The organism is Bifidobacterium saguinibicoloris (assembly GCF_019331725.1).
Classification (GTDB): domain Bacteria; phylum Actinomycetota; class Actinomycetes; order Actinomycetales; family Bifidobacteriaceae; genus Bifidobacterium; species Bifidobacterium saguinibicoloris.
Window position 1 is genome coordinate 1 of sequence record NZ_JAHBBF010000005.1, and the last position, 57,671, is coordinate 57,671.

47 protein-coding genes and 3 pseudogenes are annotated in these 57,671 nt (G+C 65.1%); 7 read left to right on the forward strand and 43 right to left on the reverse strand.

Features of this window, described 5'->3' with window-relative positions; translation table 11 throughout:
- Nucleotides 1–358: pseudogene (locus tag KIH78_RS04640) on the reverse strand (carbohydrate ABC transporter permease); the annotation flags it as partial.
- Between the two features lie 321 nt (nt 359–679).
- Here KIH78_RS04640 and KIH78_RS04645 point away from each other — a divergent pair.
- Nucleotides 680–1,669, forward strand: coding sequence for a LacI family DNA-binding transcriptional regulator (locus KIH78_RS04645; protein ID WP_214315624.1), 990 nt, complete (start codon nt 680–682; stop codon nt 1,667–1,669).
- Here the strand turns inward: KIH78_RS04645 and KIH78_RS04650 are convergent.
- The 13 genes from KIH78_RS04650 to KIH78_RS10750 all read right to left on the reverse strand — a co-directional run bounded on the left by KIH78_RS04650 (nt 1,659) and on the right by KIH78_RS10750 (nt 16,213).
- On the reverse strand, nt 1,659–2,450 hold the full coding sequence (locus KIH78_RS04650) for a pseudouridine synthase (protein ID WP_338024118.1): 792 nt from the start codon (nt 2,448–2,450) through the stop codon (nt 1,659–1,661). The two genes, KIH78_RS04645 and KIH78_RS04650, sit on opposite strands and share 11 nt — an antisense overlap.
- A 30-nt stretch (nt 2,451–2,480) precedes the next feature.
- Nucleotides 2,481–4,373: a glutamine--fructose-6-phosphate transaminase (isomerizing) gene (gene glmS / locus KIH78_RS04655; protein ID WP_219131472.1), complete on the reverse strand. Its 1,893-nt coding sequence runs from the start codon at nt 4,371–4,373 to the stop codon at nt 2,481–2,483.
- Between the two features lie 209 nt (nt 4,374–4,582).
- Nucleotides 4,583–5,410: an amino acid ABC transporter ATP-binding protein gene (locus KIH78_RS04660; protein WP_219131473.1), complete on the reverse strand. Its 828-nt coding sequence runs from the start codon at nt 5,408–5,410 to the stop codon at nt 4,583–4,585.
- A 19-nt stretch (nt 5,411–5,429) separates the two neighbouring features.
- Nucleotides 5,430–6,413 carry an amino acid ABC transporter permease gene (locus KIH78_RS04665; protein ID WP_214315567.1) on the reverse strand — a complete coding sequence of 328 codons (984 nt, stop codon included), beginning with the start codon at nt 6,411–6,413 and terminating at the stop codon, nt 5,430–5,432.
- Nucleotides 6,414–6,557: 144 nt separating this feature from the next.
- Nucleotides 6,558–7,496 carry an ABC transporter substrate-binding protein gene (locus tag KIH78_RS04670; RefSeq protein WP_214315569.1) on the reverse strand — a complete coding sequence of 313 codons (939 nt, stop codon included), beginning with the start codon at nt 7,494–7,496 and terminating at the stop codon, nt 6,558–6,560.
- A 170-nt stretch (nt 7,497–7,666) separates the two neighbouring features.
- Nucleotides 7,667–8,608, reverse strand: a complete 942-nt coding sequence (locus KIH78_RS04675) for an ABC transporter substrate-binding protein (RefSeq protein WP_219131474.1) — start codon at nt 8,606–8,608, stop codon at nt 7,667–7,669.
- A 218-nt stretch (nt 8,609–8,826) separates the two neighbouring features.
- A complete protein-coding gene (locus KIH78_RS04680) occupies nt 8,827–9,777 on the reverse strand; it encodes an ABC transporter substrate-binding protein (protein ID WP_219131475.1) in 951 nt (316 codons plus the stop codon).
- Nucleotides 9,778–9,958: 181 nt separating this feature from the next.
- Entirely contained in the window at nt 9,959–10,444 is a 486-nt protein-coding gene (gene smpB / locus KIH78_RS04685) for an SsrA-binding protein SmpB (RefSeq protein ID WP_214315574.1), read from the reverse strand.
- Between the two features lie 238 nt (nt 10,445–10,682).
- Nucleotides 10,683–12,149, reverse strand: a complete 1,467-nt coding sequence (locus KIH78_RS04690) for a CHAP domain-containing protein (RefSeq protein ID WP_219131476.1) — start codon at nt 12,147–12,149, stop codon at nt 10,683–10,685.
- A 95-nt stretch (nt 12,150–12,244) separates the two neighbouring features.
- The gene (ftsX, locus tag KIH78_RS04695; protein WP_219131477.1) at nt 12,245–13,168 is read right to left on the reverse strand and encodes a permease-like cell division protein FtsX; all 924 of its coding nucleotides are present in this window, start codon (nt 13,166–13,168) and stop codon (nt 12,245–12,247) included.
- Complete coding sequence (ftsE, locus tag KIH78_RS04700; RefSeq protein WP_219131478.1) at nt 13,165–14,610, reverse strand: cell division ATP-binding protein FtsE; 1,446 nt, start codon at nt 14,608–14,610, stop codon at nt 13,165–13,167. Before ftsE ends, ftsX begins: the two co-directional genes overlap by 4 nt.
- A 141-nt stretch (nt 14,611–14,751) precedes the next feature.
- Nucleotides 14,752–15,897: a peptide chain release factor 2 gene (gene prfB, locus KIH78_RS04705; protein ID WP_214315582.1), complete on the reverse strand. Its 1,146-nt coding sequence runs from the start codon at nt 15,895–15,897 to the stop codon at nt 14,752–14,754.
- A 181-nt stretch (nt 15,898–16,078) separates the two neighbouring features.
- Nucleotides 16,079–16,213, reverse strand: a complete 135-nt coding sequence (locus tag KIH78_RS10750; protein WP_338024114.1) for a hypothetical protein — start codon at nt 16,211–16,213, stop codon at nt 16,079–16,081.
- 164 nt (nt 16,214–16,377) lie between these two features.
- Between KIH78_RS10750 and dapD the strand changes: the two genes are divergently transcribed.
- Nucleotides 16,378–17,397, forward strand: a complete 1,020-nt coding sequence (gene dapD / locus KIH78_RS04710) for a 2,3,4,5-tetrahydropyridine-2,6-dicarboxylate N-succinyltransferase (protein ID WP_214315584.1) — start codon at nt 16,378–16,380, stop codon at nt 17,395–17,397.
- A gap of 340 nt (nt 17,398–17,737) precedes the next feature.
- On the opposite strand, the gene KIH78_RS04715 is transcribed toward dapD, so the two are convergent.
- The 5 genes from KIH78_RS04715 to glyA form a co-directional block, all read right to left on the reverse strand.
- Nucleotides 17,738–21,037: a UPF0182 family membrane protein gene (locus tag KIH78_RS04715; RefSeq protein WP_219131479.1), complete on the reverse strand. Its 3,300-nt coding sequence runs from the start codon at nt 21,035–21,037 to the stop codon at nt 17,738–17,740.
- Nucleotides 21,038–21,110: 73 nt separating this feature from the next.
- A complete protein-coding gene (gene nadD, locus KIH78_RS04720; RefSeq protein WP_219131480.1) occupies nt 21,111–21,839 on the reverse strand; it encodes a nicotinate-nucleotide adenylyltransferase in 729 nt (242 codons plus the stop codon).
- 17 nt (nt 21,840–21,856) lie between these two features.
- Complete coding sequence (locus tag KIH78_RS04725; protein WP_236034426.1) at nt 21,857–22,462, reverse strand: phosphoribosylglycinamide synthetase; 606 nt, start codon at nt 22,460–22,462, stop codon at nt 21,857–21,859.
- A gap of 113 nt (nt 22,463–22,575) precedes the next feature.
- A complete protein-coding gene (locus KIH78_RS04730) occupies nt 22,576–23,895 on the reverse strand; it encodes a glutamate-5-semialdehyde dehydrogenase (protein WP_236034420.1) in 1,320 nt (439 codons plus the stop codon).
- Between the two features lie 153 nt (nt 23,896–24,048).
- Nucleotides 24,049–25,356 carry a serine hydroxymethyltransferase gene (glyA, locus tag KIH78_RS04735; protein ID WP_219131482.1) on the reverse strand — a complete coding sequence of 436 codons (1,308 nt, stop codon included), beginning with the start codon at nt 25,354–25,356 and terminating at the stop codon, nt 24,049–24,051.
- A gap of 187 nt (nt 25,357–25,543) precedes the next feature.
- Between glyA and thrC the strand changes: the two genes are divergently transcribed.
- Nucleotides 25,544–27,034 (forward strand): threonine synthase, encoded by a 1,491-nt coding sequence (gene thrC / locus KIH78_RS04740; RefSeq protein WP_219131483.1) that lies wholly within the window; start codon nt 25,544–25,546, stop codon nt 27,032–27,034.
- 182 nt (nt 27,035–27,216) lie between these two features.
- Entirely contained in the window at nt 27,217–27,837 is a 621-nt protein-coding gene (locus KIH78_RS04745) for a GNAT family N-acetyltransferase (RefSeq protein WP_219131484.1), read from the forward strand.
- A 78-nt stretch (nt 27,838–27,915) separates the two neighbouring features.
- Here KIH78_RS04745 and KIH78_RS04750 read toward each other — a convergent pair whose 3' ends face one another.
- Genes KIH78_RS04750 through KIH78_RS04760 form a run of 3 tightly spaced genes read right to left on the reverse strand, consistent with a single transcriptional unit; the run spans nt 27,916 to nt 31,462 of the window.
- Entirely contained in the window at nt 27,916–28,602 is a 687-nt protein-coding gene (locus KIH78_RS04750; RefSeq protein ID WP_219131485.1) for an HAD family hydrolase, read from the reverse strand.
- Nucleotides 28,599–30,449: a DNA repair protein RecN gene (locus KIH78_RS04755; protein ID WP_219131486.1), complete on the reverse strand. Its 1,851-nt coding sequence runs from the start codon at nt 30,447–30,449 to the stop codon at nt 28,599–28,601. Before KIH78_RS04755 ends, KIH78_RS04750 begins: the two co-directional genes overlap by 4 nt.
- A complete protein-coding gene (locus KIH78_RS04760) occupies nt 30,449–31,462 on the reverse strand; it encodes an NAD kinase (protein WP_236034421.1) in 1,014 nt (337 codons plus the stop codon). Before KIH78_RS04760 ends, KIH78_RS04755 begins: the two co-directional genes overlap by 1 nt.
- Before the next feature lie 198 nt (nt 31,463–31,660).
- Between KIH78_RS04760 and KIH78_RS04765 the strand changes: the two genes are divergently transcribed.
- Both KIH78_RS04765 and KIH78_RS04770 read left to right on the forward strand, forming a co-directional pair.
- On the forward strand, nt 31,661–33,124 hold the full coding sequence (locus KIH78_RS04765; RefSeq protein ID WP_219131488.1) for a TrkH family potassium uptake protein: 1,464 nt from the start codon (nt 31,661–31,663) through the stop codon (nt 33,122–33,124).
- An 84-nt stretch (nt 33,125–33,208) separates the two neighbouring features.
- Complete coding sequence (locus KIH78_RS04770; RefSeq protein ID WP_219131489.1) at nt 33,209–33,877, forward strand: potassium channel family protein; 669 nt, start codon at nt 33,209–33,211, stop codon at nt 33,875–33,877.
- A 63-nt stretch (nt 33,878–33,940) separates the two neighbouring features.
- Here the strand turns inward: KIH78_RS04770 and KIH78_RS04775 are convergent, their stop codons facing one another.
- The 18 genes from KIH78_RS04775 to KIH78_RS04865 form a co-directional block, all read right to left on the reverse strand.
- Entirely contained in the window at nt 33,941–34,684 is a 744-nt protein-coding gene (locus KIH78_RS04775; RefSeq protein ID WP_219131550.1) for a TlyA family RNA methyltransferase, read from the reverse strand.
- Nucleotides 34,685–34,760: 76 nt separating this feature from the next.
- The gene (locus KIH78_RS04780; protein WP_219131555.1) at nt 34,761–34,934 is read right to left on the reverse strand and encodes a hypothetical protein; all 174 of its coding nucleotides are present in this window, start codon (nt 34,932–34,934) and stop codon (nt 34,761–34,763) included.
- A complete protein-coding gene (locus KIH78_RS04785) occupies nt 34,931–35,971 on the reverse strand; it encodes an HAD-IIA family hydrolase (RefSeq protein ID WP_219131490.1) in 1,041 nt (346 codons plus the stop codon). The genes KIH78_RS04780 and KIH78_RS04785 overlap by 4 nt, the downstream gene beginning before the upstream one ends.
- Nucleotides 35,972–35,979: 8 nt before the next feature.
- Nucleotides 35,980–38,013 (reverse strand): helicase, encoded by a 2,034-nt coding sequence (locus KIH78_RS04790; protein WP_219131491.1) that lies wholly within the window; start codon nt 38,011–38,013, stop codon nt 35,980–35,982.
- 55 nt (nt 38,014–38,068) lie between these two features.
- Nucleotides 38,069–39,391, reverse strand: coding sequence for a tyrosine--tRNA ligase (tyrS, locus tag KIH78_RS04795; protein WP_214315609.1), 1,323 nt, complete (start codon nt 39,389–39,391; stop codon nt 38,069–38,071).
- A gap of 224 nt (nt 39,392–39,615) precedes the next feature.
- Nucleotides 39,616–40,584: a putative ABC transporter permease gene (locus KIH78_RS10585; protein WP_236034422.1), complete on the reverse strand. Its 969-nt coding sequence runs from the start codon at nt 40,582–40,584 to the stop codon at nt 39,616–39,618.
- Nucleotides 40,581–41,093 (reverse strand): HD domain-containing protein, encoded by a 513-nt coding sequence (locus KIH78_RS04810; RefSeq protein ID WP_219131492.1) that lies wholly within the window; start codon nt 41,091–41,093, stop codon nt 40,581–40,583. Before KIH78_RS04810 ends, KIH78_RS10585 begins: the two co-directional genes overlap by 4 nt.
- Before the next feature lie 177 nt (nt 41,094–41,270).
- Entirely contained in the window at nt 41,271–41,672 is a 402-nt protein-coding gene (locus KIH78_RS04815) for a rhodanese-like domain-containing protein (RefSeq protein ID WP_214315613.1), read from the reverse strand.
- A gap of 68 nt (nt 41,673–41,740) precedes the next feature.
- Nucleotides 41,741–42,571, reverse strand: coding sequence for a thiazole biosynthesis adenylyltransferase ThiF (gene thiF, locus KIH78_RS04820; protein WP_219131493.1), 831 nt, complete (start codon nt 42,569–42,571; stop codon nt 41,741–41,743).
- On the reverse strand, nt 42,571–43,440 hold the full coding sequence (locus KIH78_RS04825; RefSeq protein WP_214315617.1) for a thiazole synthase: 870 nt from the start codon (nt 43,438–43,440) through the stop codon (nt 42,571–42,573). The genes thiF and KIH78_RS04825 overlap by 1 nt, the downstream gene beginning before the upstream one ends.
- A gap of 78 nt (nt 43,441–43,518) precedes the next feature.
- Nucleotides 43,519–43,713: a sulfur carrier protein ThiS gene (gene thiS, locus KIH78_RS04830; protein WP_219131494.1), complete on the reverse strand. Its 195-nt coding sequence runs from the start codon at nt 43,711–43,713 to the stop codon at nt 43,519–43,521.
- Nucleotides 43,714–44,250: 537 nt separating this feature from the next.
- Nucleotides 44,251–45,723: an argininosuccinate lyase gene (gene argH, locus KIH78_RS04835; RefSeq protein WP_219131495.1), complete on the reverse strand. Its 1,473-nt coding sequence runs from the start codon at nt 45,721–45,723 to the stop codon at nt 44,251–44,253.
- An 88-nt stretch (nt 45,724–45,811) separates the two neighbouring features.
- Nucleotides 45,812–49,141: a type I restriction endonuclease subunit R, EcoR124 family gene (locus KIH78_RS04840; RefSeq protein WP_219131496.1), complete on the reverse strand. Its 3,330-nt coding sequence runs from the start codon at nt 49,139–49,141 to the stop codon at nt 45,812–45,814.
- A gap of 11 nt (nt 49,142–49,152) precedes the next feature.
- A complete protein-coding gene (locus KIH78_RS04845; RefSeq protein WP_219131497.1) occupies nt 49,153–49,368 on the reverse strand; it encodes a DUF3791 domain-containing protein in 216 nt (71 codons plus the stop codon).
- Entirely contained in the window at nt 49,352–49,609 is a 258-nt protein-coding gene (locus tag KIH78_RS04850) for a hypothetical protein (protein ID WP_219131498.1), read from the reverse strand. The genes KIH78_RS04845 and KIH78_RS04850 overlap by 17 nt, the downstream gene beginning before the upstream one ends.
- Nucleotides 49,606–50,085: a DUF3990 domain-containing protein gene (locus KIH78_RS04855; RefSeq protein ID WP_219131499.1), complete on the reverse strand. Its 480-nt coding sequence runs from the start codon at nt 50,083–50,085 to the stop codon at nt 49,606–49,608. Before KIH78_RS04855 ends, KIH78_RS04850 begins: the two co-directional genes overlap by 4 nt.
- Before the next feature lie 16 nt (nt 50,086–50,101).
- The gene (locus KIH78_RS04860; RefSeq protein ID WP_219131500.1) at nt 50,102–51,376 is read right to left on the reverse strand and encodes a restriction endonuclease subunit S; all 1,275 of its coding nucleotides are present in this window, start codon (nt 51,374–51,376) and stop codon (nt 50,102–50,104) included.
- Complete coding sequence (locus KIH78_RS04865) at nt 51,373–53,937, reverse strand: type I restriction-modification system subunit M (RefSeq protein ID WP_219131501.1); 2,565 nt, start codon at nt 53,935–53,937, stop codon at nt 51,373–51,375. Before KIH78_RS04865 ends, KIH78_RS04860 begins: the two co-directional genes overlap by 4 nt.
- An 89-nt stretch (nt 53,938–54,026) precedes the next feature.
- Here KIH78_RS04865 and KIH78_RS04870 point away from each other — a divergent pair.
- A pseudogene (locus tag KIH78_RS04870) lies at nt 54,027–54,488 on the forward strand (restriction endonuclease subunit S); the annotation flags it as partial.
- Here KIH78_RS04870 and KIH78_RS04875 read toward each other — a convergent pair.
- From KIH78_RS04875 to KIH78_RS04885, 3 genes and pseudogenes are all read right to left on the reverse strand, one after another.
- Complete coding sequence (locus KIH78_RS04875) at nt 54,481–55,410, reverse strand: site-specific integrase (RefSeq protein ID WP_219131502.1); 930 nt, start codon at nt 55,408–55,410, stop codon at nt 54,481–54,483. The pseudogene KIH78_RS04870 and the gene KIH78_RS04875 overlap by 8 nt on opposite strands.
- Before the next feature lie 62 nt (nt 55,411–55,472).
- Nucleotides 55,473–56,021, reverse strand: a pseudogene (locus KIH78_RS04880) (restriction endonuclease subunit S); the annotation flags it as partial.
- A 166-nt stretch (nt 56,022–56,187) separates the two neighbouring features.
- Nucleotides 56,188–56,916 (reverse strand): HdeD family acid-resistance protein, encoded by a 729-nt coding sequence (locus KIH78_RS04885; protein WP_219131504.1) that lies wholly within the window; start codon nt 56,914–56,916, stop codon nt 56,188–56,190.
- Nucleotides 56,917–57,671: the final 755 nt, after the last annotated feature.

Here is a 57,671-nt window from a genome sequence, read left to right on the forward strand (position 1 = left end):
ACTTCGTGCCATGCAGCTTCATCGAATCCAACGCCAACGCCATCGCCGCCGCCAGGAACAACATGATCGGCACCTGCACCACCGTGAACAACGCCACACGACCCACCGACGACCAGAACTGCTGATCGCCAAGCAGACGCGCGTAGTTCTCCACGCCAACGAACCGCGTGCCACCGATCATCTGCTTCTTGAAGAAACTGATATAGATGGCGTACACGATCGGGATGATGAACACGAACACGAACACCACCGCGAACGGCCACATGAACTTCCAACCACGCCAATCCGCCTTATGCCTATTCTCACGGGCAACGGACGGACTGACGGCCGCTGCCGGTGAGGCCTGCGCTGAAACCATTGCAGCCCCTCTCCTTCGAAGGCTTGGGATGAAGAAACCCTTTCGGCTTTCTCCATCTCCCCTAAAATGTTTGCGTTATCATCATAACATCATTCCGGCACCTGTCCACTCCGGCGATTTCCCATGTTTTCCAACGATGGCATATAATGGTCACGAAAACATCGTTGTTTGGTTCCACGTAATGTCGAACAATGACGCGAACATTACCGTCATTGCCCGGTCACATGCGGCGCAGCCGAACCACCACAACCGTCGACGGCCCCACGCGGATGCCGCCACCTGAGGAGAACGAGAATCATGACACGGACCATCCAGGTTTCCATGCAGGACGTCGCCAAGGAAGCCGGCGTATCGCCGCAGACCGTGTCTCGCGTGGCCAACGGCAGCAGCGCGGTGCGCCCGGACACGCGCCAACGCGTCGAGGCGGCCATGGAACGGCTCGGATACCGGCCGAACTACGCGGCCCGCGCGCTCAAACACGGCAGCTTCCGCAACATCGGCGTCGTCCTGTTCAACATGGTCTCCTACGGCAACACGCGCATCCTCGACGGCGTCCTCAACGCCGCCATCGCCGACGACTACTCCATCACCATGCAGATCATGCCCAAGCACGGCGACCGCACCATCGCCGCCGCGGTCGAACGCATGAAGCAACAGCCGGTCGACGGCGTCATCGTCATCCTCGAGGAGCGCATCTCCGACTTCGCCGGCTACAAGCCGCCCAAGGACCTGCCCGTCGTGCTCGTCACCGAAGGCGCCGCCGACCACTGCCCCACCATCGACGCGGACCAGTACGGCTGCTCCACCGCCATCGTCGACTACCTCATGAGCAAGGGGCACCGCACGGTCTATCACATCGCCGGACCAGCCAGCTCACGCGCGGCCGAAAGCCGCTCGCGCGGATGGAGGGACGCGCTCGAACAGATTGGCGCAACCGTCCCCAGCATCTACGTGGGCGACTGGGGCGCCGACTCCGGCTATCAGGCCGGCATGGCCCTGGCGCATGATCCGAACTGCACCGCCGTCTACGCGGCCAACGACCAGATGGCGTACGGCGCGATCCTCGGCCTCCAGGCAGCCGGCAAACGCGTGCCCGAAGACGTCAGCGTGGTGGGCGTGGACGATTCCCTCGTGGACATGGTGCCGCGGCTCAACCTGACCACCATGCGCATGCGGTTCGACGAGATCGGCTCCACCGCGTTCTCCATGGTGCGTCGCCAATGCGAAGGCGAGACCGTACCCGTCGGCGTGAAGACCGTCATCCCCACCGAATTCGTCGAACGCGGCTCCGTACGCGACCTCAACGACTGAGCGTCACCGTCGTCGCCCTCTCCGTCGTTCCACCCAACGGCACACGGGAGACGAACTCACGCGGCTCGTGACTGACCGGGTCGACGAACGAGAGACGTCTCGCCACCAGTTCCAACGGACGCGAGAAATCGTCGTACGCACGCGGCACGACGCGCGGATAGAAGTCGTCGCCGACGATCGGCAATCCCAACGCGTTCATATGGACGCGCAGCTGATGCGTCTTGCCGGTCCTCGGATGCAGCGTGTAGACTCGCGCGGCCGGCGCGCCGGAAAGCAAGACGGACGGCGACGTCCGACGCATGGCGTCGGAACCCCGCCACTTCCCCAATTCGACGACCGTCTCCGCGTTGACGACGCCCGGCGTCTCATACGCCTGCAATCGCCCACGTTCCTTGACGATGCGTGACCGCCGACGCAACGGGAACACACGCGGCGGCTCCAACGCGTCGACCGTGCCGTATCGCGGCCGCACGACCGGCGCGCACGGCGCAAGGCATTCGTAGGTCTTCTCCGTACGCCGCTCCTGGAACAGCATCTGATACGCCCCGCGCAACGCGGGGTCGCGCACGAACACGACGATGCCGGCGGTGGGCCGGTCCAACCGGTGCGCCGGTGTGATCGCGTCGTCATGGTACAGCTCGCGCAACCGCATGAGCGCGGTCTCGCGATACCACATGCCGCGGGGCGTGGTGGCCAGGAAATGCGGCTTGTCCACCACGATGATGCCCGAATCCTCATAGACCACGTCCAATTCGAACGGGATATGAGGCTCGGACGTCACGAACCGATGGCCTCCCATCAGCCCCTCACATCACTCCACGGTGACGGACTTGGCGAGGTTGCGCGGCTTGTCCACGTCATAGCCCTTGAGCTTGGCCATGTCCATGGCGAACAGCTGCAGCGGGACCACGTCGACGAGCGGACTCATCAGCGTGGGGCAGGCGGGGCGCCAGAAGACGACGTCCGCGTAGCGTTCCACGTCCTTGTCGCCCTCCTCGGCGACCGCGATGATGAACGCGCCACGCGCCTTGACCTCCTCGATGCCGGACAGCACCTTGGCGTGCAGCACGTTGCGGCCACGTTCCGGCGGCACGATGAACACGACCGGCTCACCCTCGTCGACCAGCGCGATCGGGCCATGCTTGAGCTCGCCGGCGGCGAAGCCCTCGGTGAACGTGTAGGCGATCTCCTTGAGCTTCAGCGCTCCCTCGAGCGCCACCGGATAGCCCACGTGGCGGCCGAGGAACAGGAACGACTGCGCGTTGATCATGCGCTCGGCGGCGTCATGGATCGTCTTGGTCTGCGTGTCGAGCACCCACTGGATCTTGCGCGGCATGTTCTTGAGCGAATCGAGGATGTGGCGGATCTCGTCGCGGAACATCGCGCCCTTGACCTGAGCCAGATACAGGCCGAGCAGGTAGGCGGCGGTGATCTGCGCGACGAACGCCTTGGTCGAGGCGACCGCGACCTCCGGACCGGCGTGCGTGTAGAGCACGGCGTCGGATTCACGCGGGATCGAGGCGCCCTGCGTGTTGCAGATCGCGAGCACCTTCGAACCCTGCTCACGCGCGTGGCGCAGCGCCATCAGCGTGTCCATCGTCTCGCCGGACTGCGAGATCGCGACGACGAGCGTGCGCGGCGTGAGGATCGGGTCACGGTAGCGGAACTCGTGCGCCAGCTCGATCTCGACCGGGATGCGCACCCAATGCTCAATCGCGTACTTGGCGACCATGCCCGCGTACGCGGCGGTGCCGCAGGCGATGACGATGATCTTGTCGATGGCCTTGAAATCGTGTTCGTCGATGCGCACCTCGTCGAGGGCGACGTCGCCGTTCTTGTCGAAGCGGCCGAGCAGCGTGCGCTGCACGGCGGCGGGATCCTCGTGGATCTCCTTGTCCATGAACGAATCCCAGCCGCCCTTCTCCGCGGCGGAGGCGTCCCAGTCCACGGTGTAGGTCTTCGGGTTCGCGATGACGTTGCCGTTGAAGTCGGTGACGATGACCTTGTCCGCGGAGACGCAGACGGCCTGGTCCTGGTCGACCTCCATCGCGCGCTTCGTGTACGCGACGAACGCGGCGACGTCGGAACCGAGGAAGTTCTCACCATCGCCGAGCCCGACGACGAGCGGGGAGTCATGACGGGCGCCGACGACGATGTCCGGCTGGCGGCAGTCGGTCGCGAGGATGGTGAACGCGCCCTGCAGCATGCGGGCCATGCGGCGCACGGCCTTGAACAGGTCGGGGGCGCCGTCCTCCCTGATGATGGTGTCGACGATCTTGCCGAGCAGCTTGGCGGCGACCTCCGTGTCCGTCGCGGACGCGAAATGGTAGCCTTCGGCCTGCAGGTCGAGACGCAGCTGGGAGGCGTTCTCGATGATGCCGTTGTGGATGATCGCGACCTTGCCGTCCTCGCTGGTGTGCGGGTGGGCGTTCACGTCGCTCGGCACGCCGTTGGTGGCCCAGCGCGTGTGTCCGATGCCGACGGTCGCCAGCGGCATCGGCTTCTTCTCGATGTCCTCGACGAGGTTCGCGAGGCGGCCGGCCTTCTTGCGTACCGCCACATGGTCCATGCCGGGCGCGGTCAGCGCCACGCCGGCCGAATCGTAGCCGCGGTATTCGAGGCGCTTCAGACCCTGGAGACACACCTCCAGCGGCTTGCCGCACGCGGTTTCAACTTGTCCTGCATATCCAACGATTCCACACATGGCTCTCTACCCTACCAACAAAACGTAACGCCCCGCAGCGCTATGCTGCGGGGCGCACGAAACATACCGAATGATTACAAATCCCATTCCGCCCTACAGCACGTGCTGCAGACGGAGCCGTCGAACGGGCAGTCCGGTGGACTGCCCGTAGGCGACGCCGAGACACGACAGTGCCGAGGAGACATGGCAGCCTTCCTGCGGCGCGTGCCTTACAGCACGTGCTGCAGGAAGTCCTTGAACCTCGGTTCGGTGGGGTGGTCGATGATCTCCGGCCCGCCGGACTCCACGACCACGCCGCCGTCCATGAACACCACCTGGTCGGCCACCTCGCGGGCGAAGCCGATCTCATGGGTGACGACGATCATGGTCATGCCGGCCTTGGCCAGCGACAGCATGACGTTGAGCACCTCGCCGACGAGCTCGGGGTCGAGGGCGGAGGTGGGTTCGTCGAACAGCATGATCTCCGGCTGCATGGCGAGGGCGCGGGCGATGGCGACGCGCTGCTGCTGGCCGCCGGACAGCTCGGCCGGGTAGTAGTCGAGGCGTTCGCCGAGACCCACGCGTTCGAGCTCCTGCCTGGCGAGTTCGCGCGCCTGCGCCTTGTTCATGTGCTTGACGTGGACGGGCGCCTCCATGACGTTCTCAATCGCCGTCATGTGCGGGAACAGGTTGAACCGCTGGAAGACCATGCCGAGCTTGGAACGCTGGGCGGCGATCTCCTTGTCGTTGAGGGTCTGGAGCATGTCCTGCCCGTTTTTCGTCACATGCTTGTAGCCGATGAGCTCGCCGTCCACCTCGATCGAGCCGCCGGTCAGGGTCTCGAGCTGGTTGATGAGGCGCAGGAACGTGGATTTGCCGGAGCCGGAGGGGCCGAGGATCACGGTCACGGTGCCGGGTTCGACGGTCAGGTCGACGCCCTTGAGCACATGCAGGGAACCGAACGCCTTGTGGACCTGCGTGGCCTTGACGGCCGGGACGCCGGACGCCGGACGCGATGCCGGGGCGGGCGCGTTCGCGGGGATGCTGGTCTGTGTCATCGTGTGTCGTCCTTCCTGCTCACGCCGTCAATCCGTTGAATGTGGCGTCGTTGAGCTTGCTCACATCGTCCTTGGGTTCGCCCTCCGTCTTGCCGGGCAGCGGCGGCTGCTTGCCGCGCGAGCCGACCGGACGCGCGTCGAATCCCTTGCCGAAGTGCTTCTCGAGACGGGATTGGATGACCATGAGGATGGAGGTGATGAGCAGGTACCAGATGCAGGCCACGATGAGCAGCGGAATCGGCTTGTAGATGCGGTTCGCGATGGCGTTCGTGGCGAACTGGAGCTCCAGGGTGAACGGCACGGCGAGCACGAGGGACGTGGTCTTGAGCATGCCGATGGTCTCGTTGCCGGTGGGCGGGATGATGATGCGCATGGCCTGCGGCAGGACGATGCGGCGCATGATGAGCGTGCGGCTCATGCCGAGCGCCTTGGCGGCCTCGGTCTGGCCGGGGTCGACGGCTTCGAGACCGGCGCGCACGATCTCGGAGAGGTATGCGGCCTCGTTGAGCGCCAGACCGATCCATGCGGCGTTGAACGCGGTGATGACCGTCTCGGAGTCGATGCTCCAGAATTCGATGGACGTGAACGGCACGCCGATGCCGATTTTCGGGATGAGCACGGCGAACAGGCCCCAGAACACGAGCTGCGTGTACACAGGGGTGCCGCGGAAGAACCAGATGAAGAACCAGCTCACGCCGCGCAGCACCGGGTTGATGGATTTGCGCATGATGGCGAGGATGACGGACAGGATGATCGCCACCACCATGGAGATGACGGTGAGCAGCAGCGTGTAGCCGATGCCTTCGATCACGTTCTCGTTGAACAGGTACTTCCATACGGTGGGCCAGTCGAGACGCGGGTTGGTGACGAGCCCCTGGATGAGCATCGCGGCCAGCAGGGCCACGATGACGGCCGCCACGATGGGGCCGGTGCGCTTGACCGGCAGCGCCTTGATGCGGTTCGGGATGTCCAGTCCCTCACCGTCCGCTTGTTTCTTCGCCATGTTCGGTTCCTTCAATGCTGCATGCTTCGATTGAGGTTGACTAGGATAGCCAGCCTAGTGTACGTGAGGGGCGCCTATGTTACATGCGCGGTTCCGCATGCCGCATGGGCGCCCCTTCATGGAGTGACGTTGGACGGGGAGGCCTCAGCCTTCGACGTCCGGGTTGATCTCGGCCTTGTCCAGCGCGCCGGATTCGACGCCCCAGTGCTTGAGGATCTTGCCGTACGTGCCGTCGTCCATAAGCTTCTGCATGGCCTTCTGCACGGCCTCGGCGGTGCCGGTCTCGCCCTTCTTGATGGCCACGGCGTTGGGCACGGAGTCGAAGTCCTCGCCGAGCTGTTCGAGCTCGCCGCCGGTCTGGGCGATGGCGTAGCCGACCACCGGGGAGTCGGCGAAGAACACATCGGCCTTGCCGGTGACGACGGCGGTGGTGGCGTCGGTCTGCTGCTTGGAGGACTGGACGGTGATGTCCTTCTTGCCGTCCGCCTTGCACTGCTTGGCGGTCTTGGCGATGGCCTCCTCCTCGACGGTGCCGGTCTCGACGGCCACCTTGAGGCCGCACAGGTCGTTCGGGTCGATCTTCTCCGGATTGCCCTTCTTCACCGCGTAGCCCATGCCGGCGGTGAAGTAGGAGACGAAGTCGACGGACTTCATGCGCTCGGGCGTGATGGTGAACGCGGCGATGCCGAGGTCGTACTTGGAGCCAATGGACGGGATGATCGTGTCGAAGTTGGAGGAGACGATCTCGGTCTTGAGGCCGAAGATGTTGCCGAGGGCGCGGGCCAGGTCCATGTCGTAGCCGATCTGGGTCTTGCCGTCGGCGTCGAGGAACTCGGCGGGCGCGTAGGAGGGGTTGGTGCCGATGGTGAGCTTGCCGTCCTTGGTGACGGATTCCGGCAGCAGCGCGGCGATGGCGGCGTCCTTCTTTACGCCGCTCACGTCGTAGCTGGTGATGGTCGCGGCGTCGCCGGAGCCTTCGGCGGAATCGGATCCGTCGCTGGTGCCGCACGCGGCGGCGGCGAACAGCATGGCGGCGCTCAGCGCGGCGGCCGTGATGGTCTTCATTCCTTTGGTGAACGACATGGTCTTCTTCTTCCCGTGATGTTCGGTGATGTGCTCTCTCAGGGCGGGAGGCCATTCACCGCCCGCGGTATTCAATATTTATACACTAACCTGCATACATATGCAAGCTGGTGGGTGGCGTCGTTCGACCCGCACGCCTTCCGACGCCGCACGACGCCACACGACGTGCGTCACTCCGCGGCCGGATCGATCTCGGCCTTGTCCAACGCGCCGGACTTGACGCCCCACGTGTCCAGGATCTTGCCGTACGTGCCATCGTCCATGAGCTTCTGCATGGCCTTGCTCACGGCCTCGGCGGTCTTGGCGTCGCCCTTCTTGATGACGATGCCGTACGGGGCCACGCCCACGTCCTCGCCGAGCGCCTCGAGCTCGCCGCCGGTCTGCTTGATCGCGTAGCCGGCCACCGGGGAGTCCGTGTAGATGATGTCCGCCTTGCCCGAGGCCACGGCGGTGGTCACGTCGGTGAGCAGCTTGGACGACTGGACGTCGATCTCGTCCTTGCCCGCGGCCTTGCATTTCGCGTTGGCCTTGTCGAGCTCCGATTCCTGCGTGGTGCCGGTCTGCACGGCGGCCTTGAGCCCGCACAGGTCGTCGGTCGAAATGTTCTTCGGGTTGCCCTTGCGCACCACGTACGTGGAGCCGGCCTTGAAGTAGCTGACGAAGTCGACCGCCGCGAGACGGTCCTTCGTGATGGTGAACGAGCTGATGCCGAGGTCGTACTTGGAGCCGACGGACGGGATGATCGAATCGAACGTGGACGAGATCGTCTGCTCCTTGAGGCCGAACAGCGCGGCCATCGCCTTGGACAGGTCCACGCTGAAGCCGACGGGCGTCTTGCCGTCGGAGGCGAGGAACTCGGCGGGCGGCGTGGACGTGTCGGCGCCCACGGTGAGCACGCCGTCCTTGGTGACGGATTCCGGCAGCAGCGCGGCGATCTCGTCATCCTTCTTGATGGAACTGGTGTCGAACCCCTGGATGTCGGAGGAGGTCGAACCGGAACCGCCGTCACCCGAGGCGGCGTCGCTCCCATCGGACGTGCCGCACGCGGCGAGCGGCGTCATCAGCGCCACGGCGAGCGCGGCGGCGATGGTTTTCGAGACATGGAACGACATGACGTTTCCTTCCTTCACGATTGCTTGACGAACGACGCGGCGAATCCCGCCGGGACGACGCGGCGATCCCACGAGACGGCGCGGGGCCGGACGTCGACGGCCCCTGCCGCCGCATCCGGCCCTCATCCTAAGGCATCGCCGCGTCGGAACCATAGGGACCGCCGTGAAACGTCACGTCATGTCCACGAGACCAGGGCCGGGGACACGGACCGAACCGGTCAGCCCTCCACGTCGGTGGGGTTGATCTCGGCCTTGTCGATGGCACCGGACTTGACGCCCCAGTGGTCGAGCAGCTTGGTGTATGTGCCGTCGTCCATGAGCTTCTGGATGGCCTTCTGCACGGCCTCGGCGGTGGCGGTGTCCCCCTTCTTGATGGCGACGCCCTGCTTGGCCACGCCCACGTCCTCGCCGACGGACTCAAGCTGGTCGCCGGTCTGGCTGATCGCGTAGCCGGCCACCGGGGAGTCGGCGTAGAAGGCGACGGCCTTGCCGGTGACCACGTTCGTGGTCACGTCGGTCTGCAGCTTGTTGGAGAGGACCTCGATCTTCTTGTCGGCCGGGCACTGCTTGTCGGCCGCGTTGACCTCCTCTTCCTGCGTGGTGCCGGTCTGCACCGCGATCTTGAGGCCGCACAGGCTCGAGGGGTCGAACTTTTCCGGGTTCCCCTTCTTGGTGACCCACGTGGAGCCGGCCTTGTAGTAGCTGACGAAGTCGACCGCCTCGGCGCGCTCGGGCGTGATGGTGAACGAGCTGATGCCGAGGTCGTACTTGGAGCCGACGGACGGGATGATCGAATCGAACGTGGAGGTGACGTTCTCGGTCTTCAATCCGAAGACCTTGCCGAGCGCCTTGGTGAGGTCGACGTCGTAGCCGACCGGGGTCTTGCCGTCGGCGGCGAGGAACTCGGCGGGCGCGTAGGAGGTGTCTGTGCCGACCGTGAGCACGCCGTCCTTGGTGACGGATTCCGGCAGCAGCGCGGCGATCGTGTCGTCCTTCTTGATGCCGGAGACGTCGAAGCTTTCGGTCTTGGATGAATCCGACGAACCGGAGGCCGAACCGCTCGAAGAGCCATCGGAGGCGTCGGAAGTGCCGCATGCCGCGGCGGCGAACACCATGGCCGCGCCCAGCGTGGCGGCGGCGATGGCCTTGATTCCCTTGCTGAATGACATAGGATTTCCTCTCTCGGAATGTCGATCGGGCGGGTATGTTTCCCGACTGATTCCGAAAGCTAGGGTTCCTATGCTACGAAAGCGTAAATCTCACGGATATGGTTCATAACGTGAGACGGGACCGGATGACGGGAGGGACGACGGCCGCCGGCGCGAAGCCCGGGACGCCGCCGTCCCGACGTCAGCGGGCGCCGCCTCGCTTGTTCGCGTAGCGCATGGCGCGTAGGGCCTCGCGTTTGTCCTGCTCCTCGCGCAGGGCCTGACGCTTGTCGAACTCACGCTTGCCGCGCGCCAGGGCGATCTCCGCCTTGACGCGGCCGTCCTTGAAGTAGAGGCTCAGCGGGATGATGGTGTACCCCTTCGCCTCGGATTGACGGGCCAATTTGAGAATCTCCCGCTCGTGGAGCAGCAGCTTGCGCTTGCGCTTGGGTGCATGGTTGTTCCACGTGCCGTTGAAGTATTCGGGGATGTTGGCGTTCTCCAGCCAGATCTCGTTGCGCCGGTCGATGGTGATGAACGCCTCGGCGAGCGAGGCACGTCCCTCCCTCAGGGATTTCACCTCCGTGCCGGTGAGGACGATGCCCGCCTCGTACTTGTCCTCGATGGCGTAGTCGTGACGCGCCTTCTTGTTCTGGACGACCGGTTTCGTCCCCTGTTCCTTCGCCATCGCGGACCTCCTTCCGATGCTGCGGCGTCCGGTCACGGCATCCTTCGCCCGACCGGCCCGTCTTCGCCCCATAGACGATAGCATGAAGCGCCGCCGGCCGAAACCGTGCGGCGCTTCGATTATGCCGTCCGCGCAGGCCCGCGTCTATCCACGCAGGTCCGCGCCGTGGAGACGCGGGGCGGAAGCGTAGCGATCCGCGGCCGCTGCGGAGATGCAGCGGGTAGCGGCCCGTTGCCGATCAGTAGTGGACGAACTCGTTGTTGTTGGGCCACACCGTCTCCCATGCCGGGAACGTGGCGAAGCCGGTGCCGCCCTCGGAGATGAGCAGGCTGCCGTCCGAGTTGACGCGCTCCACCACGGCCACGTGGCCGTACAGGCGGTTGGCGTACCAGGAGGTGACGCGCTGGCCGCGGCGGAACACCATGGCGGCGCCCACATGCGGCGTGGTGTTCACGTAGTAGCCGAGCGCACGGCCCTTGGCACCCCATTCGGCGCCGTTGCCCATGTAGGAGCCGACGGGGAGTTTCAGCTGGGAGCGGCGGATGTACGCCCACAGCGTGCACTGGCGGGAGGGGTAGGCGGAGCCGCCCACCGTGTTGCCCGTGTTGTGGCCGTAGCAGAACTTGGAGCCTTCGGGGCAGTTGCCGGGCACCGCGTAGTTCATACCGCTCGCGCCGGAGGAGCCGGAGGAGGAACCGCTGTTCGACGAGGAACCGCTGTTCGACGACGAGCCGGAGGAGGACGAGCCGCCGCTGGACGGGCGGGAGGAGCTTCCGGACGAGGATCCGCCGGACGAGCCGCCGGTCTGCTGGCTGGCGCTGCCGGAGGAGATGTTGCCGCTGCTGCCGGTGTTCTGGGCGGCGAGCTGGGATTCGATGGACAGGATGTCGGCGGCCTCCTTGGCCGCCTGCGTGGTCAGGCTGCTCTTCTGCTTCTCCAGTTCCTCACGGGCGGAGGAGACCTGGCTCTGCAGCGTCTCCAGGGAGCTCTGCTTGGCGGCGGCGTCCTCGGAGGCCTTCTTGGCGCTGGCTGCCTGTTCGTCGGCCTGGTTCTTGAGCTTGGTGATCTGGTCCTCGATGGCGGCGAGACGCTCCTTGCGGTTCATCGAGGTGTTGAGCGTGGTGGCCGCGCTGTTGGCCGCGTTCGCGGCGGAACGCGTGGCGGCGGCGTCGGACTGCATCTGCGCCACGAAATCGTCGGTGGTCGTGGCGTTGGTCACCACCTCCATCACCGTGGAGGCGTCGGAGCCGTGGAAGCTGTTGCGGGCCATCTCGGCCACGGAATCCTTGGCGTCGTCGTATTCGGCGCCGGTCTGCTTGATCTTCTCCTCCAGATCGGCCTTGTCCTTCTTGGCCGCCTCGAGACGCTCGTTGGTGGCGTCGGCGAGGTCCTGCGCCTGCTGCGCCGTCTCCTGGGCCTTGCTCGCGGCCTCCTTGGCGGCGGGGATCTGGTCGTTGGTGAGGCTGTCCAGCTGGATGATCTTGTTGGCGAGGTCCTGGTTCACGCCGGCCAGCTGCGCCTTGAGGTTCTTGTGGTTCGCCACCTTCTGCTGGTACTCGGAGTATGAGACCGCCTTCGCCTGCGGGACGGGCATGACGGTGAGCGCCACTCCTCCCGCCAGCGTCATCGCGGCGGACAGCATGAGACCGATGCCTGCATCGACGTATTTCGAACGGTTCACCACTTGTAATCGTCCTTCCTTCATGTCACGTGAGTGCCATTGTAACGGAGGTTCCTGAAACGTCCAGCGGGATTCCTCCCGGGGCTTTTCCGGCGGCCCCTTCCGGCAGCCGTCCGGGCTCAGGCCTTGAGGTAGCGTCGCAGCGAGATGGCGGAGGCCACCACGGACAGCAGGACGGCGCCGGCCACGAGCGCCGGGGCGAACAGCCATACCGTGGACTGCGTGACGAACGGCATCCAGCTGACCGACTGGGCCAGCCAGTCGGTGATGAACACCTGCACGATGCCGGCGAGCGTGCCGCAGGCGAGCAGGGAGCCGATGCCGGAGGCCACCACGCCCTCGAGGATGAACGGGAGGCGGATGGTCCAGTTGGAGGCGCCCACGAGGCGCATGATCTCCGTCTCGTTCTTGCGGGACGCCGCGGACATGCGGATGGTGGTGCCGGTGAGCAGGATGGCCACCACCACCATCACGGCGGCGAACACCACGGTGACGGCCGTGGCGCGGTTGAGCACGGCGAAGACCGGGTCGAAGATCTGCTTCTGGTCGACGACCTCCTCCACGCCGGTCTTGCCGGACAGCACTTCGGAGACCATCTTGTACTTGGTGGGGTCCTTGAGCTTGAGCTGGAGCGAATCCTGCATGTCGGCGGCGGTGAGGGTGCGCCCCTGGTAGTTGCCGTCCGGATACTGCTTGAGGAACGTGTTCTTGTAGAAGTCCTCACGGCTCACGTAGGTGATCTTGGAGACGTTGTCGGTGAGCTCGTCCTGGATGAACTCCTCGAGGTCCACGATCTCCTGCTGCGTGGGCGCCTTGCCGGAGGCGCAGGTGGCGGCCTGGCTGGTGCCGTCCGGGCAGAGCCATACCACCACTTCGATCTTGTCGTACCATTCGCCCTTGGCCCGGGTGACCTGGGCCTGCAGCAGTGCGGACGCGCCGATGAACACGAAGGAGATGAACGTGACGAGCATGACCGAGATGATCATCGGCACGTTGCGTTTGAGGCTTGTCCAGGTTTCGGAAAGGATGAATCGCGCCCTCATCGGGTCTCCCCCTTGTTCTGCATGGTGTCCGTGTGCTGTCCTCCGTCGACCCCGACGCGGGCGCCGGCCGCGAACGACGGCGGCGCGGGCGGCGTCAGAAGCCCTTCGCCGGCGTGCTTCGCCGTATCGTCCGTGTTCTTCTCCTGCGACGTCGACGATGCGGGGGATGCCGGAGGCGCGGGCGGCTCCTGCGAACGGCGTTCCCGTGCGGCTTCGTCATGCGTGTCCCGGGCGGGCTCGTCCCGATCGGCGTCGTCACGGCCATCGGTCCCGGCGGCGTCCTGGTCCGCGGGCGCGACGTGCTCCGACCGTCCGTCGGGTCCGGCCGCGTCGACACCGGTATGGGGAGACGCCGACTGGTCCGGGTCTCCCGTTCCTTCGGAGGCGTCCGCCGCGGAGGTCTCCTTTCCGGCCGTCTGCGGCTCCGCCTGCTCCTTGGCCTTGGCGAGCTCCTCGAGGTTGAGACCCCTGCCCCAGGTGAGCGTGGTCTCGACGGGAGCGAACGCCTCGCCGTAACGTCCCGTGCGTCCCGAGTGCACGGATTGGGCGAGACGGGCGATGCCCTCGTCGCCGTCGACGCCCATGGCGGTGTGGGCGTCCATCAGTCCGGACGCCGCGGAGCCCGCCTCGATGGCGGCAGCCGCATCGACCTCGACTTCGCCGCCGTCGCCGACGGCCTGCGGGCGGAACCGGGCGTCCGTCCCCAACGCCTGATGGGCCTTGGATTCGACGGCCGCGTCCGGGAAGAACACGGCGGAATCGTAGGAGCCGTGCTCCTCGTCGCGCACGATCCTTCCGGTGTGGAGCTCCACCACACGCTTGCGCATGGAGTTGACGATCTCCTCGTTGTGCGTGGCCATCACGATGGTGGTGCCGGTGCGGTTGATGGCGTCCAGCACCTCCATGATGCCGAGCGAGGTGGTGGGGTCGAGGTTGCCGGTGGGCTCGTCGGCCAGCAGGATCTGCGGATGGTTCACGTAGGCGCGGGCGATGGCCACACGCTGCTGCTCGCCGCCGGACAGCTCATGCGGGTAGTTGTGCTCCTTGCCGGTGAGCCCCACGGTCTGCAGCACCTTCGGCACCAGGGATTTGATGGTGGAACGCCGCGTGCCGATGACCTCGAGGGCGAACGCCACGTTCTGCCACACGGTCTTGTTGTTGAGCAGCTTGTAGTCCTGGAACACGAATCCGATGGAGCGGCGGTACTGCGGCACCTGACGGTTGGAGATGCGCCTCAGATCGTTGCCCGCCACGCGGATCTCGCCGCCGGTGGCCTCCTCCTCGCGCAGCAGCAGGCTCAGCAGCGTGGTCTTGCCGGAGCCCGACGCCCCCACGAGGAACACGAAGTCGCCGCGTTCGATGTCGAGGTTGACATCGTCCAACGCGGGACGCGTGCCCTTCGGATAGACCTTGCTGACGTGCGATAGTGAGATGAGCGCCATGTTGCCCCTTCCTGGTTCTCGCCCTTCACATTCCTGCGGGATGCATCATGCGGCCCGAGGCCGCGGGGCCGGCCCCGCTCCCCCGTCCGTTCGATCCGGGATGAGGAGGGGCCGGCCGTCATACGCGTCGATCGCCGCGCGTTACGCGGCCTGGGCCGCCTGCTCGGCCTCCAGCTGCGCCGCACGGCGTTCCTCGTGGCGCCAGCGGATGCCCGCCTGGATGAAGCCGTCGAGGTCGCCGTCGAACACGGCCTGGGTCTGCGAGGTCTCGTAGCCGGTGCGCAGATCCTTGACCATCTGGTACGGATGCAGCACATAGGAGCGCATCTGATCGCCCCAGCTGGCCTTGATGTCGCCGGCGAGCTCCTTCTTCTTCTTGGCCTCCTCCTCGTGGCGCAGCACGAGCAGTCGGGACTGGAGCACGGCCATGGCGGCGGCACGGTTCTGGATCTGCGAGCGCTCGTCCTGCATCGTCACGACCAGGCCGGTGGGAAGGTGGGTGATGCGCACGGCCGAGTAGGTCGTGTTCACGCCCTGGCCGCCGGGGCCGGAGGAGCAGTACGTGTCGACGCGGATGTCCGTGTCCGGGATGTCGATGTGGTCGGTCGCCTCGACGAGCGGCACGACCTCGACGGCCGCGAAGCTCGTCTGGCGGCGGCCCTGGTTGTCGAACGGGGAGATGCGCACGAGGCGGTGCGTGCCGCCCTCGACGCTCAGGCGGCCGTACGCGTACGGGGCGTCCACCTGGAAGGTGGCGGACTTGATACCCGCCTCCTCCGCGTAGGAGGTGTCCATGACCTTCGCCTTGAAGCCCATGCGCTCGCAGTAGCGCAGGTACATGCGCAGCAGCATCTGCGCGAAGTCGGCCGCGTCGACGCCGCCCGCGCCGGAGCGGATGGTGACGACCGCGGAGCGCTCGTCGTATTCGCCGTCGAGCAGCGTTTGAATCTCCATGGCGTCGAGGTCCTCGCCGATCTTGCCGAGCTCCGCCTGCGCCTCGTCAAGGGAGTCCTGGTCCTCCTCCTCGCGTCCGAGCTCGATGAGGGTCTCCACGTCGTCGATGCGCGTGCCGGCGGAGGTGAGGCGCTTGAGCTGCGATTCGGCGGCCGAAAGACGGCTCGTCACCTTCTGCGCGTTCTCGGGGTCGTCCCACAGGCCGGGAGCGGCCGCCTGCTGCTCCAGCTCCTTGATGTCCGCCTTCATGCGGTCGACGTCCAGCGCCTTGGCGATGGAGTCATACTTGGCGCGCACGTCGGAGAGCGCCTGGGAATAATCGAATTCTGCCATCGTTCACTACCTTACGTTGTTTCCTATGAACTGCCTTGGAATGGATGTCCCGCCGAGCTTCCCGCAGGACCGTGCGTCCGCGCACCATCGCCGCGTTCCGTGGTCCCTCCCTCCCGCACGGCCGCGAACCTGCCGGGGATGGCGAAGGGAACGTCACGCGTGGGATGCGCGTGACGATGCGTCAAAGCCCCGCGTAGATGGCGGGGACGACCAGGGAGAGCAGCATGGCGGCGGCGATGACGATGCACACCGCGCGCACCATGGTGCGGCGGCGGCGCTCGCGCTGCCCGCGTTCATCCTGCCTGAAGTCACTCACGATGCGTGATTGTAACGTACCGCTTGGTCATATGACGCCCACCGCGTAACGACGCGTCGCCCGCCGGGCGCGGGGACGTGGGCGGATGCAGGCGTCATCCCTCCCCAGGCGTTACAGTGGGCGGTGTCATATCGTTTGTCCGCCTGATGTAAGGAGCATCGCAGATGACTGAAGAACGCACCGCGTACGGCTGGGGCCTGGCGAGCATCGACGCCGCCGGCAACACCCTCGACGTGTGGTATCCGAGCCTGACCGTGGGCGCCGCACCGGCCGACGCCGACCGCCCGAACCATGATTTCGGCGTGCTCGCGCACGACGAGGCCGATGCGCGCGGCGTGCGCCGCGTGCCGGTGTTCACCGTGACCGGTCTTGACGACCCGATCGAAAGCGCCGAGGACGCGTACCTGAAGCTGCACCTGCTGAGCATGCGTCTGGCCAAACCGAACACGCTGAACCTGGACGGCATCTTCGCGGCGCTCTCCAACGTGGTGTGGACCAATTACGGTCCGTTCGCCGTGGAGGACTTCGGTCTGCGCAAGGCCGACGTCGAGGCGGCGGCCACCGCCGCGGCGCAGTCGTTCGCCGCGAACGCCGGACTTCCGGCCGTCGCCCCGGCCACGACGGTGAACGTGTTCGGCGTGGACAAGTTCCCGCGCATGATCGACTACGTCGTCCCCACTGGCGTGCGCATCGGCGACGCCGACCGCGTCCGTCTCGGCGCCCACCTGTCCGAGGGCACCACCGTGATGCACGCCGGCTTCGTGAACTTCAATGCCGGCACCCTCGGCGTCTCGATGGTGGAGGGCCGCGTCTCGCAGGGCGTGGTGGTCGGGAACGGCTCCGACATCGGCGGCGGCGCCTCGATCATGGGCACGCTCTCCGGCGGCGGCAAGCTCAGGAACTCGATCGGCGAGCATTCGCTGCTCGGCGCGAACGCCGGCATCGGCATCTCCCTGGGCGACAACTGCGTGGTGGAGGCGGGACTGTATGTCACCGCCGGCACGAAGGTCACGGTCTGGGACAAGGCCAAGGCCGCCGCGGGCGAACCGCTCGAGGTCGTCAAGGGTGCGGATCTGTCCGGCAAGGACAACATCCTGTTCATCCGCAACTCGGTGAACGGCCGCATCGAGGCCCGCTACCGCAAGACCGGCATCGAGCTCAACGAGAAGCTGCATAAGAACTGACCCGCGTCCCGGGCCTTCTCTCGGGGCCAGCGTCCCGGTGCCTTACGGTGAGGAATCAGTGATTCACCTCAAGCGGCCGATTGCCGCGACGACACACCATCGTCCGCGGGAATCGGCCGCTTACGCGACTCAGGAGGCCGGGAATCGCGGCAATCGCAACCATACCGCGGCATTCGGCCGCCTACGCGACGCCAACGGCCGATTGTCGCGATGACCGGTATGTCAACGCGGCATTCGGCCGCTCACATAACGCAGGAGGCCGATTGTCGCGGGAGCCGGAAGGTTCCCGCGACAATCGGCCTCAAATCATGCCGGCACGGCTGCCGGCGGCGACGACGCCCTACTGCTCGAGTTCGACGGCCTTGTCCAGCGCCTCCTCGAGACGCTGCTGCGCCTCGCCGTACGCCGTCCAATCGCCCTTCTTCAGCGCGTCCTGACCGTCCTTCATCGCCTGCGAAGCGTCGGCGAGCGCCTGCTTCAGCTCAGCGGACGACGCACCGGACGAACCCGAACCGCCGGACGCATCGGTCCCCTCCCCGGACGAGGACGAACCGGAACCGGACGTCGAACCGTCGCCCGTCGCCGAACCCTCATTCGAACCGGACGAATCGGACGAACCAGACGAACCCGAACCGGACGCATTGCCGGCATCGCCGGCCGAGGCGCCGGAATCACCGCCGAACACCTGGTCGAGCGCCTCGTCGAGCGTGTCGGCGAACCCGACCTGGTCGCCGAACGCCACAAGCACCTTCTTCAGCAGCGGGAACGACGTGGTGCCTGACGACTTGACGTACACCGGCTGCACGTACACGAGGCCACCGCCCAACGGCAGGGTGAGCAGGTTGCCGCGCACCACGTTCGTGGAGCCGGACTGCAGCAGGTTCAGCTCCTTGGACACGTCGGCGTCCGCGTTGAAGTTGTTCTGCGCCTGGCCGGGACCGGGCACGTTGGAGTCCTTCGGCAGCTCCTGCAATCGCAGCGTGCCGTAGTTCGGGCCGATCACGCCCTTCTCGTCGCCCGCGTCGGAGTCCACGGAGAGGAATCCGGTGAGGATCTCGCGCGTGGACGTGCCGGCGGGGATGTATGAGGAGGTCAGCGAGAACACCGGCTCCTTGGTGCCGCCGGTCTGCAGCGTCAGATAGTAGGGCGGTTGGAGGATGTCCTGCGCCTGCGCCTGCTGGGATTCGGTGGGGTCGACCGGCGTCTGCCAGAAGTCCTCGCCCGAATAGTACTGGCTGGCGGAGGTCACATGGTACTTGGCGAGGAGCTCGCGCTGCACCTTGAACAGGTTCTCCGGGTAGCGCATGTGGCTCATCAGGTCGCCGCTGATCTCGCTCAGCTGGTGGTACTGGCCGGGGAACACGCTCTCCCACGCCTTGATGACCGGGTCGTCCTGGTCCCACACGTACAGGTCCACGGAGCCGTCGTACGCGTCGACGGTGGCCTTGACGGAGTTGCGGATGTAGTTGGCCTGCTGGGATCCCAGGCCGCTCACCGTGGAGGACGTGACGGTGGTGGAGTCGCGCGTGGCGTCGCCCAGGTCGGTCATCTGCGAGTACGGGTAGGCGTCGGACGTGGTGTAGCCGTCGACGATCCACTTGACGCGCCCGTCCACCACAGCCGGGTAGACGCGGCCGTCGAGCGTGAGGTACGGCGCGACCTTGGCGACGCGTTCGCGCGGGGAACGGTCGTAGAGGATCTGCGACGCGCTGGTGACGCGGTCGGAGAACAGGATCTGGTCGGAGCCGAAGCGAATCGCGTACAGCAGCCGGGAGAACAGGTTGCCGACGGACGGCCCGCCGTCGCCGGAGAACGTGTTCGTGGCGCCCTTGGAGCCGGTCGGGTAGTCGAACTCCCATGCGGCGGTGCCCTTGGGCGCGCCGACGATCGAGTATTCGCTCATGTTGGGCGAGAAGTAGATGCGCGGTTCGTACTTCTGGCTTTCGGTGAGCTTGCCCTGGGTGGGGATGCCGGATTCGAAGAAGCGCGGCTGGCCGTCGGAGGTCACCTGGTTGCCGTAGGCGGCGACGACGCCGTAGCCATGCGTGTACACGGTGTGGTCGTTGACCCAGTTGCGGTTGTCGTTGCCGTCGAGGTCGAGCTCGCGCGCGGCGATGACCGTGTCCTGGCTCTTGCCGTCGATCTCGTACTTGTCGACGGCGAGCGTGTCCGCGAACGTGTAGTACTGCTTGGACTGCTGCAGCTGCTTGAACGTCGGGGAGACGACCTGCGGGTCGAGCAGGCGGATCTGCGCGGTGGTCTCGCCCTCCGCGCTCAACGCCCCGGACTCGCCCTTGGTGGTGGCCTCGTAGTTCTCGGTCTTGAGTTTGTCGAGGCCGTAGGCGGCGCGCGTGGCGTCGATGTTGCGCTGGATGTACGTGGATTCCATCTCCTGCGCGTTCGGGTTGACGCGGAAGCGCTGCAGGAGCGCGGGCCAGACGATGGTGAGGACCATGGAGACGACGACCACGACGGCGATGGCCGCGATGGGCGTGCGCCACGCCTTGAGCGCCGCGGAGGCGCGCACGCCGATGGGCGCGCTGCCCTCGAGCGCGTGCGAGCGCATGAGCCAGACGGCGAGCACCACGCCGAGGATGGCGACGAGCGCCGCCATGACGAACGTGACCGGGATGGTGGCGTTCACCGTGGTGTACGTGGCGCCGGTGATGCGCGAGCCCTGCTGTGTGAGGTGGGCGAAGACGCCGAGGATCATCTGCGCGGACAGGCCGAACAGGTTGAGCATGAGCCAGATGGCGGTCTGGCGGCGGGCGCGCCTCGTGATGGCGAACAGGCCGCGGCCGTTCACCGGCATGGTCAGACGGATGCCGCCCATGAGCACGTTGGTGACGACGGAGAAGACGATGCCGACGAGCAGCAGCATCGAGACCGCGGACATGACGAGCCGCAGGCCGGGCAGGACGAACACGTAGAAGCCGTTGTCGATGCCGAACTGCGGGTCCTTCACGCCGAAGCTCTGGGCGTGGAACAGGAGGAGCACGTCGGCCCAGTTCGCGTTGAACTGCGCGCCGAAGACCGCGCCGACCACGGCGGAGACGGCCACGGCGATGCGCCGCGCGGTCTTCGAACTGACCGTGCGGCCGACCTCCACCACGTCGCCGTCGACGCGCACGCGCGAACCGTCGGCGGCGTCGGGGCGGGCGCGGATGGCCAGCCATGCGGACACGAAGCCGACGACGGCCATGAGCAGCGCGTACGCGACCCACAACCCCACCTTCACGCCCAGCTGCGTCCAGACGACGGACTGGAATCCGAGCTGGCCGTACCACATGAGGTCGGTGAGGAACTGTGTGAGGCCCACGAACAGGCCGGCGAAGATGGCGAGCGCCGCCACCACGCCGATGAGGATCTTCGTGCCGCGTCCCGGAGTGCCGGGGCGGAAGCCCGCGCCGCCGCGCCCGCCGTGCCCGCCCGAACGGGAGCCTTTGCGTGTGATGCGGGGGAAGTACGGGTTGCCGGCGCGTCCGTTCATGCCGGAACGCGAGCCGGAACGGGAGGCGTCGTCGTCCTCCACGTCGATGACGATGTCGTCGTCCGGGCCTTCATCGTCGCGGCGGGCACCGCGCGGGCCGCGAGGGTTGGATCCGGGGTCGAACATGCCGAGGAAATCTGAGAATGACATGATTCCACCCTACAGACAACCCGGGAATGCCCTCGGACGCGTTCGCCCGCGGCCGAGCGGCGGAATCGGACCGCTACCGGTACAGCCCGTGCTTGCCGATGTACTGGACCACGCCGTCGGGCACGAGGTACCAGACGGGTTCGTCGTGGCGTGCGCGGCGGCGGACGTCGGTGGAGCTGATCGCCAACGCAGGGATCTCGAGCGTGTCCACCTTGCCTTCGGGGAGCCTGACCCCTTCGGGCGAGGAGTAGCCGGGGCGTGTGACGGCCACGAAGTGCGCGAGCTCCCACATGAGGTCCGCGTCCTTCCATTGCATGATCTCCGCGACGGCGTCGGCGCCGGTGATGAAGAACAGTTCGGCGTCCGGATGCTGGGCGCGGATGTCGCGCAGCGTGTCGATGGTGTAGGTCACGCCGGGACGGTCGATGTCGACGCGGCTCACGGTGAACTTCGGGTTGGACGCGGTGGCGATGACCGTCATGAGGTAGCGGTCCTCGGCGTTGGTGACGTGCTTGTCGAGCTTGAACACGGGCCGGCCCGTGGGGACGAAGATCACCTCGTCGAGGTCGTACACCCATGCCACTTCGGAGGCGGCGACCAGGTGGCCGTTGTGGATGGGGTCGAACGTGCCGCCCATGATGCCGATGCGCGGGGTGGCGTGGAGGTTGCCCCGCGCGGAGCGGCGCACCGCCGAACGTGCGCCTTCGGAGGGGACCGACGCGCCCGCTCCCCCGGCACCGGGCACGCCCACGTTGGCCGCGTTGGCGCCGGCGAGCACCGAGTCGGCGGACAGGTCGGACATGCGGCGTTCGTCGGCGTTCACGCGCGATCACCCGCCGTCGGCTTCGCGTCCGGGCGTTCCGAGGCCGCGACGGCGTCGTCGGGACGCTCACCGCGGGCGGCCTGCCCGTCCTCCTGTTCGGTCTCCCGTTCGATCTGCGCGGCCGTCGGATCGTCGTCCTTCGGGTCGATCTTGCCCATGTCCTCGTCCCATTCGTCCTGCACCACGCGGCGGATCTCGGCGAACGTGGGCAGCGGGAAGTCCGGCTGGTACATGCGGCGCACCTCGGCCACGCGCTCGGTGACGCGGATGAGCGTGTCGGTCATGCCGTCCACGTCGCCTTCGCGTTCGAGCGTGGAGAAGCGGCGGATGTAGTCCTCCATGAGCTCCATGTGGTAGCGCACGGACTTGAGCTGCGTCTCGTCCAGATCCACCACGTCGGGCGCGTCCTCCTCGGGCCAGCCGATGAGCACGGCGTCCGCGTATTCGAGGGATGCGCGCTGGGATGCGGAGGCGATGCCGTCCTCGATCTGCACGAGGAACACGTAACGCACGATGCTCAGGCGCTCGGCGGCGATCTTGAGTCCGCAGCGCGGATCGTCGAGGTCGAGGTCGGTGCGCAGCTCGGTGATGGGCACGCTCATGCCGTCGTCCGGGGCGACGGGTTCCGTGGTCTTCGCAGGCTCCGTGCCGGCACCGGTCGCGTCCGTCACGGTCTCGTTCACATTCGTCCTTTCGTCCATGCTCTTCCCTTCGCTCATGCGCGCACCTGTCCCATGCCGTAGCCGATCCATTTCGTGGTGGTCATCTCCCGCAGTCCCATGGGGCCGCGTGCATGCATCTTCTGCGTGGAGATGCCGAGTTCGGCGCCGAAGCCGAAGACGCCTCCGTCGGTGAAACGCGTGGACGCGTTGACCATGACCACGGCGGAGTCGATGCGGGAGGTGAACTCCTCGATGGCCGTGTAGTCCTCGGAGACGATGGATTCGGTGTGTCCGGTGGAGTGTTCGTTGATATGGTCGATGGCCTCGTCGAGCGAGTCGACGACCTTGACGCCGATTTCGAGCGCCAGGTATTCGGTGTCCCAGTCCTCGTCCATGGCGACGCAGAGCAGCCCCTCAGGTTGCGCATCGGTGCGGACCTGTTCGGGGAACGCCTTCCCGAGGACCTCGTACGCGCGGATGTCGGCGTGGATGACCACGCCGTGCGCGAACAGCGCGGCGGCGGCCTTCGGCAGGAATTCGTCGGCGACGTCGGCGTGCACGAGGAGCTTCTCGGCGGCGTTGCACACGCCGACCCGCTGCGTCTTGGCGTTGATGAGGATAGGCAGGGCCTTGTCCTGATCGGCGGAGGCGTCCACGTAGATGTGCACGTTGCCGGCTCCGGTCTCGATGACCGGGACCTTCGAGTTCTCGACGACCGCCTGGATGAGTCCTCTGCCGCCTCGCGGCACGAGCAGGTCGATGTAGCCGCGCGCCTCCATCATCGCGGTGGCGCCTTCGCGGCCGAATTCGTCGACGGAGGCGACGAGGCCCGGCCTGAAGCCACGCTCCTCCAGCACGTCGCCTATGACGGCGAGCGTGGCCGCGTTGGTGCGTTCGGCGGCGTGGCCGCCGCGCAGGATGACAGCGTTGCCGGATTTGATGCACAGGGAGGCGACGTCGACGGTGACGTTCGGCCGGGCCTCGTAGATCATGCCGATGACGCCGATCGGCACGCGCGTCTGGTTGAGGCGCAGGCCGTTGGGCAGGGTGTAGCCGCGTACGATCTCGCCGACCGGGTCGGGCAGGGTGGCGACGTGCCGCACGCCTTCGGCGGCGGCCTTGACACGCGGTTCGTCGAAGCGGAGGCGGTCGAGTTTGCCTTCGTCCATGCCGGCCTCGCGCGACGAGGCCATGTCGAGGGCGTTGGCGGCGGCGATCTCCCCGGCGCGCGCGTCGAGCGCGTCGGCGATGGCGTTCAGCAGCGCGTTCTTGGCGTCGGTATGCGTCCGCGCCAGTTCCCGCTGGGCGCTTGCGGCGTGCAGGGCACGCATGCACACCTGGTTGTGCACCCTCAACGACACCGATGTCACCATGGATTCCTCCTGTTCGTCATAGACCCCAACTGTAGCGTACATCGGGGCCGGATACATACGCCCGGATACGGGAGCAGGCTCCCCTCGTCCGTGGAGGGGAGCCTGCTGGATGCGCCGGCGTGATCCGCGCCTGGCCGTGGGCGGCTCGGCCGATCAGTGGATCTGGTCGAGGTCCGGGTAGAGCGGGAAGTCCTCGGCGAGCTTGTCGACGCGGGCCTTGAGCGCCTCGACGTCGGCGGACGGGCCGGCGGCGAGCGCGGTGCCGATGATGTCGGCGACCTCCTCGTATTCCTTCGGTCCGAAGCCGCGGGTGGCGAGCGCGCTGGCGCCGATGCGCAGACCGGAGGCGACGGAGGCGGGGCGCGGGTCGAACGGGACGGTGTTGCGGTTGATGGTGATGCCGCACTGGGCGAGCAGGTCCTCGCCCTGCTTGCCGTCCATCTCGCTGTTGCGCAGGTCGACCATCACCAGGTGCACGTCGGTGCCGCCGGTGAGGACGGAGATGCCGTTGGCCTTGACGTCGTCGGCGAGCAGGCGCTCGGCGATGATCTTCGCGCCTTCGAGGGTGCGCTCCATGCGGTTCCTGAACTCCGGGGTGCCGGCCACCTTGAAGCTGACGGCCTTGCCGGCGATGACGTGCATGAGCGGGCCGCCCTGCTGTCCGGGGAACACGGAGGAGTTGAGCTTCTTGGCATACTCCTGCTTGGCGAGGATGAAGCCGGAGCGCGGGCCGCCGAGCGTCTTGTGGGCGGTGGAGGAGACGACGTCGGCGTACGGCACGGGGCTCGGGTGCAGGCCGGCGGCGACGAGTCCGGCGAAGTGGGCCATGTCCACCCAGAACTTGGCACCGACCTCGTCGGCGATCTCCTTGATGGCCTTGAAGTCCTCGATGCGCGGGTACGCGGACCAGCCGCCGATGATCATGGCCGGGTGGGTCTCGAGGGCGCGCTGGCGGATGATCTCCGGGTCGATGCGGAAGGTCTCCGGGTTCACGCCGTAGGCTTCGGCGTGGTAGAACCTGCCGGAGAAGTTGATCTTCATGCCGTGGGTGAGGTGGCCGCCGTGGTCGAGGGCGAGGCCGAGGACGGTGTCGCCGGGCTTGACGAGCGCCTGGTAGACGGCGGCGTTGGCCTGGGCGCCGGAGTGCGGCTGGACGTTGACGTATTCGGCGCCGAACAGCTTCTTGGCGCGTTCGCGGGCGATGGTCTCGATTTGGTCGACGTACTCGCAGCCGCCGTAGTAGCGGCGTCCCGGGTAGCCTTCCGCGTACTTGTTGGTGAGCACGGAGCCCTGGCACTGCAGCACGGCGCGCGGCACGAAGTTCTCGGATGCGATCATCTCCAGGCCGCTCTGCTGGCGGCGCAGTTCGGAGTCGAGCAGCTCGGCGATCTCGGGATCGGCGGCGCTGATGGGCGCGTTGAACGCGTCGGTTGCTTTCTGTGCGAGGGGTGAAGCGGTCATTCGTGCTCCTTAGACGGTGTGGGTAACGACTGGTTTGCCGTTCGGGCGCCGAGTGTACGGGGCGTTTGTGGCGAACCTGTTTCCGCCGTATGACGAATCTCACCCATTGGACGTCCACCGTCATGGAACGGGTCCACGGTAGACTGGTGGGTGGTTTATCGTCTCTTCTGCAAGTTAAGGATCCGCCGTGGCCACCACATTCCATTCCACCCGTTCCACCACCGACGCGCTGACCGCCAAGCAGGCGATCCGCAAGGGCATCGCCGACGACGGCGGCCTGTTCGTCACGGACGATCTGGGCAAGACCAAGGTGGACGTCGCCTCCCTGCCCGGCAAGTCCTATCAGGAGATCGCGGCCGAGGTGCTGGGCGCCCTGCTGCCCGACTTCGGCGAGGACGAGCTCAAGGCGTGCATCGACGCCGCCTACGGCGAGCAGTGGTCCGACCCGCGCATCACCCCGTTGAAGCCGCTCGGCGAGGACTACATCCTCGAGCTGTTCAACGGCCCGACCTCCGCGTTCAAGGACGTGGCGCTGCAGATCCTGCCGCGCTTCATGGCGCGCACCACGCCTACCGACGGCGACAAGGACGAGAAGATCATGATCCTGACGGCCACGTCGGGCGACACGGGCAAGGCGGCGCTGGCCGGCTTCGCCGACGCCCCGGGCACCGCGATCACCGTCTTCTACCCGGAGGGCAAGGTGAGCCAGGTCCAGGAGCTGCAGATGACGACGCAGACCGGCTCGAACGTGAACGTGGCCGCCGTGGAGGGCAACTTCGACGACGCGCAGTCGGCCGTCAAGCGCATCTTCGGCGACAAGGAGCTCGCCGGGCGTCTTGCGGAGGATTCGCACGTCGTGCTTTCCTCCGCGAACTCCATCAACGTGGGTCGTCTCGTGCCGCAGGTCGTCTACTACTTCTCCGCGTACGCGCAGCTGCTCGCCGATCAGGTCATCAACGTGGGCGACGAAGTCGAGTTCGTGGTGCCGACCGGCAACTTCGGCGACATCCTCGCCGGTTACTACGCGAAGCTGCTCGGCCTGCCGGTCAAGCATCTCGTGGTCGCCTCGGACAAGAACAACGTGCTGTTCGACTTCCTCACGACCGGCACGTACAACCGCCAGCGCCCGTTCTTCCAGACGATCAGCCCGTCGATGGACATCCTCATCTCCTCGAACCTGGAGCGCATGCTCTACTACCTGTCCGATGGCGACACGCGTCTCATCGCCATGCTGATGAACGACCTCAAGAACTGGGGCACGTACGAGATCCCGGAGGACCTGCTCGCGAAGATCCGCAAGTTCTTCGGCTGTGGCTGGGCCGACGAGGACCAGGTGCGCGCGATGATCGCCGACTGCTGGGAGAAGAACCACTACGTCATCGACCCGCACACCGCGTGCGCGTACTTCGTCGCGCAGCAGATGCCGCGCGATCCGCTGACCCCACGCGTGATCCTCGCGACCGCGAGCCCGTACAAGTTCCCGCGCGTCGTCAACGAGTCCCTCGGCTTCGACGCGACCGGCACCGATTTCGAATGCATGGACGTGCTGGCGAAGGAGACGGGCACGGTCCCGCCGGCCGCGCTGCGCGGCCTCGAGACGGCCGATGTGCGCTTCGACACCGTCGTCCCGATCGACGGCATGGAGGACTTCGTCGAGCAGGCCGCCAAGGCGCTGTAGCCGGGCCCTCATATCCCCGAAACCCCCTCGGTCGTCTTCCGCGCGACCAAGGGGGTTTCTTCTACGGCAGGAAGACCGCGTGACCGGGACCGACAACCATCGGCAACCCATGTGAATTGCCGGTAAACACGGCCATGTCGCCGATTCCGCCGGCTTTAGAATGAGCCGTGAAGGGAGCCACCATGACAGACAACGCCGTTACCTTGCGCAAGACCGAACCATCCGATTACCCGCTGCTCGAGCAGTGGTGGAACGACCACACCATCGCCGACGGGTGCCGCATCAGCGTCGACGCGCTGCCCGCCTCCACCGTGGACGAGCAGTTCCACGCATGGAGCGACATCGACGACGACCGTCATTTCGGCCGCACCATCCTAGACCCGTCCGGCAACCCGATCGGCCACATCTCCGCATGGGGCTGCGAGGACCCGGACCGCGACCCCGTGATGGGCATCCTCGTCGGCCCGTATTTCCAGGGCCGCGGCTACGGCAGCCAGGCGATGAAGCTCGGCATCCGTCTCGCCGCCGAACAGCTCCGGGCGAAGACCATCACCGTCAAGGTGTGGTCGTTCAACCTGCGCGCCCGCCATATGTTCGAATCACTCGGCTTCACCGAGGTCGACCGCGAGGCCGACGCCGTGGAACGCAACGACCGCTGGTACGACGAGGTGATCTACAAGGCGCCGATCAAGCGGCTCACGGACCGCATCGCCGCCGAGATCGTCGAACGCGAGGAGGGCGAGGAGCTGGAGCGCCGCCGCTACGCGGCCGAGCGGCCCTCCGACCTGCTGCCGGTGCGCTGAGCGTCGATCGAACGCCGCCGGGGCCGGCCATCGCACGACGTCCGGCCCCGGCCAGAACGGGCACGTCCGGCAACCGGTCTACAGGTCGCGCGGGGCGTCGCGGAAGTCGAAGAGGACGCCGTCCGCCTCGCGTACGATGACCGGCCAGTCGGCGTCAGACGAGTCGTCGTGCATGGCCCAGACCTTCATGCCGACGGATTTGGCGGAGCGGACGGCGACGAGCAGGTCCTCGAACACCGTACAGTCAGCGGGCTCCACGCCGAGGCGGGCGGCGGCAAGGAGGAACACGTCGGGCTTGTCCTTGCCGACGTCGTTCGCGTCGTCGACGGAGACGATCTCATCGAACAGTTCGAGCATGCCGACATGCTCGAGCGCCGGTTCCCTGAGACGCGGCGGCAGGGAGGTCGCGACCCCGAGCCGCACGCCGCGCGCGCGAAGGTCATGCAGATAGTCGAGCGCGCCGGGCTTGGCCTCGACGGTGGTGGCGTAGGCGACGCGCGCCATCTCGTCCCACTCGTCCATGAGCTCCTCGGGCGTGTCCGGCAGATCGAAGCGCGCGATCGTGTATTCGGCGATTTGTCGGAACTGCATGGGTGCGACCTTGGCCATGTAGTCGTCGGGCACGGCGATGCCACGTTTGGCGAGGAAATCGATGTCGACCTGGTCCCACACGCCCATCGAGTCGAGGAGCGTGCCGTCGAGATCGAAGATGGCGGCCCTGCGGCGCGGAACGGAGACGGCGGCATCGGTGACGGCGGCGGTCATAGGCGGGAGTCCTCCAACAGTTCGCGGGCGTGGTCGAGCGAGGCTTCGGATTCTGAGCCGGAGAGCATGCGCGCCACCTCGTGGACGCGCGCGTCGTCCCGCACCTCGTTCACGGTGGTGACGACGCCGAGATCGTCGTCGTCCGCGTCCGGCGGCTCCTTGGTGACGACGAACTGCGCGTCCGCCCAGCTCGCCACCTGTGCGAGGTGCGTGACGACGATGACCTGCGAGCTGCGGGCGAGCCGTGCGAGACGCCTGCCGAGTTCGACGGCGGCCTTGCCGCCGACGCCAGCGTCGACCTCGTCGAAGATGAACGTCATGCCGGCAGACGGCGCCGACGCCCCATCATCGCCGTCATCGCCGTCATCGCCTGCCCCGTCAGTACGCGCGGAGGCGCCAGCCGGAGCCGTGTGCATGTCCGCGGCGGACAGTTCGAGGGCGAGCATGAGTCGGCTCAGTTCGCCGCCGGATGCGCTTTTGCCCATCGGCAGCTGCGGCGACCCCTCGTAGGGGGTGAACAGGAACGCGATGTCGTCGCCGCCGTTCGCGTCGAGCGCATCGTCGCCGGAGCGCGGCGTGACGCGGATTTCAAGGGACGCGCCGTCCATGGCGAGCGAGGACAGCTCCTCGGTGACGCGCGCGGCGAGTCGCTTCGCGGCCGCGGCGCGCGCGGAGGACAGCGCGTCGGCGGCCTGTGCGGCGGCCTCATGCAGCCGTTCGCGTTCGGATTCCAGTTCGGCGAGCTTCTCCGGCGAGGCGTCCAGGTCCTCGATGTCGAACGCGGCCTTGTCGCGCCAGGCGATCACGTCCTCGATGGACGGCCCCCAACGGCGGGTGAGCTCGTCGAGGTCGTGGATGCGCGCGTTGAGCGTGTCCAGATCCGTCTCCCCCATGTCCTCGCCGAGGTGGCCGGACAGGGTGAAGACGATGTCGGCGAGGTCCGTGTTCACGGAGTCGAGACGGTCGGCGAGTTCGCCGAATTCGCCGTCGGAGACGCGGATGCCGCGCAGCGCCTGCGCGGCTTGGGTGATGAGGTCGGAGGCGCCGGGCGTCTCGACGTCGCCGATGTCCAGCTGGGAGGCGTCGAGCGCGCCGATCGCGCGGGATACGCCTTCGGCGATGTCGGCCGCGTTCTCGATGCGCTCGCGTTTCGCCTTGAGCTCCTCCAGTTCGCCCGGATGCGGGTCGACGGCGTTGATGCGGTCCACCGATTCACGCAGATAGTCGGCCTGCGCGCGTGCGGACGACTCCTGCGAGCGCAGGCGCTCCAGCCGCGCGTCCATGTCGGCCAGTTCGCGCCATGCGGCGTGGTAGGCGGCCAGTTCACGTCCGTCGCCGGCGGCGTGGTCGAGGAAGTCGCGTTGGCGTGCGGCGGAGGCGATCCTCAACTGTTCGGCCTGTCCGTGGATGGTGACGAGTTCGCCGGCGACGGCGGCGAGCACGGAGCGCGGCACGGTCCTGCCGCCCAATACGGCGCGGGAGCGTCCGGTGGCGCGTACGGTGCGGGCGAGGAACAGTTCGCCGTCCTCCGGTTCGACGCCGGCGCGGCGGGCGATGGCGAGCGCGCCGCCGGAAAGCGCCTCGTCGGCGTCGTCGCCGTCGGTTTCGGCGGGTTCGTCCGCACCGTCCTCGTCGTCGACGGCGAAGATGCCCTGCGCCCACGCCTCGGCGGCGCCCACGGACACGCGTTTGGCGTTGGCGGGGCCTCCGGAGATGAGTGACAGCGCGCTGAGCAGCATGGATTTGCCGGCGCCGGTCTCGCCGGTGATGGCGGTCATGCCAGGCGCCGGCGTGATGACGGCGGAGCGGATGGGGCCGAGGTCGCGCAGGGAGAGTTCCTCGAGCATCAGCGGGCCTCCCCGTCCGCGGGCGAGGCTCCGGCGCCGTCGGCGTCTTCGTCATGGCGATGGTAGTCGGCGTGGTCGGCGTAGGCGGAACGGAAGTCGGCGCCGTCGCGCTGCGTGCGGCTCTGGCCGCCGTGCGCAGCCTGCTCACGCCATCCGACGACCGGCAGGTCGAACTTGGTGACGAGACGGTCGGTGAAGGGCGCGCCGGATAGGCGTGCGAGACGCAGCGTCCCGCGGGAGGCGCGCACGTCGACGCGCGTGCCCTTCGGCAGGGCGCGCTGGCGGCGGCCGTCGCAGCAGATCCACCCGCCGGACATGGAGTCGTCGAGGATGCTGATGGTGAACGTGGAGTCGGCGCCGATGACCAGGGGCCGGGCGAACAGCGCGTGTGCGGCGAGCGGCACCAGTTGGAGGGCCTTGACGTTCGGCCACATGATGGGGCCGCCGGCGGAGAACGCGTACGCGGTGGAGCCGGTGGGCGTGGACACGATGACGCCGTCCGCGCCGAACGAGCTCATCTCCACGTCGTCCACGCTGATGGACAGTTCGACCATCTTGCCGCGGTCGGCGCGTTCGAGCGTGATGTCGTTGAGCGCCCAGTTCTCGATGGGCCTGTCGGCGCCGGGCAGCCACACGTCCACGTGGGCGATCATGCGCTCGTCGATGGAGTAGTCGCGGGTGGCGATGCGCCGGATGGCCTCGTCCATCTGGAAGCTCTCGAATTCGGCGAGGAAGCCGACGTGCCCCATGTTCACGCCGAGGATGGGCGTGCGCGTGCAGCGCACGAGTTCGGCGGCGCGCAGGATCGTGCCGTCGCCGCCGAGCACCACCACGATCTCGGTGTCGTCGGACACGACGGGAGGCTGCACGTCGAACGCGGGCGCCTCGAGATTGTCCACGACCGACACGTCGAAGCCGGCGTCGCGCAGGCGTCCCACCACATCGGACACCACGGTGCCGCTGCGACGCAACCGGGTATGTGTCACCACGACCGCATGACGAACGCCGGCCATTGCCATCCCCCTTGGAAGAAAGGTCATCAACTGGGACCAATCCTAACCGAACCGAACGAACTCGTCCGCGGCGTCGAAGGCGTTTGACCGCCAATGGGCCTACAATATCGACGTAAGGAAATCGTAAAGACGCATCCGCCCGCGTGGCACGGGGTGCGTCGACCCCGGGGCCACGGCCCGGACTGCGGAGAGGAGACCATGTCGAACCTCGTCTTTGACGAATCGTCCTCCAACCGCGAAACCTCCCGGGGACTGGCCTGGTGGTTCTCCGGCAACACGTTCGCCCAGGCGGCGTCCGAGGACACGCGACCGCGCAAGCGCACGCTCCTGCAGCATCTCATCTCCCATCCGGGACGGCTCACCATCATCTACTTCATGGCGCTCGTGGTCATCGCCACCGGCATGCTGCTGCTGCCGCCGTCCACGCCGAAGGGCGAGACCACCACGTTCTCCACCGCCCTGTTCACCGCCGTGTCCGCCTTGTCCACGTGCGGCATCTCCATCGTGAACTCCACCACGCACTGGACGCTGTTCGGCCAGGCGGTGCTGCTCGTCTCCGTACAGATGGGTGGCCTGGGCGTCATGACGTTCGCCTCGCTCATCACCCTGGCCATCAACCATCATCTCAAGGCCACGCAGCGGCTGCTCACGGCCAGCGAACTGGGCACGTCGAAGCTCAACGAGATCAAGGGCGTGCTCACCGTGGTCATCGCCACCACCCTGTTCATCGAGTCCGTCACGTTCGTGGCCCTCTCCCCCGGCCTGTTGAAGGTCAATGGGGGCAACTGGGAGAAGAGCCTGTGGGAGGCGCTGTTCTTCGCGGTGATGTCGTACAACAACGCCGGGTTCACGCCGGACGGCGCCGGCCTGCATGTCAACAGCTGGGCGGTGGGCATGCCGATTATGCTGTCCGCGTTCTGCGGCACGCTCGGCTTCCCCGTGCTGCTCAACCTCATGCGCTGCGCGCGCGGGCACGTGCCGCCGCGCCGCTGGAGCCTGCACACGAAGATCACGCTGTCGATGACGTTCATCATCGTGGCGGTCTCGCTCGTCTGGTTCCTGCTCGTGGAGTGGGACAACCCGTTCCTGTTCAAGGACGCGGACCTGGATTCCCGTCTGCGGCACGCGGTGGTGGCGGCGGTGATGCCGCGCAGCTCCGGATTCGACCTGTCGTGGGTGCCGCAGGTGAGCGAGCCGACGAAGGTGTTCATGAGCTTCATCATGTTCGTCGGCGGCGGCAGCACGTCCACGGCCGGCGGCATCCGCGTCACCACGTTCGCGGTGATCCTGCTCATCTGCCGGGCCTCGTTCACCGGGCACAAGGACGTCAACGCGTTCCATCGCCGCCTGCACACGGACGTGGCGATGACGGCGGTGAGCATCACCACCACCTGCCTGATGCTGGTGCTCGCCTCCTCGGTGGCGTTGATGCTCGTCTCCGGCGCCTCGCTGACGAACGCGCTGTTCGACTCCTGTTCGGCGTTCGGCCTGGGCGGGTACACGGTGGGCACCGCCCGCGAGAACAATCCGGCCGCATTGGCGGTGCTCGCCATCACCATGGTGGTGGGCAGGCTAGGACCGATGACCATCGCGTATTCGATCAGCCGTCCGCGCTCGCCGGAGGCGGTGCGATACCCCGAGGAGACGGTGGTGGTGGGCTGACCTCCGGCCGGCTCCCGCTGATTCCCGACTGATTCCCGAGACTCGTCCATTCAATGATTCCCAACCTCGAAGGAGCATGGTGTTATGGCCGTCAAACCGAGCAAGCGCAAGGGCCGCAGCGTCCTGGTGGTGGGCCTGGGCCGTTTCGGCAGTTCCGTGGCGTCCACGTTGAACGCGCTGGGCCAGGATGTGCTGGCCGTGGACAAGGATCCGGAGCTGGTGGCCCGCTGGTCGGCGCATCTGCCGGTGGTCCAGGCGGACATGACCGACGTGCTGGCCATCGAGCAGATCGACGCCTCCCAGTTCGACACGGCCGTGGTGGCCATCGGCGACAGCGTCGAGGCTTCGGTCATCACCACGGGCAACCTGCTGGACGCCGGCATCACGGACCTGTGGGCGAAATCGGTGTCCGTGCAGCACGCGCGCATCCTGCAGCGCATCGGCGCGCGGCACGTCATCAACGCGGAGACCGACGCCGGACGGCGCGTGGGTCATCTGGTGTCCGGCAACTATCTGGACTACATCGAGATCGAAGGCCCGCACACCGTGGTGAAGGTGCATACGCCTTCGCATATGGCCGGCAAGACCATCGCCGAGGCGCAGATGCATGACCGGTACGGCATCGTGGTGGTGGGCGTGAAGTCGCCGGGCAAGGAGTTCCAGTACGGTGAGAACGAGCTCATCATGCGTCGCAACGACGAGCTCATCCTCGCCGGCAAGCAGAGTCAGATCGACCAGTTCCTCGGCGCCTGACGCACTTCCGCACACACGCTCCTGTACGCGCGCCATACGCGTGCTCCTCGCGCGCCGCGCGGCTCACGCCCGCGCGTACAGGAGCCATTCGGCGTTGCCGTGCATGCCTTCGATGGGGCTCGGCGCGGTGGCGATGACGTCGAGGCCGTGTTCGCGCGCGCATGCGGTGACGTGCTCGAGCGCCCATGCGCGTTTGTCCGGGTCGGTGACGATGCCGCCTTCGCCCAGTCCTTCGCGGCCCACTTCGAACTGCGGTTTGACGAGGAGGACGATGTGCGCGCCGGGCGCGGCGATGGCCGCGATGACGGGGATCACGTAGGTCAGTGAGATGAAGGAGACGTCGGAGACGATCATCGCGGGCCGCCACGGCAGGTCCGCCGGCGTAACCTCTCGGATGTTGACGCCGCTCATCTCGATGACGCGCGGGTCGGCGGCGATGCGCGGCGCGAGCTGTCCGTGGCCTACGTCGAGCGCGATGACGTGCGCGGCGCCGCGGCGCAACAGCACTTCGGTGAATCCGCCGGTGGAGGCGCCGATGTCGAGGCAGTCCATGCCGTCCGGCTCGGGCAGGCCGTGGGCGCCGAACCGTTCGAACGCGCCGACGAGCTTGTAGGCGCCTCGGGAGACGTAGTCGTCGCCCTTGTCGACGACGATGCGCGTGTGCGCGGCTCCGGTGACGGCGTACGCGGGTTTGGTGACGACCGTGCCGTTGACGGTGACCTTGCCGTCCTTGATGAGCTTGCGCGCCTTGGTGCGCGAGTCGACCACTCCCCCGGCCACGAGCCACAAGTCGAGCCGGTCGGGCATGTCGAGGGGTTCGCCGGTGCCGTCCAGGCCGTCGACGATGAGGTCGTCGGTGTCGTTCATGTCGCTCATAGGGGTCTCACTTGCCGATCGCGTCGAGTTCGCGCCGCAGGGCGTCCAGCACGTTCCGGAACGTCTCGATGCGACGTCCGTCATCCATGGCGTCGATGTCCTTGAGCGCGGGGAACCGCTCGTCGAGCGGTTCCCTCGCGTCGTCGTCGGGCGTCACGGGAGGCGTCACGGAATCCGTCACAGGGCGAACTCCGGCAGAGTGACGCCGTCCATGTCCGCACCGGCGTCCGCGGCCTGCCATGCGGCGCAGACGGCGGCGCGCAGCGCGTCGACGGACGTGGCGTCGTCCACGGCGAGCGTGCGCGTGGCCGCGTCGAACGCGGCGTGCGCGTCCCCGCACTCCCATCGTCCGTCACCAAGGTCGTGCGGTTCGGGCATGGTCTCGCCGAACGCGCGCAGGTCGGGCGCGATGTAGGTGGGCCGCAGGTGGGCGGGCGCGAGCATGAGCTCGTGCGGGTTGGTCACGCCGGTGAGCACGGCAAGCGAGTCGTAGCCGCCGCGGTTGCCGGCTTCGATGTCCGTGTCGAGACGGTCGCCCACGGCGAGCGAACGCTCCTTGGGGACGAGCGCCTGGCCGCCGGTGGCGTTGAGTTCGCGCGCCTCGTCGTACATGTACGATTCGGGCTTGCCGGCGGAGGCGACGGGTTCGACGCCGGTGGCGGCGATGACCGCGCGGATCATCGAGCCGCAGCCGGGTGCGATGCCGAGCTCGCGCGGAATGGTGAGGTCGCGGTTGGTCACGAAGTAGGTGGCGCCGGCCTCCACGGCGAACGCCGCGTTGGCCATCATCTGCCAGGTCATCTCCGGGTACCAGCCCTGGATGACGGCCTGCGGCTTGTCCTGCGGGTCGTCGGTGATGACGAGTCCGGCGCGCGTGACCTCCTCGCGCAGGTGCTCCGCGCCGATGACGAGCACGGTGGATCCGGCGGGCAGGGCCTTGGCGACCATGCGGGCGGCCACCACCGAGGAGGTGATGACCTGCCAAGGTTCCACGTCGAGGCCGAAGCCCTTGAGCTGGTCGGCCACGACGTGCTGGAACCGCGACGAGTTGTTCGTCGTGTATTCGATGGTCATGCCGGCCCGTTCGGCGGCCCTGATGGAGTCGGCGGCGTATTCCACCGGGTTCTTGCCCCGGTAGACGACGCCGTCCAGGTCCAGCAGGGCCAGCTGGTAGGCTTCGGCGATCGGCTTGGCGGTGCCTTTGAGGAACTGCGTCATGGCCGTGTTCACGCCTCGGACGGGGCTTCGGTCTCGGTCTCGGCGGGCTCCTCGGACTCGTCCGCGGAGGTTTCGCCGGTCTCGCCCTCGGCAGGCTCGTCCTCGGTCTCCGCCTCTTCGGATTCAGGCTCCGTCTCGGCCGGGGCGGACTCCTCCTCGGCCTTCTCCTCGACGGCCTCGGTCTCCTCCGACTCGGGCTCCTCGGTGGATTCGGCGCCGTCCTCGGCCTCCTCGGCCGGAGCCTGGGTCTCGTCCTCGTCGGCGGTCTCGCCCTCGGCGGGTTCACCGGAGGTCTCACCCTCCTTGACCTCGCCGTCGTCCTCGGCCTCCTCGGTCTCGTCCTCGGGCGCGTACTGGGCGTCGTCCTCGGTGATACCGAGCTGTTCGAGCACTTCCGGATCCTCGAGGCCCTCGAGGTCGTGGTCGATGACCACGTCGTCGCTCTCCTCATCCTCGTCGAAGTCGGCGTACTGGTTCTCCAGCTTCTCGATGACCTGATCCAGATCGATGGCCTCGTCGTTGCGTCCGGCCTCCTCAAGGAACAGCTGCTCGGCCTGCAGGGCGCGCATGCGGTACGGGCCGGTCAGGCCCTTGGAACGGCCCAGCGTGTGCACGATCTCGATGGCCTTGTCCCACAGCTCCAGGTCGGCGAGGGCGCCGGCGTAGACGAGGAACATCTCGGCCTTGGATTCGCCCTTGAGGTACTTGGCGTCGTCGGAGACGGCGATCTCGATGGCCTTCTTCGGGCTGCCGAGACCACGCTCGCAGTCGGCGATGAACGGCAGGTAGTCGAGGAAGCCGTTCATGCGGTAGGCGGTGCGGAACTCGCGCAGCGCCTGCTTGTAGTCGCCCATGCGGTAGCAGATGAACGCGAGCGTCTCACGCGCGAAGTCGATGCGGGAGGCCTGCTTGGCGGCCCACTTGGCGTGTTCGAGCGCGGCCTTCGGATCGTCCTCGATGAGCGTGTAGGCGGCGAGGATGTGCAGGCCGATGTTCTCGGAGTGCTCCTTGGACAGGCCGCGCAGACGCTCCTTCTCGTCCTTGGACAGCATCGAGTATTCGAGGCCCTTGGGCATCTTCGGCTCGCCGGGGCGGCGGTCGGTGTACGGGTTCTGCGAGGGGAAGCTCATCGTGCCGTCGGAGTTGCGGCGCGGCTTCCTCATGTACTCGCTGCGCTTCTGGTCGCGGTATTCGCGCTTCTCCTCGTCGGTGAACCGGCGACGCTCCTCGCGAGGCTCGTCGTTGTGGAACTTGCGTTCGCGATGGTCGTCGCGCTGGTAGCGCGGGTTGCCGCCGCGACGCTCGCCGTCCTTATGGAAGTCGCGACGATCGTCCTTGTGGAAGTCCTTGCGGAAGCCACCCTCGCGACGCTCGCCGTCGCCGTCACGACGGAAATCGCGGTCGCCGTCACGATGGAAGTCCTTGCGGAAACCGCCCTTGCCGCCGCGGCGGTCGTCACGACGGAAGCCGCCGTTGCCGCGACGATCGCCGTCGCGACGGAAATCGCGGTCGCCATCGCGATGGAAGTCCTTGCGGAAACCGCCCTCGCGACGCTCGCCGTCGCCCTCACGACGGAAATCACGGTCGCCGTCGCGGTGGAAGTCCTTACGGAAGCCGCCGCGCTCGCCGTCCTTGCGGAACCCGCCCTTGCGGAAGCCGCCGGACTTGCCGTAGCCGCGACGCTCGCCGTCGCGATGGAAGTCACGGTCGCCGCCCTGGCGCGGGCCCTTGTGGAAGTCCTTGCGGAAACCGCCCTCGCGACGCTCGCCGTCGCCGTCACGACGGAAATCACGGTCGCCATCGCGATGGAAGTCCTTGCGGAACCCGTCCTTGTGGAAGTCCTTGCGGTAGCCGCCCTCGCGACGCTCGCCGCGCTCGCCGTCCTTATGGAAGCCGCCGCGGGAACCACCGAACGACTTGCCGCCGTTGCCGCGCGGCTTGAAGCCCTTGCCGCCGCGGTTGCCCGGACGGCCGGAGCCGTGGCCGTAACCGCCCTTGCGTCCGCCGAACGACTTGCCGGAACGCTCGTTGCCTTCTGCCATGTGTCTTTGCCTTTCCTACTGAGACGTCCGAAAACGTCTTGAAACGTCTACAAAATCAGTGCTTCTCGACGGCGCCGAGCGCCTTCTTGCCGCGACGGATCAGCGCGAACCGGCCGGCGAGGAAATCGCCGTCGCCGAGCACGGCCTCCTCGTCCTCCACACGCGCGTTGTTGAGGTACACGCCACCGGACTTGACGGCGCGACGCGCCTCGGATGCGGACTTGAACAGTCCGGCGGCCTGCGCGGCGTCGATCACGCGCACGCCCGCCTCGACGGACGGGAACACGTGCTCGCCGTTCTCATCGACGACCTTGAAGCCGTCGAGCACGGATTCGAGCGTGTCCTCGTCGATGGCGTTCAGGTCGCCGCCGCGGCCGAACAGCGCGGCGGAGGCGTCGATCGCGGCCTGCGTGGCGGCCTCGCCGTGCACGAAGCTGGTGACCTCCCAGGCGAGCGCCTTCTGCGCCTCGCGACGGCCCGGATTGGTCTTCGACTCCTCCACCAGACGCTCGATCTCCGCCTTCGGCAGGAACGTGAACGCCTTCAGCAGGCTCTCCATCTCCACGTCCGGACGGTTGATCCAGAACTGGTAGAACTTGTACGGGCTGAGCATGGTCGGGTCAAGCCAGACGGCGTTGCCCTCCGACTTGCCGAACTTCTTGCCGGACGCGTCGGTGATGATCGGGCTGGTGAACACGTTGACGTCCACGCCGCGCACCTTGTGGATAAGGTCCAGACCGGAGGTGAGGTTGCCCCACTGGTCGGAGCCGCCGAGCTCCAGCGTGCAGTGGTATTCGTCGTACAGGTGGAGGAAATCGTTGCCCTGCAGCACCTGGTAGCTGAACTCGGTGAAGGAGATGCCCTCCTCCGAGTTGAGGCGGCGGGCCACGGTGTCCTTGGCGAGCATCGTGCCCAGACGGAAGTTCTTGCCGACGTCGCGCAGGAAGTCGATGACGCTCATCTGCGCGGTCCAGTCGTAGTTGGACACGAAACGCACCGGGTTCGCGCCCTCGGTGACGAGGATGCCGCCGATCTGCTTCTTGAGCCTCTCGGCCCAGCCGGCCACCACGTCCTTCGGGTTGAGGGTGCGCTCGCCGGACTGGCGCGGATCGCCGATGAGGCCGGTGGCGCCGCCGACGAGGGCGATCGGGTGGTGGCCCGCCGCCTGCAGGTGACGCATGTTGATGAGCTGGACGAGGTTGCCGATGTGCAGGGAGGCGGCGGTCGGATCGAAGCCGCAATAATAGCTGATCGGCTCTCCGTTCAACGCCTTCGCGAGTCGATCCCTGTCCGTGGACTGGGAAATCAATCCGCGCCATTCCAGTTCATCGAGCAGGGTGTCGAACCCAGCCTCTTTGAAGTCGATGACGTGAGCCATAACTTGGTCGCTCTCCCTATCGAATTGTGTACTGACGGTGCTCTACTCGGATTTCAAGCGTCTCCCAGTCTCGCAGGACGCGGCGACAGTGAGGCAGGGCGTCATACGGACCATCGCATCGGCCGCCCGCGCCGGAACGCACGGGGCCGGAACGCACGGGGCCGGAGCGACGGCCGCACGGGACGCGCGGGGACGCATCGGCATGCATCGGACGGCGGCGACGGTCAGCGGCCGTCGCCGCGCCTGCTTTCGAACGCCTCGCGCAGCTGTTCGAGAGCCTCGTTGTTGCGGCTGTCGCGGCTGGTGCGCAGCTTCGGGAACGAGGCGATCATGCGGCGCTGCTGGCGGTTGAACACGGAGCCGGCGGTCTGGCGGACGCGCGCCATGAATTCGGCGGACATCTCACGGCCGGACTGGAGCGATTCGCCGAACCGTTCGCCGGTGCGACCGGCCACGCCGGCGATGCCGGAGACGGCGTCCCCCACCATGCCGGGCACCTCGCCCGCGTAGGCGGACACGTGGTCCACCGTGCCGGAAACGCCGGACGCCACGCCGGATGCCACACCGGACATGCCGGACGCCATGCCGGAGACGGCGTCGCCGACCTTCTCGCGCATCGCGTCGCCGTATTTCGCGACGGTCTCGCGGAACCGGTCGAGGCTGCCCTCGAGGTCCACGATGCCCGTCACGGTGACGATCGTATCGGCGACGACCGCGACGAACAGTACGAGGGACAACCAATGCACCACGGTCAGGGGGATCATGGCGGTGACGGCCGCCACCTGCGGCTGGACCACATCCACGATGACCACGCCGCCGACGCCGAACACCAGCGCGCCAAGCAGGCAGATGCGGCCGTTGAGGTTGAAGCGGAAGTTCGAATAATCCCACCATCGCGCATGGAACAGCCGTTCCATGGCCCATGAGGTGAAGTATTCGAGTGCGCACGCACCCACGGCGGAGACGACGAACACGGCGAGGGGCCTGCCGTGCAATCCGCCGAGCAGGACGACGGCCAGCACGGCGCCCGAGCCGTAGATCGGGCACAACGGACCGTTGAGGAAGCCACGGTTCACCGGGCGACGCTCCTGCACGGAGACGAGAATCGACTCGTACGTCCAGCCGCAGAAGCTGTAGAACAGGAACCAGAGGAACAGGTAGTCGAGGGCGAGCGGAAACGACACAGAGATCATCGCGCAGCTTCCTCCGGCCGTTCCCCCTTGTTGAACCGGTCCAGGGAGAACGTCTCGCGCGTGGCGGACAGCTTGTCCGCGAGCGTGACGAGCCACCCCTCAGCATAGCTGGGCGCGGTGGGCGTCATCGGGAACATGTGGCAGGAGATCGCATCGCGTTCGATGGCGTTGAGGCGGAAGTCCCGCGCCGCGTTGACCAGCGCCGCGTTGCCGTGCGTGAACCCGTGCAGGCGGTGCGCGCCGCCGTCCCAGTCGTGCCAGTCGTAGAGGAAATAGTCGTGCAGCAGGGCGGCGCGGATCAGCGACCTGAGGTCGACGCGCCGCCACAGGTGCATGCGGTCGGCGAGCCACACGGCCAGACACGCCACGCGGATGGAGTGCGCGAACGTGGTCACGTTGCCGTGCTGGTAGTTCATGCGCTCGCTGCGCATGTTCGGATGTGCGAGCACGTCGCGGCCATGCCTGGCGACCAGCTCACGGATCTGCGTACGGGTGAGCAGACGTGACACGGTGTTGTCGTCCTTATCGATTCGTTGCGCGACGCCGGAGCCGGAATCCCACCGGACGGTCGCGGATATGTCGGGTTTTCCGTGACCGATGGTAGGGCACGCGCGTTTCCGAAGGCCACGCCCGCAAGGATGATTCACAAGACGGTTGCGGAAGGACGGTTGCGGAAGGACCGCCGTTCATGGCCGCTGCGGCTCCGGCTCCTGTTCCCCGTCTCGCCGTTCCCGCAGGAATTCGCGGTATGCGCGGAACCCGCCTTCGAGGCTCGCCACGTCGTAGCCGCGCTCGGCGAGGATTTCGGCGACCTCCTCGCTCCACCATCCTTCGGTGCAGTAGACGACGACGGTGCGTTCCTTCGGCACGGTCCTCAGGACCCGGGCCAGCGGGTCGAGCGGCGCGTTGATCGCGCCTTCGATCGGATATGCGGCCACGTCGGCGGGCTCGCGCAGGTCGAGCAGCGTGACGTCGTTTCGGTCGAGCGCGTCGAATTCGGCCGGGGTGATGCGGCGGAACGACGGTTCCGCACCGGTTCCGGAAACGTCGGCCCCGGCAAGTCCTGTGATGTCCAGTGCGATCGGCATGACTGGTTCCCCTTTCGATTGGTCGGGGCTCCGCGGCCGGAGCCCCGCGATGATGCCGGACCTACGCGTCAGAGCGCGCAGGCCGGTTGGATGTAGCGGTCCGGATCGAGCGCGGTGATGGTCGGGGCGTCGCCGCACACCGGGCAGTCGGGCACACGCTTCGGCAGCGGCACGCGGCGGATGTTCATCGTCAGCGCGTCGACGGTGAGCATGCGCGCGACGAGCGGCTCGCCCACCCCGATGATGAGCTTCAGCGCCTCCGTCGCCTCGAGGCTGCCGATCACGCCGACGACCGCGCCGAGTACGCCGGCCTCGCGGCAGGTGGGTACTTCGCCGGCGGCGGGCATGTCGCGGAAGATGCAGCGGTAACACGGGCCAGCGCCGGGCACGACGGTCATCACCTGCCCGGCGAAGCCGACGACACCCGCGTGGATGAACGGCTTGCCGGCGAGCACGCATGCGTCGTTGATGAGGAATTTGGCGGAGAAGTTGTCGGTCGCGTCGATGACGAGGTCGTAGCGCGCGATGAGGTCCGCGATATCGTCGGCGTCGACCGGCCGGTCGAACGTCTCGACGGTGACGTCCGGGTTGAGCGCGCGGATCGCGGCGGCGGCCGATTCGGCCTTCGGCTCGCCGATTCGTGCGGTGGTGTGGATGATCTGGCGTTGCAGGTTGCTCAGGTCGACCACGTCGCCGTCCGCCAGTCCGATGCGTCCCACGCCCGCGGCGGCCAGATACAGCGCGGCCGGCGACCCCAGTCCGCCCGCGCCGATGATGAGCACCGAGGAGGCGAGCAGACGCCTCTGCCCCGTGACGCCGACGCCGCGCAGGATCAGATGGCGCGAATAGCGTTCGAGCCGTTCGTCGGTGAGCGTCGTGGCCCCCGTGTCCGCGGCCATCAGTGCAGGTACCCCGTGGTCGGGCTGGACGGGACGGCGTGGCCTTCGGTCACCTTGCCGAGTCCGGCGAGGTAGGCGGCGCGGCCGGCGTCGATGGCGTGCTTGAACGCCTCGGCCATGAGCGGGATGTTGCCCGCGGAAGCGACGGCCGTGTACGCCATGACCGCGTCGGCGCCCATCTCCATCGCATCGGCGGCCTGGCTGGGCCGGCCGATGCCCGCGTCGATGATGACCGGCACGTTCGCGTTGGCGATGATGATCGCGATGAAGTCGCGCATCCGCAGGCCCATGTTGGAGCCGATGAGCGAGCCGAGCGGCATGACGGCGGCGGCGCCGGCCTCCTCGAGCTGGCGTGCGGCGATCGGGTCCGGGAACATGTACGGCATGACGACGAACCCCTCCTTGGCCAGCATTTCGGTGGCGCGGATGGTTTCGGCGTTGTCCGGCAGAAGATACTTGGTCTCGTGCTCGATCTCCACCTTGACGAAGTCGGTGTGACACACCTCGCGCGCGAGACGGGCGATGCGCACCGCCTCCTCCGCGTTGCGCGCGCCGGACGTGTTCGGCAGCAGCGTGATGCCTTCGGGGATGTAGTCGAGCACGCTGTTCTCGGTGGTGGTGGCGCGGCGCAGCGCCATCGTGACGATCTCGGTGCCCGCATGTTCGACGGTCGCCTTGATGAGGTTCAGATCGTAGCGGCCGGAGCCGAGGATGAAGCGCGAATGGAATTCGTGGCCGCCGAGGTTCAGCGGCTTGTCTTCGACGGGCAGGATCGGCGCGGCGGTGCCGACCGGGTTGATGACCGCCGGCTGGGGAGGCAGCGGCGTGGCGTCGACGGACGCCTCGGTGACGGGGTTGATGTTGCTCATGATGGGTTCCTTCCGATATGCCTGTTCTATGCGATGTCCGTGTTCCGATGACGTTCCGGATTGCATTGCGCCCGGGTCTCAGCCGCCCTGCACGAACTGGACGATCTCCATGACGCTCCTGTCGTCGAGCATCGTCTCGGCGCGGCGTTCGCGCGGGATGATCTCGCCGTCGAGCTCGATGGCGACGCGTTCGGCCCTGAAGCCGTGCGTCTCGAGATAGTCGGCGACGCTGACCGGCGTCTCCAACGTGACCTGTTCGCCGTTGACCTGCATGGTGGACGTTCCTTCCTTTCCCGTCGTGACGGATGACGATTCCGTCGGCGCCGCCGACAAAAAAGGGCACACGAACGGAAGCCGTACCTTGAGTGGTGCGCCCATTCATGTGCCCTGACATGCGACCATGCGGGAAGGATCCGGGCGGCCGGACGAGTAACGACCGCCGTTCGCCATCCCACATGGCTTGATTATGTTGCGAAACGGTCCCCGGTATGACTCCCGGTCGACTTGGATAAGGAAATCCCAAACGACAACGATTCCTTACGGCGGCATGACCCGCGTCAAGTTCCCCGGTCGAAGCTTCGCGCTTCCTCTCAGCCTTGCGGCTCCCGTTCGTTATGCGGCCAGACTACGCCTCCGTCGTGACATGGGCGGTGGGACGGGGCATGCAGAAAACGGACGGACGGGAGAAGGACGGACGGATCGGCGGATACGACGAGGGTCTCCCCCGATGCATCGGAAGAGACCCTTGGAACGTCACGGAACCGGACGGAACCCCGCCGACCGGACCATCGGCCGGCGGCCGGCGTCGGATCAGAAGGTGCCGGGAGCCTTGTAGGCGGAACCGTCGGAGTTGGAGTCGGCGAACACCTTGAGCTCCTCGACCTCACGTTTGGCGTCGGCGATCTGCTCACGCACACGGCCGTAGGCGGTGCCGCCCTTGCCGTTGCGGGAGTCGACGGAACCGTGGGAGGACAGCACCTCACGCACGCCCGGCGCCTTCTCGGCGGGGAGGAACGCGGCGAACGTGGACTGGAAGTCCTCGTCGGTCAGGTCCCACAGCTCCTGGCCGCGGCCTTCGGCGAGCTTCACGCACGCACCGGACAGTTCGTGGGCGTGGCGGAACGGCACGCCGTTCTTGACGAGCCATTCGGCGATGTCGGTGGCGAGGGCGAAGCCGGTCGGAGCCTCCGCCTCAAGACGGTCCGCATCGAAGCGCATGGTCTGCACCATGCCGATGAACGCGGGCAGCAGCACCTCGAGCGTGTCGACCTGGTCGAACACGGCCTCCTTGTCCTCCTGCAGGTCGCGCGCATACGCGGTGGGCAGGCCCTTCAGCGTGGCGAGCAGGCCGGTGAGATCGCCGATGAGACGGCCGGACTTGCCGCGCGCCAGCTCGGCGATGTCCGGGTTCTTCTTCTGCGGCATGATGGAGGAGCCGGTGGAGTAGGCGTCGTCGAGCTTGACGAACGCGAACTCCTGCGTGTTCCAGATGATGATCTCCTCGGACAGACGGGAGATGTCCACGCCGGTCATGGCGGCGACGAACGCGAATTCGGCGACGAGATCGCGGGAGGCGGTGCCGTCGATGGAGTTGTCGGTCACACGGGAGAAGCCGAGTTCGCGGGCCACGGCCTCCGGATCGAGGCCGAGCGTGTTGCCGGCGAGCGCGCCGGAACCGTACGGGGAGGCGTTGATGCGCTTGTCCCAGTCGAGCAGACGCTGCACGTCGCGCAGCAGCGGCCACGCGTGGGCCATGAGCTGGTGGGCGAGCAGAACCGGCTGGGCGTGCTGCATGTGGGTGCGGCCCGGCATGACGGTGCGGCCGGCCTTCTCACTCTGGGCGATGAGCGCGTTCACGAGCTCGAGCAGGAGCTTCGCGATGACGCGGGAGTGGCGGCGCAGCCACATGCGGATGAGGCACGCGATCTGGTCGTTGCGGGAGCGGCCGGCGCGCAGCTTGCCGCCGAGCTCGTCGCCCGCGATGTCGATGAGGCCACGCTCCAGGGCGGTGGCCTCGTCCTCGTCGTCCTCGATGGGCGCGAACGTGCCGTCGTCCACGCGACGCTGGAGCTCGTCGAGCGCCGCCTCCATGTTGTTGAGCTCCTCGGTGCTCAGCAGGCCGGCGCGGCCGAGGGCGCGCGCGTGGGCGCGGGAGCCGGCGATGTCGTCGTCGGCGAGACGCCAGTCGAACTGGGTGGACTTGGACAGGCGGGCGAGCGCGTCGGACGGGCCGGAAGTGAAACGGCCGCCCCACAGCGCGAGGTGTTCGGTGTTTTCAGCCATGCGTGTCTCCTTGGAAAACGGTTGTCGAACAGCCGCCGGACGCTTGTCGCCGCTGCTCGTTCTAGGATTCAGACCGTATGCCAGCCTATCAGCGTTGCGATACATCGGGCGGGGCGGTGGCGATGTCGAAGCCTCCTTCGAGCACGAATCGTTTGAGCAGCCGTTGCGCATACATGGGTACTTTGAACGAAGGCAGCTTCCGATGTTCCTGCTCCTCGAAGAAAGCTCTCGCCCGGGTACGGTCGACGCTTGCCATCAGCTTGTCGAATCGTCCGAACTCGTTGATGTTCATCTCGTCGATGCGTTTCACCGTGAATTCTTCGAGCAGCGAACGGTCCACTCCGAGCTTGTCGACGATTTTGTCGATCTGCTCATCCTTCTCACGTTTGGCGTACCGGGTGATGTAGTCGCGCAGGGTGAGGTTCTCCTCGACGACCACGTCACCGCGTTCCACATCGTGTAGGAACAGTTCGGCGAGCCGTTGCTCGTCTTTGGAGAGCGCGGCGAAGGAACGATGGAGCTGCGCGGTTACCTCAGCCAGTTCCGGGCTGTCCGCTTTGAGCGCCTTGAGCCATTTGACGAAGTTGGCGTTCATGTAGTCGGTGTCGATGAGTCCGGTATCTATTGCGGTGAGGTATCCTTCCAGTTCGTATGGCGCCTCGGGGTCGTCATCGCCGCCGTTGTGACCGGTTCCGTCGTTTCCTTCATCGTTTCCACCGTCATTGCCGTCGCCGAACAGCTCCTTGTAGCGCTGTGCGAGGATGAGGTACGTGCGTTCATCGATTTCCGGACGGATGATGGTAGGCTCATGCGACGCCTCGTCGATGGCGACGTCATCGTCGACGATGGTGTCTTCCTTATCAGAGAGCCCGTCTCCGATCTCATCACCGGCGGCATCGACCACGTATTCCGTTTTGCTCCAGTCGAAGCCTTGCACCTTCGCCGCCTCAAGGTGACGGTTCAATGCGACGAATTCTTTGGCGAATTTGCGTTTGGCTTCCACGGATTCCGGCAGTTTCGCAAGGTCTTCCGCTCCTCCGCCGGCGAATACGTCGAGAATCTCCCGGTATCGCGAATCCATGGCTTCGATGTTCTTCGGCAGTTTCTGCACGAACAGGCCGAGCGGCCTGTCGCCCGAATACAGTTTCACCGCATGTTCGATGTTGCGGCGCATGGTGTGAGGCTTGCGGTAGTAGCGGATGACACCGAATGGCTTATCCGGTCCGAACAGCCGGTTCGTGCGGCTGAACGCCTGGATGATGCTCTCGTATTCGATGATCTTGTCGAGGTAGAGCGTATTCACCCATTTCGAGTCGAATCCGGTGAGCATCTGGTCCACGACGATGAGCAGATCGAGCCGTTGCTCCGGAGCCTTGTCAATGCCGCCATAGGGGGCTTTATGCGATAGACGCGATGAGATGTCCCGTTTCATGGCCGGCCATTCCACGATACCGAAGTCCTTGCCGTACATCGTGTTGTAGTCATCCATGATCTCGACGAGCGCGTCGCCTTTGACCGTTGCACCTGCGGCGTTGTCCACGTTCGGGTCGAACAGCGCCGTGACATGCAGCCCGGATGCCTGTTTCTTGAACAGATGATAGTAGTTGATGGCCCCGGGGATGGAGCTGGTGGCGAGTATGCCGTGGAACTTGCCTCCGCGGCTGAGCACGGGGACATGCTCCAGTATGTCCGCGACCACCATACCCGGATGCGGGGTATCGATCCCGTATTGGTCACGTCCAAGATAATCCTCGATGCCTCGGATGATCGTTCCCGCGTCATCGGCTTCCGCCGCCATGGGCACCAACGCCTTGTCCATGTAATGCTCGTAGACTTCGGTCTTGTCCGTTTTCTCGAGCGCCTCCTCAATGCTGCCGGCTTTGGCCTTGTCGAGAGCGACTTTCAGTCGTACTTCGTCGTCCTTGTAGGTGGTGACCATGGTCGGGTCGAAACCGAGCACGTTGTGGTCGCGGATACCGTCGGCGATGCTGTACCGGTGCAGTTCGTTGCCGAACAGCATGGCCGTGGTGGAATGCTTCTTCTGGTTCTCATCCAGGATGGGGGTGCCGGTGAATCCGAAGAACAAGGCGTTCGGGAAGGAACGTCGGATGTCCTGGAGCATGTCGCCGAAGGTGGAACGGTGGCATTCGTCGACGATGAAGACGACGCGTTTGGCGGCCATCCTGTCAAGTTCCGTCTGGGTGACGCCGCTTTCTCCGGGTTTCACGTTGCTCATCTTCTGAATGGAGGTGACGATGAGCGTGTCCTTCGGATCGTCGCTGGCAAGCCGGTCACGCAGCACTCCCGTATTCTCGGTGCCTTGCACGTCGTCCTCGCTGTCGGCGAAGCTGCGGTATTCTTTGAGCGATTGGGTACCCAGCTCGATGCGGTCCATGAGGAACACGACCTTATCGGCGTCGTGTGAATCGGCGATGAGCTGCGCCGATTTGAAGCTGGTCATGGTCTTGCCAGAACCGGTGGTATGCCACACGTAACCGCCGGGGCGGCCGGGTGTGGAAGGCTTCTGCTCCCAATCGGTCTTGCGTACGATGTCCGAGATGGCGTTCGCCGCGATGTACTGGTAGCTGCGCAGGACCTTGAGGCATCCGTCCGCCGAGTCGGCGATGGTGTAGAATCCGATGAGCTGGTGTGCCATGGGGATGGAGAGCAGTCCGGCGGTGCCGGAGGTGCCGCCGATGAACAGCTTCCATTCGTCCTTGCCGGGGTTGAGTCCTCCGCAGATGGGCTCGTTGTTGAAGTCCGCCCAGTGGAAGTAGTAGCTCGGATTGAATTTATCGGGGCCGGGGTTGGCGAAGTATACGGCGTCGTCTGGGTTCATGGCGACGAAGATCTGCACGAGGCGGAACAGTCCGGTGAAGACGCCTTCATGAGAGTACTTTTCGATTTGACCGGTCGCCTGGCTGACGGGTACGCCGCTTTTCTTGAGTTCGATGTGGATGAGCGGCATGCCGTTGATGAGGAGGACGAGGTCGCCTCGTCGAGCGTGCTGCATTTTGCTTTGGGCCGGGTAGACGGGCTGCTGCGCGATCTGATAGGTGCTTTTGCCGCCCGCGATCTCCTTGCGGTCGTAGATGTAGAGACTGACCTCTTTGCCGAAATGCGCCTTGTCGTCCTTGTTGTCGCGGGTGATGGACACGGTGCGCCCGTTGACGAACGAGTTGAGTGCGAGCGGCGTGCGCAGGGTTTCGATCTGCTCGACGATCTGTGCCATCTCGCCGTCGGTCAGCGGGTATTCGCTGAGCCGGTCGATTCCGCTGTTGTTGCGGTACAGGATGCTTTTCCAGTTGTCGAGCAGTTGTTTTTCGGTGGGGTATCGCAGAAGCCCGTCCTTCCAGCCATGCTGTTGAAGCACCGAGATGACGCTCTCCTCGAAGTCCGATTCCTTGTCGAAGATCATGTGCGGCTTCCTTACCACTTGTGTTCGCCGGTGGCCACGAGGTGGTCGATGTCCTCGTAGGCGTTGCGGATGCTTTCCTGATGGTACATCTCGTACATGTCGTAAATCTCCTGCGTGATGCCGTGTTCGTCCCATTCACGCAGGACGTCGGAGGTGGACCGATGGTTGTCCCCCGCATACTGTTCCAGCAGGTAGATGAAGAAGCTCATTTCACGAGTCAATCTCATCCCTCCTCAGGTACAACGAATTTCTGGGATCGCCCGTGACCTGCTCGACCTCCCACATGTCGAAGATACCCGCCGGGGAAAACTCCGTCATATGCAATTCCGGGTCGCGCAGCATGGCATAGGTTTGGGAATGGATGAAGACTTCCAACGCCTTCATGGGAGGAAACCCGTATTTCTGGCATATCCGTTGGACGATCTCATGATCGTAGTGGATCAGCAGCTCTCGTTCCAATGTGGTCATGGCCGAATCACCTCGATGCAGGTCAGGGCGTCGATCGTCCGTTGCGTGCGGAACGCATACTGGTCTTTCAGGTTCTGGGGCATCAATCGTTCCAAGGTCTCCTCCGTGGTATAGATTCCCGCGAAGAATCCGTTCAGAGTGGGCATGGTGGCGTCATCCGCCACCGGACCGAGCACCACGTCGTAATCATCGTTGAGCGGGTCCCCGCTCCGATTCGCCGCGATATAGTCCAGCCAGTCGGCCGTCGCATCGGTGAATCCCAACGTATCGAATTCGTCAAGAAGGTGCTCGTCGAATTCATACACGGTGACGAACGGACTGCCTGTCCGCCGGCGTTTGGCGGACAATACCGCCCACCGGGAGGCCTGCTCCAGACTGCTGGTCAGGTAGAATCCCGGACCGAAATCCAGACGACGGTCCGAACGCAGCAGCCGCGGGTGGCGGACTTCGACGTTGCTGCCATGGTACAAACGCATGATGTCGGCCTCCCTCCTAGACGAACATCTTGTCAAGCATGGATTGCTTGATGTTCTTCAGCAATGCCAACTTACGCTGATGAAGGGTGATGAGGTCGTCGAGGCGCGTCAGAACAGTGCTGATTCGAGCCTGCTCCTCGACGGAGGGAGCCGACAACAAAGAGGTTTCCAAGGCCATCTTCGACAACGCGATGACCTTAATCCCCTGCATGAAGGGAATCAGCCGATCATGGAACGTCGGCGAGTTGAGGTAATGCCCCAGAAAACCCGGAGCATACCTCCTCAAAGGCCTGCAGGCAATCGTATGCAGCCCCGAAAACACCCGCCGTTCCCTGAGATTGCACAGTTCCGAACACTTCCCCGCAGTCACGTCCTCGGCCGTGTCGGCAACTACCACATCCCCATCACGGAGCCGGTCGCAGTTCAATCCCTCCGCAACGGCATCATTCTCGATGCGGGGAAGCTCCGCCTCGTCAAGATTCAGAATCGAACCATACTTGACGAGGACATCACCGTAATGCACGTCAAAGGTCCCGCCATTATCGGCGCTAAGTTCCGAACGCGAAAGCGTGTTGTTCCGCAGAAAATCAAATTCATCAGCAAACTTACGCTGTTCCCAATGGTCAGTAAAACCAGCGAAACGAACTTCCGGAACGGACTCCCCCTCCTTCGGGAACATTTTTTCAAGCATCGATTTTTTGAGCACCACGAGCTTGTCATGCTTACGCTGATGAAGGGTGATGAGGTCGTCGAGTCGCGAGAAGAACGCGCCTATGGCCTGTTGCTCCGGCAGAAGCGGCATCTGCAGGCCCATCTTTGTCAGCTTAACAAAATCAACACTTTCGACGGTTGTCCCTGTTTTGCCATACTCAAGCAGCAGAGTTTTGTTATGAGCTTTGAAGAACTGGAGAAGCCACAAAGCACTACAAGAGCTGTCTGGTTGAATTACTTTAATGTCCTGATTAACAGTCGATGGTTTCAGCAGCATTGCAACGGGAAGCGTATGACGCAGAATTCCACTTCGAGTAACCATGACCAATGAACCAGATGGGTAACGTGTTAATTCACCGGCTCCTCTTTCCGTAATCATCGTTGTAGTTTCATCTAGATAACTCCGCTTGACATCTTGTGATGTTACCCAGAGAATGTCTCCATCCTCATAATTCGATGAATCCGCCATAGAGGGAGTGTGCCCCCCGCCAAAAGAGGCAATGTCGCCCAACTTACGCTGTTCCCAAGGGTCAGTAAAACCAGCGAAACGAACTTCCGGAACGTTCTTTCGTTCACTCATCGCGTGCCTCCCAACAGGGTCCTGAGCTCGGCGATTCCCTTCATGTCGAACTCGTCGCCGACCAACCGATCGAGCATGGAGCTCAGTTGGGTCTCCGCTTCCGTGATCTCGTCGCACACGTCGGCGTAGGTGGTCGCGTATTTCTCGCCGAGCACGACGACCTGGTTCACCAGATCATCGAGAATCCCGTACGGCAGCTGTTCCAACCTGCTCTGCAACGGCTCCACCCACTTGTCTTCCAGCAGGTCGCGCGCCTGTTCGTCACTTAATCCTTCGATGGTCGCCTTGGTCGTCTCCTCCAACGCGGACCGGCGGTCCTTGATGTCCTTTTTGACCTTTCGTTCCTCGTCGAGGAGCTTGCCCGCGGCCACGAGTACACGGTCAAGCTCAGTTTCGGGATGCTTGCCAATCGTCTTCACGGCCTTCTTCAGTTCGGCGGCGACGAAGCCGTCGTCCTCCTCGTTGATCGCGTCGGAATCCTTGTCGTCCTCGTCGAGGTTCTCCAAGAGCTCGTCCAGTTCCTGTCCAATCTCGGTCAGGCGATGCTCCCGCAACTCGATGGCCTTCAGGTCGTCGGCGAGCAGACGCCGCTGCACGAGGTCGAACGGCAGGATACGGCCGGTCCAGCCATCCTGCACTTCGACATCCTTGCCGCCCTTCTTCTTGACGACCATGTCGGGGTCCACCGCACGTACCGCGTCGAATCCCTCGTTCTGCAGGGTCTCCAAGTCGATGGAGACCGTCTGCCATCCATCATCGAGCGCCTGATATGCCTCGTATACATCCACAAGAGGGATGCCGGCGAGACGACGCATAAGATCATCGGCGAGCGTCTCCTCCTCCGCGGCGATGTTGACGGTCTCGCACCGGTCGATGAGCGAACCGCGCAGGAAGTCTCGGTAGTCGGAGAACGCATCGCGATATCGGTCGATATACGCCTTCACCTGCGCGTCCTCATGGACCGCTTGACTTACGTCATCCACGGCGATGCGAGCTGCGTGACCGTCGCCGGTGTCGAACAGACGCTCGCGCAGCTGCGGGAACACATCCCAGTACCTGTGCAGCGCATCGATTTCGCGTTCGGGGATGCCACCGAACATGGTGGCGTAGATGTCCCAGCTTTCCGCCGGCTTGGAGGAGTCCACATACCTCGGGATGTTGAGGTTGTAGTCGTTGTCGCGGATCTCCTGGATGCTCACCAGACGGCTGAATTTGTCGATGGTGCGGTTGCCGGCCACCGCGTCCACGATGCGTTTGATGTCGCTGGCACGCAGCTTGTTGTTCTTGCCGTCCTTGGTGAAATGCTTCGAGGCATCCACGATGAGTACGCCGTCGTCGTCGCGGTGCTTGCGCAACACCATCACGATGGTGGGGATGCCGGTGCCGAAGAAGATGTTCGCCGGCAGACCGATGATGGCCTGTATATGGTGGTGTTCCACGAGGTTGCGGCGGATCTCGCCTTCCTCGCCGCCGCGGAACAACACGCCGTGCGGCAGGACGATGGCCATCATGCCGTCATCGCGCAGATGATACAGGTCGTGCAGCAGGAACGCGTAGTCGGCCTTGGATTTGGGCGCGATGCCGTACTCGAAGCGGATGTCCTCACCGGCTTCCGGCGGCTCCCAGTTCTGCGAGTACGGCGGGTTCGAGACCACCGCGTCCACGAACAGCGGCTCATAGGTCTCGTCCTTGGTCTCGTCGGTATCGAACCACGGCCAGTCGTCCTTGAGGGTGTCGCCGTTGCGGGCCACGATGTTGTCCGGCAGGATGCCACGCATGACGAGGTTCATGCGCGTGAGGTTGTACGTGTTCTCCTTGAGCTCCTGCGCATAGTATTTGATGTCGTCCGGATTACCGTTGCGGCGTGCCACGGCCTGACCGATGTGGATGAGCAAGGAGCCGGAGCCGGATGTGGGATCGTAGATGGTGATTTCTCTGCGCCCCTTCAGATGCCCGGCGATGATTTCGCTCATCAGCTGGGAGACCTCGCTCGGCGTGTAGAACTCCCCGGCCTTCTTACCCGCGTTCGAGGCAAACTTGTCGATGAGGTACTCGTAAATGTAGCCGAGCACGTCATAGCCCTGACGGGCGTCCATCGGAATGTCCTTGATGAGGTAGATCAGGTCCCGGGCGGCCTTGCTGCGGCTCTTCTCATCCGTGCCGAGCTTGGACAGACCGGTCTGCAACGTGTCGAAGATGCCGGCGAACACGCGCTTGCGAGCCGGATCGATATTACGGTCGAACGCGGAAAGCGCGTCACGCACGTCGGAGATATGGAAGTCGGAACCTTTGCCGATCCATGTGGAGAACAGATTACCGTAGGAGATGAAATAGCCGCAGGTGTCGCGCACATACTCCACGGTCTCGGCATCGTCCTCGACCAGCTCGTGAAGATCTGCGTCCGTCCAGTCCTCCGCACGCAGACGGGCGACCTCCGTCTCGGACAGGAACTTGTAGAAGATGAAGCCGAGGATGTAATCCTTGTACTCATTGGCTTCGATCTTCGAACGCATCCGGTTCGCGGACTCCCAGATCTTGGCGGCCAGTTGCTGCTTATTCATTCCCTTGCTCCTTGCTCCGATACACGAATCCGGTCGTCAATGTGCCGTCACGGTAAAACAGGTGTCATTATAGTTCCGCTTGGGAACAGCGTAAGGTTCTTCATATTGCCCCTTTGCAAAGAGGTTTCGACCTGCCCGCTGAGAAAATTGTTCCCGGTAAATATCCTGTTGTGATGTCCAACGGCATCGGCGCATATCACAATGCGTACAAAGTAGAAGGTCCCGGAGTCGTAACTGGACGTTCCGGAACCATCGGAAACTTGCATTATGTCGAATCGGCTTATTGGCCCCATAACACGGCTTTGTGGGTTACTCATTTCTATGGCAACAACCCCCGGTTCATTTTTTATCTCTATGAGAAATTGGATTTGAGCCGTTTCCAAGCAGGTAGTGGTGTACCGACCCTTAATAGGAATGATGTACACGATACGATGTTGGCCGTTCCAGCTTCCACAGAAGAGCAGAAGTCAATTGCCGAGTTCTTCTCCCGTCTCGACTCCCTCATCACCCTTCATCAGCGTAAGCAGTGGTATTCGTTGATGGTTAGATGAGGGTGGAGAGCGCGCGCATCACAATATCGACGTCCTTGTTCTCCAACTCGCGGATGACGTGCAGATATGTGTCCTGCGTGGTGTTCATGCTCGCATGCCCAAGACGTTTGGACACACTGGCGATGGAGACGCCGGCGAAAAGCAATAGCGACGCATGCGTATGTCGCAGACCGTGCACGGAAATCACCGGTACCTCCGCATGTTCACAGTGCCGGGCCAAAACGCTATTCGCGGTCGAGTTGTATACCTTGCCGTTCACAAAGATGGGTTTATCTTCCGGCAAGTCTTTCAGCAGAGCGGACAGCTGCATGATGAGCTGCCAATCCAGCTGTACCTTACGAATGGAGGAGGCGTTCTTCGTCGGCACGAATCCGCCGCCATTCTTGTAATCCCACGTCTTGCTGACCGACAAGGTCTGATGGACGAAATCGAAATCAGCAGGGGTCAGTCCCAAAGCCTCGGAGAAACGAAGCCCCGTCTTTGCGATGAGCAGTATCAGCCAATCCCAGCTCGGAGCGGCACCTAGTTCAAGGTCAGCAAGCATCGCATGAAGTTCGAACTGGTTCAGGTATTTCGTCTTCTTCTCTCTCGGCTGGCGCCCTTTGATGATTGCCTTCCGTGTGGGGTCGCGGGGAATCAGCCCTTCGTCGACGGCATCGAGAATGGCTCCTTTCAACTGATGATGAAAATCCATGGTCGTTTGCCGCTCGTGGTGTTCCGCGTATCCGTTGATGAGCTTCTGATAGTTCACGCGATCCATATCCGCGAGTCGAAGGTCGGGGATGAGTTTGCCGAGCCAAGCCTGGGTGAGCTTGTACTTCCTCATCGTCACTTCGCGAATCGCGCCCTCCTTGTAGACGCTGACCCACTGGGAATAGTAATCACAGAACAAGGTTCCGTCGTTGGCGATGTCACCGGGCATATGCTGTTCTCTTTTCTGGCTGGTTTGTGCTTACGCTGATGTTGGATGTCATAACCAGCCAATCAATCAGAGAAGACTCGGCGCGTCATCGTATCTATTGCATGCCGTCGCTCACGCTGATGAAGGGTGATGAGGTCGTCGAGTCGCGAGAAGAACTGGCCAATGGCCTGTTGCTCAGCCTGTGAAGGTACAGCAATAATCCAGCTTCTTACTTTTTCGGCATTTAAGTTACTCTGCGTTCCCGTAGAAACGAGTTCCGTCCACTCATCCTCAGCATTGGCCTTATCGAGCCTCGCAAAGACGAAATCTCTGGTTGCCTCCGTAGTAAATACCATGTTGAAGAATGCTTGGCTTGTTGCCATCTCGCGGTAGGTAATGCCCACTTTCCCCACACTTGCATACATGGCGAGAGCAATGGCGCCAGCAGGCACTAACCATGCGGCGCTGTTTTCAAGTCCCTCTCTGGTAATGTACTTACCAACATCTTTGATGTAACGCCCAGAGACATCCGAGATACCCAACAAGGGTATATCTCCACCGTAGTAGTTGCAATTCCCTACCGATGGGGTGCCGCCCGAACCGGCATAAGAATACAGTTCCCCCAACTTACGCTGTTCCCAAGCAGAACAACCATATCAGCACCACCGCTCTTTCCCATCAACGGGAAGTCCTCCACCAGACCGGGCTTGGCGTTGGCGTCTGCATGCCGAAATGACGTGTGGCCTCATATGAGGCCACACGTTCACGAAAGCTGAATCGGTACAGCACCGGTACCGTTCAGCGGCCCTTCGGCATCCTGCCGAACGTGAAGGCGCGCACGAGGGCGGAGACTCCCATGACGACGAGCGCACATCCGGCGAAGACGACGAGCCACACGGTGGAGCTGATGGGCGAGAGCAACACCACGAAGCCGGCGATGATGGAGACGACGGCGTAGAGCACGGCCCAACCGGAGCTGGGGAGCCGCCAGGATTCGACGAGCGCCATGAAACCTTCGAGCATCCAGCCGATGCCCACGGTCATGGTGACGAGCACCGCCAGGGTCTGTCCGGATAGGGCGGCGTTCTTGAGCACGGCCACGCCGCCGACGGCGAGCAGCACGCCGACGAGGATGTCAAGCACGCGCCAGCCGCTCGGCAGACCGAGTTCCACGATGGCGACGACCACGCGCACGAGGCCGGAGACCACGAGATAAATGCCGAGCAGAACGGCCGCCACCTTCAACGTGGCGCCAGGCCAGAACAGCAGGGCCGTGCCAAGCAGGACGGCGGCCACGCCGATTATGCCGTAGAAGCCGCGCACCCAGTTCTTGGTGTGCTGCGGCAGCATGGTCTCGATGAGTTTGAACGGGTCGACCGGGCGGTTGTTCCACGGATCGCCCGAACCACCGTTCCCTCCTGGCTGTCCGGCATACGGGTTGTTCGTCTGGTTCACGTACGGGTTGGCGTATGGATCGCCGTTCTGTCCGGCACGCGGTTCGCGGGGATCCTGATTGATGTTCGTCATGATGGCCTCCTTACGTCCTGCATCTGCGTTTCTGCCACCATGTTAGGCAAGCCGTCTAGTTTTTGCCATCATCACAATTGGTCATGTTGCCCAATAACTATCTTCGTGAGAGCATGTGGCAACATCCGCGCCTGCACCGCCGCCGCACGGACATCGGACACCAAAGCGAAACGTCTGGGGCATCACACGCGAATCACACGACGGAAGCCCTACCAATCGTTCCCGTAGGCACGCGCCATGCTCCCGCGACCTCGCAGTCGAACAGGAGGAACGAATCATCGCCGATTCGTCGCCCATCGCGATACAAGGAATGCGTATCGCAGTACCAGAGTTCGGCGCGATTCCGCTTCGAACGTTTGCCGGACCGGGTGAGAGCGCCCGTCCCGACACCGCCTCGACGACGCTCCACGGTAGCAGCCGGCGTGTGACCGACGATCTGATCGAACCCCGCCAGAGGGCCGCGCGCCAATTCCTCCCTGCCGGCCCATACCGGCGAAGGAACGGCATCACGGCGCCCGCCGCGTTCCCGTCCGACCATCACTCCGAACGGCCGGACTCCCCCACCGGCGGCACCCTTCGCGAATCCGTTGACGGCATCCGCCACCGCCGAAGCGTCGTGCGACGCAGGAAGCGACAGCGAAGCCGATACACTACGCTTCCCCAGACGCCCAGCCAGCCAATCCCACCATCCTTGGGTGACTCCGGCATGGGAGGCGAATACCTGATGGCCTCGCGCATCCTGGAAACCGAACATG

Coding starts and splice junctions, on each gene's coding strand:
- KIH78_RS04645 (WP_214315624.1), top strand. CDS start 680: ATGCAGGACGTCGCCAAGGAAGCCGGCGTATCGCCGCAGACCGTGTCT.
- glmS (WP_219131472.1), bottom strand. CDS start 4,373: ATGTGTGGAATCGTTGGATATGCAGGACAAGTTGAAACCGCGTGCGGC.
- KIH78_RS04660 (WP_219131473.1), bottom strand. CDS start 5,410: ATGACACAGACCAGCATCCCCGCGAACGCGCCCGCCCCGGCATCGCGT.
- KIH78_RS04665 (WP_214315567.1), bottom strand. CDS start 6,413: ATGGCGAAGAAACAAGCGGACGGTGAGGGACTGGACATCCCGAACCGC.
- KIH78_RS04670 (WP_214315569.1), bottom strand. CDS start 7,496: ATGTCGTTCACCAAAGGAATGAAGACCATCACGGCCGCCGCGCTGAGC.
- KIH78_RS04675 (WP_219131474.1), bottom strand. CDS start 8,608: ATGTCGTTCCATGTCTCGAAAACCATCGCCGCCGCGCTCGCCGTGGCG.
- KIH78_RS04680 (WP_219131475.1), bottom strand. CDS start 9,777: ATGTCATTCAGCAAGGGAATCAAGGCCATCGCCGCCGCCACGCTGGGC.
- smpB (WP_214315574.1), bottom strand. CDS start 10,444: ATGGCGAAGGAACAGGGGACGAAACCGGTCGTCCAGAACAAGAAGGCG.
- KIH78_RS04690 (WP_219131476.1), bottom strand. CDS start 12,149: ATGAAGGAAGGACGATTACAAGTGGTGAACCGTTCGAAATACGTCGAT.
- ftsX (WP_219131477.1), bottom strand. CDS start 13,168: ATGAGGGCGCGATTCATCCTTTCCGAAACCTGGACAAGCCTCAAACGC.
- ftsE (WP_219131478.1), bottom strand. CDS start 14,610: ATGGCGCTCATCTCACTATCGCACGTCAGCAAGGTCTATCCGAAGGGC.
- prfB (WP_214315582.1), bottom strand. CDS start 15,897: ATGGCAGAATTCGATTATTCCCAGGCGCTCTCCGACGTGCGCGCCAAG.
- dapD (WP_214315584.1), top strand. CDS start 16,378: ATGACTGAAGAACGCACCGCGTACGGCTGGGGCCTGGCGAGCATCGAC.
- KIH78_RS04715 (WP_219131479.1), bottom strand. CDS start 21,037: ATGTCATTCTCAGATTTCCTCGGCATGTTCGACCCCGGATCCAACCCT.
- nadD (WP_219131480.1), bottom strand. CDS start 21,839: ATGTCCGACCTGTCCGCCGACTCGGTGCTCGCCGGCGCCAACGCGGCC.
- KIH78_RS04725 (WP_236034426.1), bottom strand. CDS start 22,462: ATGAGCGTGCCCATCACCGAGCTGCGCACCGACCTCGACCTCGACGAT.
- KIH78_RS04730 (WP_236034420.1), bottom strand. CDS start 23,895: ATGGTGACATCGGTGTCGTTGAGGGTGCACAACCAGGTGTGCATGCGT.
- glyA (WP_219131482.1), bottom strand. CDS start 25,356: ATGACCGCTTCACCCCTCGCACAGAAAGCAACCGACGCGTTCAACGCG.
- KIH78_RS04745 (WP_219131484.1), top strand. CDS start 27,217: ATGACAGACAACGCCGTTACCTTGCGCAAGACCGAACCATCCGATTAC.
- KIH78_RS04750 (WP_219131485.1), bottom strand. CDS start 28,602: ATGACCGCCGCCGTCACCGATGCCGCCGTCTCCGTTCCGCGCCGCAGG.
- KIH78_RS04755 (WP_219131486.1), bottom strand. CDS start 30,449: ATGCTCGAGGAACTCTCCCTGCGCGACCTCGGCCCCATCCGCTCCGCC.
- KIH78_RS04760 (WP_236034421.1), bottom strand. CDS start 31,462: ATGGCCGGCGTTCGTCATGCGGTCGTGGTGACACATACCCGGTTGCGT.
- KIH78_RS04765 (WP_219131488.1), top strand. CDS start 31,661: ATGTCGAACCTCGTCTTTGACGAATCGTCCTCCAACCGCGAAACCTCC.
- KIH78_RS04770 (WP_219131489.1), top strand. CDS start 33,209: ATGGCCGTCAAACCGAGCAAGCGCAAGGGCCGCAGCGTCCTGGTGGTG.
- KIH78_RS04775 (WP_219131550.1), bottom strand. CDS start 34,684: ATGCCCGACCGGCTCGACTTGTGGCTCGTGGCCGGGGGAGTGGTCGAC.
- KIH78_RS04785 (WP_219131490.1), bottom strand. CDS start 35,971: ATGACGCAGTTCCTCAAAGGCACCGCCAAGCCGATCGCCGAAGCCTAC.
- KIH78_RS04790 (WP_219131491.1), bottom strand. CDS start 38,013: ATGGCAGAAGGCAACGAGCGTTCCGGCAAGTCGTTCGGCGGACGCAAG.
- tyrS (WP_214315609.1), bottom strand. CDS start 39,391: ATGGCTCACGTCATCGACTTCAAAGAGGCTGGGTTCGACACCCTGCTC.
- KIH78_RS10585 (WP_236034422.1), bottom strand. CDS start 40,584: ATGATCTCTGTGTCGTTTCCGCTCGCCCTCGACTACCTGTTCCTCTGG.
- KIH78_RS04815 (WP_214315613.1), bottom strand. CDS start 41,672: ATGCCGATCGCACTGGACATCACAGGACTTGCCGGGGCCGACGTTTCC.
- thiF (WP_219131493.1), bottom strand. CDS start 42,571: ATGGCCGCGGACACGGGGGCCACGACGCTCACCGACGAACGGCTCGAA.
- KIH78_RS04825 (WP_214315617.1), bottom strand. CDS start 43,440: ATGAGCAACATCAACCCCGTCACCGAGGCGTCCGTCGACGCCACGCCG.
- thiS (WP_219131494.1), bottom strand. CDS start 43,713: ATGCAGGTCAACGGCGAACAGGTCACGTTGGAGACGCCGGTCAGCGTC.
- argH (WP_219131495.1), bottom strand. CDS start 45,723: ATGGCTGAAAACACCGAACACCTCGCGCTGTGGGGCGGCCGTTTCACT.
- KIH78_RS04840 (WP_219131496.1), bottom strand. CDS start 49,141: ATGATCTTCGACAAGGAATCGGACTTCGAGGAGAGCGTCATCTCGGTG.
- KIH78_RS04845 (WP_219131497.1), bottom strand. CDS start 49,368: ATGAGATTGACTCGTGAAATGAGCTTCTTCATCTACCTGCTGGAACAG.
- KIH78_RS04850 (WP_219131498.1), bottom strand. CDS start 49,609: ATGACCACATTGGAACGAGAGCTGCTGATCCACTACGATCATGAGATC.
- KIH78_RS04855 (WP_219131499.1), bottom strand. CDS start 50,085: ATGCGTTTGTACCATGGCAGCAACGTCGAAGTCCGCCACCCGCGGCTG.
- KIH78_RS04860 (WP_219131500.1), bottom strand. CDS start 51,376: ATGAGTGAACGAAAGAACGTTCCGGAAGTTCGTTTCGCTGGTTTTACT.
- KIH78_RS04865 (WP_219131501.1), bottom strand. CDS start 53,937: ATGAATAAGCAGCAACTGGCCGCCAAGATCTGGGAGTCCGCGAACCGG.
- KIH78_RS04875 (WP_219131502.1), bottom strand. CDS start 55,410: ATGCCCGGTGACATCGCCAACGACGGAACCTTGTTCTGTGATTACTAT.
- KIH78_RS04885 (WP_219131504.1), bottom strand. CDS start 56,916: ATGACGAACATCAATCAGGATCCCCGCGAACCGCGTGCCGGACAGAAC.